54 protein-coding genes are annotated in these 56,507 nt (G+C 67.1%); 7 read left to right on the forward strand and 47 right to left on the reverse strand.

Annotated features, from left to right (window positions below):
• Positions 1-62 precede the first annotated feature (62 nt).
• The 8 genes from Q0P60_RS15755 to Q0P60_RS15790 all read right to left on the reverse strand — a co-directional run bounded on the left by Q0P60_RS15755 (position 63) and on the right by Q0P60_RS15790 (position 6,272).
• The gene (locus Q0P60_RS15755; RefSeq protein WP_294995524.1) at positions 63-410 is read right to left on the reverse strand and encodes a lipid-A-disaccharide synthase N-terminal domain-containing protein; all 348 of its coding nucleotides are present in this window, start codon (positions 408-410) and stop codon (positions 63-65) included.
• A complete protein-coding gene (locus Q0P60_RS15760) occupies positions 410-1,132 on the reverse strand; it encodes a glycosyltransferase family 2 protein (protein ID WP_294995527.1) in 723 nt (240 codons plus the stop codon). The genes Q0P60_RS15755 and Q0P60_RS15760 overlap by 1 nt, the downstream gene beginning before the upstream one ends.
• 89 nt (positions 1,133-1,221) lie before the next feature.
• Positions 1,222-2,187 (reverse strand): NAD-dependent epimerase/dehydratase family protein, encoded by a 966-nt coding sequence (locus Q0P60_RS15765; protein ID WP_294995530.1) that lies wholly within the window; start codon positions 2,185-2,187, stop codon positions 1,222-1,224.
• 51 nt (positions 2,188-2,238) lie between these two features.
• Positions 2,239-2,970, reverse strand: coding sequence for a suppressor of fused domain protein (locus Q0P60_RS15770; RefSeq protein ID WP_294995533.1), 732 nt, complete (start codon positions 2,968-2,970; stop codon positions 2,239-2,241).
• A gap of 191 nt (positions 2,971-3,161) precedes the next feature.
• On the reverse strand, positions 3,162-4,085 hold the full coding sequence (locus Q0P60_RS15775; RefSeq protein ID WP_294995536.1) for a ParB/RepB/Spo0J family partition protein: 924 nt from the start codon (positions 4,083-4,085) through the stop codon (positions 3,162-3,164).
• Positions 4,085-4,882: a ParA family protein gene (locus Q0P60_RS15780; RefSeq protein WP_005411653.1), complete on the reverse strand. Its 798-nt coding sequence runs from the start codon at positions 4,880-4,882 to the stop codon at positions 4,085-4,087. The genes Q0P60_RS15775 and Q0P60_RS15780 overlap by 1 nt, the downstream gene beginning before the upstream one ends.
• Positions 4,883-4,994: 112 nt before the next feature.
• Positions 4,995-5,633, reverse strand: coding sequence for a 16S rRNA (guanine(527)-N(7))-methyltransferase RsmG (gene rsmG, locus Q0P60_RS15785; RefSeq protein ID WP_294995540.1), 639 nt, complete (start codon positions 5,631-5,633; stop codon positions 4,995-4,997).
• 39 nt (positions 5,634-5,672) lie between these two features.
• Entirely contained in the window at positions 5,673-6,272 is a 600-nt protein-coding gene (locus Q0P60_RS15790) for a 4'-phosphopantetheinyl transferase superfamily protein (RefSeq protein WP_294995543.1), read from the reverse strand.
• An 84-nt stretch (positions 6,273-6,356) separates the two neighbouring features.
• Between Q0P60_RS15790 and Q0P60_RS15795 the strand changes: the two genes are divergently transcribed.
• Positions 6,357-6,608 carry a GlsB/YeaQ/YmgE family stress response membrane protein gene (locus tag Q0P60_RS15795; RefSeq protein WP_005411656.1) on the forward strand — a complete coding sequence of 84 codons (252 nt, stop codon included), beginning with the start codon at positions 6,357-6,359 and terminating at the stop codon, positions 6,606-6,608.
• A 69-nt stretch (positions 6,609-6,677) separates the two neighbouring features.
• On the opposite strand, the gene xth is transcribed toward Q0P60_RS15795, so the two are convergent.
• The 4 genes from xth to Q0P60_RS15815 form a co-directional block, all read right to left on the reverse strand.
• Positions 6,678-7,445: an exodeoxyribonuclease III gene (gene xth, locus Q0P60_RS15800; protein ID WP_294995546.1), complete on the reverse strand. Its 768-nt coding sequence runs from the start codon at positions 7,443-7,445 to the stop codon at positions 6,678-6,680.
• A gap of 134 nt (positions 7,446-7,579) precedes the next feature.
• Entirely contained in the window at positions 7,580-8,989 is a 1,410-nt protein-coding gene (locus tag Q0P60_RS15805; RefSeq protein ID WP_294995549.1) for a coniferyl aldehyde dehydrogenase, read from the reverse strand.
• 213 nt (positions 8,990-9,202) lie between these two features.
• The gene (locus Q0P60_RS15810; protein ID WP_294995552.1) at positions 9,203-10,867 is read right to left on the reverse strand and encodes an MFS transporter; all 1,665 of its coding nucleotides are present in this window, start codon (positions 10,865-10,867) and stop codon (positions 9,203-9,205) included.
• Between the two features lie 151 nt (positions 10,868-11,018).
• Positions 11,019-12,461, reverse strand: a complete 1,443-nt coding sequence (locus Q0P60_RS15815; protein ID WP_294995556.1) for a DcaP family trimeric outer membrane transporter — start codon at positions 12,459-12,461, stop codon at positions 11,019-11,021.
• 245 nt (positions 12,462-12,706) lie between these two features.
• On the opposite strand from Q0P60_RS15815, the gene acs reads away from it, so the two are divergent.
• On the forward strand, positions 12,707-14,650 hold the full coding sequence (acs, locus tag Q0P60_RS15820) for an acetate--CoA ligase (RefSeq protein WP_294995560.1): 1,944 nt from the start codon (positions 12,707-12,709) through the stop codon (positions 14,648-14,650).
• 108 nt (positions 14,651-14,758) lie between these two features.
• Positions 14,759-15,424 (forward strand): response regulator transcription factor, encoded by a 666-nt coding sequence (locus Q0P60_RS15825; RefSeq protein WP_005411662.1) that lies wholly within the window; start codon positions 14,759-14,761, stop codon positions 15,422-15,424.
• A 56-nt stretch (positions 15,425-15,480) separates the two neighbouring features.
• Here Q0P60_RS15825 and Q0P60_RS15830 read toward each other — a convergent pair whose 3' ends face one another.
• Positions 15,481-16,104, reverse strand: a complete 624-nt coding sequence (locus tag Q0P60_RS15830; protein WP_294995563.1) for a hypothetical protein — start codon at positions 16,102-16,104, stop codon at positions 15,481-15,483.
• Between the two features lie 119 nt (positions 16,105-16,223).
• Complete coding sequence (locus tag Q0P60_RS15835) at positions 16,224-20,711, reverse strand: autotransporter outer membrane beta-barrel domain-containing protein (protein WP_294995566.1); 4,488 nt, start codon at positions 20,709-20,711, stop codon at positions 16,224-16,226.
• Positions 20,712-21,082: 371 nt separating this feature from the next.
• Here Q0P60_RS15835 and Q0P60_RS15840 point away from each other — a divergent pair, with 371 nt between their 5' ends.
• From Q0P60_RS15840 to Q0P60_RS15850, 3 genes are read left to right on the forward strand one after another with little or no spacing between them, the layout of a single operon-like run.
• On the forward strand, positions 21,083-22,174 hold the full coding sequence (locus Q0P60_RS15840; RefSeq protein WP_294995569.1) for a hypothetical protein: 1,092 nt from the start codon (positions 21,083-21,085) through the stop codon (positions 22,172-22,174).
• 59 nt (positions 22,175-22,233) lie between these two features.
• Positions 22,234-23,070, forward strand: coding sequence for a hypothetical protein (locus Q0P60_RS15845; RefSeq protein WP_294995572.1), 837 nt, complete (start codon positions 22,234-22,236; stop codon positions 23,068-23,070).
• Positions 23,071-23,121: 51 nt separating this feature from the next.
• On the forward strand, positions 23,122-24,144 hold the full coding sequence (locus tag Q0P60_RS15850; RefSeq protein WP_294995575.1) for a hypothetical protein: 1,023 nt from the start codon (positions 23,122-23,124) through the stop codon (positions 24,142-24,144).
• A gap of 75 nt (positions 24,145-24,219) precedes the next feature.
• Here Q0P60_RS15850 and Q0P60_RS15855 read toward each other — a convergent pair whose 3' ends face one another.
• The 13 genes from Q0P60_RS15855 to Q0P60_RS15915 all read right to left on the reverse strand — a co-directional run bounded on the left by Q0P60_RS15855 (position 24,220) and on the right by Q0P60_RS15915 (position 34,359).
• Positions 24,220-24,489, reverse strand: a complete 270-nt coding sequence (locus Q0P60_RS15855) for a hypothetical protein (protein WP_294995578.1) — start codon at positions 24,487-24,489, stop codon at positions 24,220-24,222.
• On the reverse strand, positions 24,476-25,177 hold the full coding sequence (locus tag Q0P60_RS15860; protein ID WP_294995581.1) for a hypothetical protein: 702 nt from the start codon (positions 25,175-25,177) through the stop codon (positions 24,476-24,478). Before Q0P60_RS15860 ends, Q0P60_RS15855 begins: the two co-directional genes overlap by 14 nt.
• The gene (locus tag Q0P60_RS15865; protein ID WP_294995583.1) at positions 25,158-25,697 is read right to left on the reverse strand and encodes a hypothetical protein; all 540 of its coding nucleotides are present in this window, start codon (positions 25,695-25,697) and stop codon (positions 25,158-25,160) included. Before Q0P60_RS15865 ends, Q0P60_RS15860 begins: the two co-directional genes overlap by 20 nt.
• The gene (gene sctJ / locus Q0P60_RS15870; RefSeq protein WP_294995586.1) at positions 25,684-26,463 is read right to left on the reverse strand and encodes a type III secretion inner membrane ring lipoprotein SctJ; all 780 of its coding nucleotides are present in this window, start codon (positions 26,461-26,463) and stop codon (positions 25,684-25,686) included. The genes Q0P60_RS15865 and sctJ overlap by 14 nt, the downstream gene beginning before the upstream one ends.
• An 8-nt stretch (positions 26,464-26,471) precedes the next feature.
• Complete coding sequence (gene sctI / locus Q0P60_RS15875) at positions 26,472-26,753, reverse strand: type III secretion system inner rod subunit SctI (protein WP_294995589.1); 282 nt, start codon at positions 26,751-26,753, stop codon at positions 26,472-26,474.
• A gap of 61 nt (positions 26,754-26,814) precedes the next feature.
• Positions 26,815-27,108 (reverse strand): EscF/YscF/HrpA family type III secretion system needle major subunit, encoded by a 294-nt coding sequence (locus tag Q0P60_RS15880; protein WP_294995593.1) that lies wholly within the window; start codon positions 27,106-27,108, stop codon positions 26,815-26,817.
• Positions 27,109-27,156: 48 nt separating this feature from the next.
• Positions 27,157-28,335, reverse strand: a complete 1,179-nt coding sequence (locus Q0P60_RS15885) for a PrgH/EprH family type III secretion apparatus protein (RefSeq protein ID WP_294995596.1) — start codon at positions 28,333-28,335, stop codon at positions 27,157-27,159.
• A gap of 211 nt (positions 28,336-28,546) precedes the next feature.
• Positions 28,547-28,927 (reverse strand): lytic transglycosylase domain-containing protein, encoded by a 381-nt coding sequence (locus tag Q0P60_RS15890; protein WP_294995599.1) that lies wholly within the window; start codon positions 28,925-28,927, stop codon positions 28,547-28,549.
• 260 nt (positions 28,928-29,187) lie between these two features.
• Positions 29,188-29,439, reverse strand: coding sequence for a phosphopantetheine-binding protein (locus Q0P60_RS15895; protein WP_294995602.1), 252 nt, complete (start codon positions 29,437-29,439; stop codon positions 29,188-29,190).
• Positions 29,436-32,552 (reverse strand): hypothetical protein, encoded by a 3,117-nt coding sequence (locus Q0P60_RS15900; protein WP_294995604.1) that lies wholly within the window; start codon positions 32,550-32,552, stop codon positions 29,436-29,438. Before Q0P60_RS15900 ends, Q0P60_RS15895 begins: the two co-directional genes overlap by 4 nt.
• A gap of 67 nt (positions 32,553-32,619) precedes the next feature.
• Entirely contained in the window at positions 32,620-33,342 is a 723-nt protein-coding gene (locus tag Q0P60_RS15905; RefSeq protein WP_294995606.1) for a hypothetical protein, read from the reverse strand.
• Between the two features lie 40 nt (positions 33,343-33,382).
• Positions 33,383-33,733 (reverse strand): hypothetical protein, encoded by a 351-nt coding sequence (locus Q0P60_RS15910; RefSeq protein ID WP_294995609.1) that lies wholly within the window; start codon positions 33,731-33,733, stop codon positions 33,383-33,385.
• The gene (locus Q0P60_RS15915) at positions 33,733-34,359 is read right to left on the reverse strand and encodes a hypothetical protein (protein ID WP_294995612.1); all 627 of its coding nucleotides are present in this window, start codon (positions 34,357-34,359) and stop codon (positions 33,733-33,735) included. The genes Q0P60_RS15910 and Q0P60_RS15915 overlap by 1 nt, the downstream gene beginning before the upstream one ends.
• A 410-nt stretch (positions 34,360-34,769) precedes the next feature.
• Here Q0P60_RS15915 and Q0P60_RS15920 point away from each other — a divergent pair, with 410 nt between their 5' ends.
• Positions 34,770-35,309, forward strand: coding sequence for a hypothetical protein (locus tag Q0P60_RS15920; RefSeq protein WP_294995615.1), 540 nt, complete (start codon positions 34,770-34,772; stop codon positions 35,307-35,309).
• A 163-nt stretch (positions 35,310-35,472) separates the two neighbouring features.
• Here the strand turns inward: Q0P60_RS15920 and Q0P60_RS15925 are convergent, their stop codons facing one another.
• The 20 genes from Q0P60_RS15925 to Q0P60_RS16020 all read right to left on the reverse strand — a co-directional run bounded on the left by Q0P60_RS15925 (position 35,473) and on the right by Q0P60_RS16020 (position 56,409).
• Positions 35,473-36,114 carry a hypothetical protein gene (locus Q0P60_RS15925; protein ID WP_294995618.1) on the reverse strand — a complete coding sequence of 214 codons (642 nt, stop codon included), beginning with the start codon at positions 36,112-36,114 and terminating at the stop codon, positions 35,473-35,475.
• 113 nt (positions 36,115-36,227) lie between these two features.
• Positions 36,228-36,605: a hypothetical protein gene (locus Q0P60_RS15930; protein ID WP_294995621.1), complete on the reverse strand. Its 378-nt coding sequence runs from the start codon at positions 36,603-36,605 to the stop codon at positions 36,228-36,230.
• 59 nt (positions 36,606-36,664) lie between these two features.
• Complete coding sequence (locus tag Q0P60_RS15935) at positions 36,665-37,651, reverse strand: IpaD/SipD/SspD family type III secretion system needle tip protein (RefSeq protein WP_294995624.1); 987 nt, start codon at positions 37,649-37,651, stop codon at positions 36,665-36,667.
• A 10-nt stretch (positions 37,652-37,661) separates the two neighbouring features.
• The gene (locus Q0P60_RS15940; RefSeq protein WP_294995627.1) at positions 37,662-38,717 is read right to left on the reverse strand and encodes a hypothetical protein; all 1,056 of its coding nucleotides are present in this window, start codon (positions 38,715-38,717) and stop codon (positions 37,662-37,664) included.
• A gap of 45 nt (positions 38,718-38,762) precedes the next feature.
• Positions 38,763-40,595: a type III secretion system translocon subunit SctE gene (gene sctE / locus Q0P60_RS15945; RefSeq protein WP_294995630.1), complete on the reverse strand. Its 1,833-nt coding sequence runs from the start codon at positions 40,593-40,595 to the stop codon at positions 38,763-38,765.
• Positions 40,592-41,128, reverse strand: a complete 537-nt coding sequence (locus Q0P60_RS15950; RefSeq protein WP_294995633.1) for a SycD/LcrH family type III secretion system chaperone — start codon at positions 41,126-41,128, stop codon at positions 40,592-40,594. Before Q0P60_RS15950 ends, sctE begins: the two co-directional genes overlap by 4 nt.
• Before the next feature lie 77 nt (positions 41,129-41,205).
• A complete protein-coding gene (locus Q0P60_RS15955) occupies positions 41,206-42,303 on the reverse strand; it encodes an EscU/YscU/HrcU family type III secretion system export apparatus switch protein (RefSeq protein ID WP_294995636.1) in 1,098 nt (365 codons plus the stop codon).
• Positions 42,300-43,118: a type III secretion system export apparatus subunit SctT gene (gene sctT / locus Q0P60_RS15960; RefSeq protein WP_294995640.1), complete on the reverse strand. Its 819-nt coding sequence runs from the start codon at positions 43,116-43,118 to the stop codon at positions 42,300-42,302. The genes Q0P60_RS15955 and sctT overlap by 4 nt, the downstream gene beginning before the upstream one ends.
• The gene (gene sctS, locus Q0P60_RS15965) at positions 43,115-43,372 is read right to left on the reverse strand and encodes a type III secretion system export apparatus subunit SctS (RefSeq protein ID WP_294995643.1); all 258 of its coding nucleotides are present in this window, start codon (positions 43,370-43,372) and stop codon (positions 43,115-43,117) included. The genes sctT and sctS overlap by 4 nt, the downstream gene beginning before the upstream one ends.
• 4 nt (positions 43,373-43,376) lie before the next feature.
• Entirely contained in the window at positions 43,377-44,042 is a 666-nt protein-coding gene (locus Q0P60_RS15970) for an EscR/YscR/HrcR family type III secretion system export apparatus protein (RefSeq protein WP_294995645.1), read from the reverse strand.
• On the reverse strand, positions 44,039-44,983 hold the full coding sequence (locus tag Q0P60_RS15975) for a FliM/FliN family flagellar motor switch protein (protein WP_294995647.1): 945 nt from the start codon (positions 44,981-44,983) through the stop codon (positions 44,039-44,041). The genes Q0P60_RS15970 and Q0P60_RS15975 overlap by 4 nt, the downstream gene beginning before the upstream one ends.
• Positions 44,984-45,000: 17 nt before the next feature.
• Positions 45,001-45,897 carry a hypothetical protein gene (locus tag Q0P60_RS15980; protein ID WP_294995649.1) on the reverse strand — a complete coding sequence of 299 codons (897 nt, stop codon included), beginning with the start codon at positions 45,895-45,897 and terminating at the stop codon, positions 45,001-45,003.
• Positions 45,888-46,334, reverse strand: coding sequence for a hypothetical protein (locus Q0P60_RS15985; protein ID WP_294995651.1), 447 nt, complete (start codon positions 46,332-46,334; stop codon positions 45,888-45,890). The genes Q0P60_RS15980 and Q0P60_RS15985 overlap by 10 nt, the downstream gene beginning before the upstream one ends.
• Positions 46,318-47,604 carry a FliI/YscN family ATPase gene (locus Q0P60_RS15990; RefSeq protein ID WP_294995653.1) on the reverse strand — a complete coding sequence of 429 codons (1,287 nt, stop codon included), beginning with the start codon at positions 47,602-47,604 and terminating at the stop codon, positions 46,318-46,320. The genes Q0P60_RS15985 and Q0P60_RS15990 overlap by 17 nt, the downstream gene beginning before the upstream one ends.
• A gap of 8 nt (positions 47,605-47,612) precedes the next feature.
• Positions 47,613-48,008: a hypothetical protein gene (locus Q0P60_RS15995; RefSeq protein WP_294995655.1), complete on the reverse strand. Its 396-nt coding sequence runs from the start codon at positions 48,006-48,008 to the stop codon at positions 47,613-47,615.
• The gene (locus tag Q0P60_RS16000; protein ID WP_294995657.1) at positions 48,005-50,077 is read right to left on the reverse strand and encodes an EscV/YscV/HrcV family type III secretion system export apparatus protein; all 2,073 of its coding nucleotides are present in this window, start codon (positions 50,075-50,077) and stop codon (positions 48,005-48,007) included. The genes Q0P60_RS15995 and Q0P60_RS16000 overlap by 4 nt, the downstream gene beginning before the upstream one ends.
• On the reverse strand, positions 50,077-51,207 hold the full coding sequence (sctW, locus tag Q0P60_RS16005) for a type III secretion system gatekeeper subunit SctW (RefSeq protein WP_294995659.1): 1,131 nt from the start codon (positions 51,205-51,207) through the stop codon (positions 50,077-50,079). Before sctW ends, Q0P60_RS16000 begins: the two co-directional genes overlap by 1 nt.
• Positions 51,185-52,906, reverse strand: a complete 1,722-nt coding sequence (gene sctC / locus Q0P60_RS16010; protein ID WP_294995661.1) for a type III secretion system outer membrane ring subunit SctC — start codon at positions 52,904-52,906, stop codon at positions 51,185-51,187. The genes sctW and sctC overlap by 23 nt, the downstream gene beginning before the upstream one ends.
• Before the next feature lie 6 nt (positions 52,907-52,912).
• On the reverse strand, positions 52,913-53,605 hold the full coding sequence (locus Q0P60_RS16015; RefSeq protein ID WP_294995663.1) for a helix-turn-helix domain-containing protein: 693 nt from the start codon (positions 53,603-53,605) through the stop codon (positions 52,913-52,915).
• A 443-nt stretch (positions 53,606-54,048) separates the two neighbouring features.
• A complete protein-coding gene (locus tag Q0P60_RS16020) occupies positions 54,049-56,409 on the reverse strand; it encodes an autotransporter outer membrane beta-barrel domain-containing protein (protein ID WP_294995665.1) in 2,361 nt (786 codons plus the stop codon).
• Positions 56,410-56,507 lie beyond the last annotated feature (98 nt).

Raw genomic sequence — 56,507 nt, forward strand, 5'->3', positions numbered from 1 at the left:
GCGCCGGACTCCTGATCGGGGTCAGAGCCCTTTCCACCGGAAAGGGATCCGACCCCGGGCGCTCAGTGGCTGGCCTTGTCCCGCTTCCAGCCGCGGTGCTTGATGTCCAGGTGCAGGCTGTACAGCGCGGTGAACGCCGGGAACAGGTTCTGCAGCACGCCCACCGAGTCCTGCTTGGCCGAGAACAGGAAGTAGCTCAGCGTCATCAGGCTGCCGACCACGCTCATGTACCAGAACAGGCGCGGGATGACCGGCTTGCCGGCGCGCTTGGAGGCCACGAACTGGACCAGCCAGCGGCCGCCGAACATCACCGCGCCGGTATAGCCGATCAGCTTCCAGCCGGTCACGTGCAGGCCGGTCCAGTACAGCCAGGTCAGCGGCTGGTCGAGCCAGTGCAGCTCCAGGCCCATCAACGCTCCTCCACCGCAGTGCGCTTGCTGCGGGTGATCAGCCAGGCCACGCCGCGCAGGTCACGGATGCCGACCAGCGCGCGCCCGAGGTTGTTGTACTTGGACACGCCGGCGGTACGGTGGCGGTGGTTGACCGGCACGCTGGTGGTCTTCCAGCCTGCACGCTGCATCAGCGCCGGCAGGTAGCGGTGCATGTGGTCGAAATACGGCAGGTCGAGGAACGCACTGCGTTCGAACAGCTTGATGCCGCAGCCAGTGTCGGGGGTGTCGTCGCGCAGCATGCGCGCACGGATGCGGTTGGCCCAGCGGCTGGCCCAGCGCTTGCTGCCACTGTCCTGGCGGTTGACCCGCCAGCCGGCGAACAGCTTCACCTGCGCCTCGGCGGCATCGCGCGCGGCCAGCAACCTGGGGATATCGGCCGGATCGTTCTGGCCGTCGCCATCCAGGGTGGCGATCCACGGCGCGCGTGCGTGCTTGACGCCGGTGCGCACCGCGGTGCTCTGCCCGCTCTGGCTCACGTGGTGCAGCACCCGCAGTTCCGGCGTGGTCGCCTTCAGCCCCTGCAGCACCGCCAGGGTGTCATCGCGCGAGTGATCGTCGATGTAGACGATCTCGAACGGCAGCCGGCCACGCAGTGCAGCGGTGATTTCGGCGACCAGCGGGGCGACGTTGTCGCGCTCGTTGAACACCGGGACGACAACGGAAAGCTCGGGTTGGCTCATAAGGCACTCGGCCAAAGGGGGACAAAGACCGCGCATTCTCCGAAACCGAGGTTATCCGAAGATGAATCCGGCCGCGTGAGGATCACGGCTCAGGCGCGGTCGCCAAAATACTCGCGGCACCACTGCACGACAGGCGGCAACCCGGCTTCGATCGGGGTCACCGCGTCGAAGCCGAAGGCCTCATGGGCACGCCGGGTGTCGGCCATCGTGCGCACCATGTCGCCGGGCTGCATGGGCTTGTAGACCTTCTGCGCGGGGCGGCCGGCAGCCTGCTCGATCACGCTGATGAAGCGCTCCAGCTCGACCGGCGTATGGTTGCCGAGGTTGAACACCCGGTGTGGCACCGGACCATCGGCCGGGTGCGCGAGGGCGCCGAGGATACCCGCCACGATGTCGGAGACATGTGTGAAATCACGCTGCATGCGGCCTTCGTTGAACACGTCGATCGGCCGCCCGGCCAGCACCGCGCGCGAGAACAGCAGCGGCGCCATGTCCGGCCGGCCCCACGGCCCATACACGGTGAAGAAGCGCAGGCCGGTGGCATGCAGGCCGTACAGCTGGGCATAGGTGTAGGCCATCAGCTCGTTGGCCGCCTTGGTCGCCGCGTACAGCGAACGCGGCTGGTCCACGCGCTGGTCCTCGGAGAACGGCGGCGTGGCCGAATCACCGTAGACCGAACTGCTGGAGGCATACACCAGGTGCTGCACGCCGCGATGGCGGCACAGCTCCAGCATGTTGACGAAGCCGACCAGGTTGCTGTCGACGTAGGCCTGCGGGTTCTCCAGCGAATAACGCACGCCGGCCTGCGCGGCCAGGTGGATCACGGCGGTCGGCTGCACCTCGTCGAACAGTGCGGCCAGGCCTTCGCGGTCGGTCAGGTCCAGGCTGCGCAGGTCCAGCGCCGGGCACAGCGCGGCCACGCGGTCGCGTTTGATCTGCGGGTCGTAGTAGTCATTGAAGTTGTCCAGGCCGACCACCGGCTGCCCGGCCTCCAGCAGCGCGCGGGCGGTATAGGCACCGATGAAGCCGGCAGCGCCGGTAAGCAGGATGGTCATTGCAATGGCCTGGAAATCAATGAATACAGGGGCAGAGGATACGCCGCGGGCTCAGAACAGCCCGAAACGCTTCTTGGCCACATTGGTGCGGCCGGGTTCGATCACGTCCTGGATGTCCTTCGCATCGAAGCGGTCGAGCAGTGCCTCGGCGCCCTTCTTCAGCTTCAGGTCCATCTCTTCCGGGTACAGCGGCATCAGGGTCATGAAGGCGATGGTCCTGCCATCGTCCAGCACCAGCTCGGCGAATTCTTCCGGGGTGGTCACCGGCGGCAGCACGATGGCGCCGTCGAAGCCGACGCCCGGCGCATAGGGCTCGCTGGGGTGGCCGTTGGGGATGGTGTGGCCGAAGCCCAGCCAGGTGTCGTACTCGTGCGGCAGCCGTGCCATGCCCTTGAGCAGGCGCACCGGCCAGTAATGGCGCTCGTCCTCGAAGGCCTCCTGCGTGATCGGCCAGTCGGCCGGCAGGGTCACCATCAGCTCCATGTAGCGCGGCACCGCCGCATCCACCTCGGCCGGCACGCTCATCGGCAGGTCACTCATGCCCGAGGTCACCAGCCGCAGGTACGGGAACTGATCATTGGCCGGCACCACGTGCACGTCGATGTGCACCAGGTCCGAGATGATTTCGTGGAAGACACCGGACACCGGGCCCAGGTGGCGCTCGATATGCGCGCCGATGGCCTCGATGTGCGCTTCGCCCTGCGGCGGGGTGAAGTCCTTCTGGCGGCTATGCACCAGGATCGGGCTGCCGCCCGGGCTGACGTCGTCGAATGCGTTGCTCATGTCCTGCTCCCTGGAGTGCCACGGGCCGGATCGCGCCCGCACGATGGCGAGCGATGCATCCCCCGGCGCGCGGCGGTGCGTTCCCTGCGATGAACGGAGCACGGCTGGAACGGGCCGTGCTCCGGTGAAACCGGTAACGGCCGCGACATGAGCGATGGCATCGGCATCGTGTCGCGGCCCGGCTGCGCGGTTCAGCCCTGGCGGGTGCGCAGCTTTTCCAGCACGCCGTCCAGGGTGTCCAGGTCGGTGTAGTGGATGATCAGCTTGCCCTTGCCGCCGCGGCCATGATTGATCGCCACCTTGGTGCCCAGCGATTCGGACAGTTCGGTTTCCAGCGAGGCGATGTCGGCCTGCTGCACCTTCGGCGCGGCCACCGGGCGATTGCTCGGCACCTTGCCGGCAGCAAAGGCCTGCGCACGGCGCTCAACCTCGCGGACCGACCAGCCCTCGTCGGCCGCTTCCTGCGCCAGCTTGCCGGCCAGCTCGGGGGCCAGGGTCAGCAGCGCACGGGCGTGGCCCATTTCCAGGCGGCGGGTTTCCAGCAGCAGGCGGATCGCCACCGGCAGCTCCAGCAGGCGCAGCAGGTTGGACACCGCCGCGCGCGAGCGGCCAACGGCCTCGGCGGCCTCGGCATGGGTCAGGGTGAACTCGCTGATCAGGCGCTGCAGCGCCTCGGCTTCTTCCAGCGGGTTGAGGTCTTCGCGCTGGATGTTCTCGATCAGCGCCATCGCGATGACGGTGCGGTCTTCCAGTTCGCGCACCACCACCGGCACTTCGTCCAGGCCGGCCAGCTGCGAAGCGCGCCAGCGGCGTTCACCGGCGACGATCTCGTAGTTGCCCGCCGGCAGCTGGCGCACCAGGATCGGCTGGATCACGCCCTGCGACTTGATCGAATCGGCCAGCTCGGACAGCTTGCCTTCGTCCATCTCGCGGCGCGGCTGGTACTTGCCCGGCTGCAGTTGGCCCACCGCCAGCTTGCGCAGCACTTCACCCGGCAGCGGCTCGATCACCGCGGTGGTGGCCTGCACCTGGCTGACCGCCCCCTTCGGGCCCAGCAGCGCATCCAGGCCACGGCCGAGGCCTCGCTTCTTGGCTGCCGGCTTGCTGCTGGTCATCAGACGGTCTCCACGGCCTTGGCGGCCTTGTTGCGTTCGTTGTTGCGGCGGATGATCTCGCCGGCCAGGCCCAGGTAGGCCACGCCACCGCGCGAGGCGCGGTCGTAGCCGACGATGCTCTGGCCATGGCTCGGCGCCTCGGCCAGGCGCACGTTGCGCGGCACGATGGTGCGGAACACGCGGTCGCCGAAGTGCTCGGTCAGCTCGGCCGAGACGGCGTTGGCCAGGTTGTTGCGCACATCGAACATGGTGCGCAGCACGCCTTCGATCTCCAGCGCCGGGTTCAGGCTGGTGCGCAGCGCTTCGATGGTTTCCACCAGGGCACTCAGGCCTTCCAGCGCGTAGTACTCGCACTGCATCGGCACGATCACCGAATCGGCGGCGGCCAGCGCGTTGAGGGTCAGCAGCGACAGCGCCGGCGGACAGTCAATCAGGATGTAGTCGTACTCGTCGCGGATCGGTGCCAGCGCGCGCTTCAGGCGCTGCTCGCGCTCGCTCTGGCCCATCAGCTGGATCTCGGCGGCGGTCAGGTCGATGTTGCCGGGCAGCAGGTCGTAGCCCTCGGCGGTCTGCACGCGCACATCGGCGGCGCTGTTCTCGCCGAGCAGCAGGTCACAGGTGGAAGCGGCCAGCTCTCGCTTGTCCACGCCGCTGCCCATGGTCGCGTTGCCCTGCGAGTCCAGGTCGACCAACAGCACGCGCTTGGGTGCGTTGGCCAGGGAAGCGGCCAGGTTGACGGCGGTCGTGGTCTTGCCGACGCCACCCTTCTGGTTGGCGATGGCGATGATGCGGGCCATGCGGGTGTGCCTCGTCGACGGATGCTGGGACCGGTCATTATGCGTACAACCGGGCCCGGGCGGAAATCGTGAATCGCCAACCCGTTGTTCCACAAGGGGCTGGCGGCGGGAATCAGGGGCCTGTAACCGTGACCAGATGGCGTTCACCGGCCAGGCCGGGCACGCTCAGCGGGGTCACTTCGCGCACCTGCCAGCCGTCCGGCAGGGCCGCGATCTCCTCATGCGGATAGACGCCCTTCATGGCCAGCAACACGCCACCGGGGCGCAGCAGGTGGCCACCGACGCGGACGATGCCGGCCAGGGTGTCCATCGCGCGCGCGGTCAGCTGGTCGTAGCGGCCGGCCTCGTCCAGCGCCTCGGCGCGCGACTCGGCCACGCGCGCATTGCCCAGGCCGAGCTGGCGCACGGCCTCGCGCATGAAGCGCGCCTTCTTGCCGTTGCTCTCCACCAGGGTGACCTGCAGGCCCGGGCAGGCGATCGCCAGCGGAATGCCCGGCAGCCCCGGTCCGGTGCCGAGGTCGGCCAGGCTGCCATCGGCCACGAACGGCTGCATCGCCAGCGAATCAAGCAGGTGGCGGGTGACCATTTCCTGCGGATCGCGGATCGCGGTGAGGTTGTAGGTGCCGTTCCAGCGGTGCAGCAGGGCCAGGTAGCGCAGCAGCGGCGGCGCCAGTGCGGCGTCCAGGCCCATGCTGGCCAGGCCCTGCTCCAGCGTGGCGGCCACGCCGGCGGGAAGTTCGTGTTCGCTCATGCCGGCATTATCGCCGGTTTCGCCTGCCGATTCCCCGCTTCAATGCGGATACCAGGCCAATGCGGCACGGAACTGGCCGCTGGCCTGCCATTCGTGCAGGTGCCAGCGCGCGGCCTCGCCCAGTTCCGGGTCGCACCAGCGCAGGTGCAGGGCGCCATCGGCGCCCGGCGCCAGCTGCAGGCGGTGCAGGCCGAACGAGATGCCCTGCCCGTGTGCCTTCAGCATCGCCTCCTTGGCGCACCATAGACGGAAGAACCAGTGCTCGCGCGTGGCCTCGTCCAGGCTTTCCAGCCAGGCCACTTCCTCGGGATGGAAGAAGCGCTGCACGATCTCCAGCAGGCGCGCGCGTGGCCGCAGCAGTTCCAGGTCCACGCCCAGCCGCACGCCCTCGCCCAGCGCCACCAGCAACACCTCGCCACTGTGGCTCCAGCCGGTGCCGTAATGGGCCAGTGCGCCGCTCAGCTCCGGGCGTCCCTTGTCGTCGCGGACCAGCGGCAGGGTCTCCGGGTCGGCGCCCAGTGCCTGTGCCAGCACCTGCCGCGCCTGCGGTTCACCGCGCTGGCCGGGCACGTGCGGGCGCCGCCAGACCGTCACCGGACCGAAGCGCCACGGGCCATCGAGCGTGGCTGGCAGGCTCATCCGCACACGCCCATCACGCAATTCCACGACGGGTTCACAGCCGTGCGCGTCAACTGGTCACAGTTCCCCACCGGAGTATCGATCATGGGCATCATCATCTGGCTGATCGTCGGCGGCATCGTGGGCTGGCTGGCCAGCATCATCATGAAGCGCGACGCCCAGCAGGGCATCATCCTCAACATCGTGGTCGGCATCGTCGGCGCACTGATTTCCGGCTGGCTGTTCGGCGGCGGCATCAACGAAGCGATCACCATCCGCACCTTCCTGTTCTCGCTGATCGGTGCGGTGATCCTGCTGGCGATCGTCAACCTGTTCACCCGCAAGAGCATACGCTGACGCGGTGCGGCCGGCCGCCGGCCGGCCAACGCTGCAGAACGGGCCCGGCCAATGCCGGGCCCTGTTCGTTCAACCGATCTGCACCCACGCCGGCGCATGATCGCTCGGGCGTTCCCAGGTGCGCGGCTCGCGGTCAATGCCCGAGGCCACCGCGCTGCCCTTGAGCGCGTCGGAGACCAGGGTCAGGTCGATGCGCAGGCCGAGGTTGCGGCGGAAGCCGGCCGCGCGGTAATCCCACCAGCTGAACACACCGGCCTCGTCATTGTGCAGCCGGAAGCCATCGTGCAGGCCCAGCTGCAGCAGCCTTTCGAGCGCGCCACGCTCGGCGGTGGAGGTCAGGATGTGGTTCTCGTTCCACACTTCCGGGTCGTGCACATCGCGCGCGTCCGGGGCGATGTTGAAGTCGCCCATCACGATCAGCTTGGGGTGGCGTTGCAGCTCCTGCTCGATCCAGCCATGCACCGCTTCCAGCCAGCGCAGCTTGTAGTCGTACTTGTCGGTGCCGATGTCCTGGCCATTGACCACGTACAGGTTGATCACCCGCAGGTCGCCAAAGGTGCCGGCGATGGCGCGCTTCTGCTCGTCCTCGAAGCCGGGAATGCCGATCTGCACGTCCTGCGCCGGCTCGCGCGACAGCAACGCCACGCCGTTGTAGGTCTTCTGGCCGGCGAACACGCTGCGGTAGCCGGCGCCGATCAGCGCCGAATCCGGGAACTTGTGGTCCTCCAGCTTGGTTTCCTGGATACCGACGATGTCCGGGCCGAACTCCTTGAGCCACTGCTCCAGGTGCGGCAGGCGGACATTGAGCGAATTGACGTTCCACGAGGCGATCTTCATGGCGGCATTCTACCCGCCCCGCCGCGGGTAGAGGCCGACCTTGGTCGGCGCGGGGTTGCCCTGCCAGCCAACCCAGGTTGGCCGCTACCGGTAGTGCCGGCCGCTGGCCGGCAACCCCATGAATTCCTGCAACGTCAACGCAGCAGGAACTTCAACAAGCCCGCAATCTTCGAATACGGCGGCCGCAGCCGGTCGCTGGCCGCCCAGCGCGACTGCCACAACACCGGCAGCCGCTTGCTCATCGCGTCGAACCCGGCCCGCCCGTGGTACGCGCCCATGCCGCTGGCGCCCACCCCGCCAAACGGCAGGCCATCGGCGGCGAAATGCAGCAGGGTGTCATTGACCGTCACCCCGCCGGCCACCACCTGGCCGAGGATGCGCTCGACCGTCGCGCTGTCATGGCTGAACGGATACAACGCCAGCGGCCGGTCGCGGGCAACGATGTCGGCCAGCGCGGCGTCCAGGTCCGGGTAGGCGCGCACCGGCAGGATCGGCCCGAAGATCTCCTCGCGCATCAGCGCCAGGTCGTCCGGCGGGTCCAGCACCACGGTCGGCACCAGCAGGCGCTCGCGGTCGGCGCGCGCCGGGTCCACCTGTGCCAGGGGAATGACCGGCACGCCACGTTCGCGCGCCTGATCCAGATAGCCCTGCAGGCGCTGGTACTGGCCCTCGTTGATGATGCGCGTGTAGTCGCCGGTATCGCTGAAGTCGCCGTAACGTTCGCGCACCTGCTGCTGCAGCGCCTGCACGAACTCGCGCTGGCGCGCGGTGTCGATCAGCACGTAATCCGGTGCGATGCAGGTCTGGCCGGCGTTGAACCACTTGCCGGTGGCCAACCGCGCGGCGGCCTTCTCCAGCGGAAAATCGCGGCAGACGATGGCCGGCGACTTGCCGCCCAGTTCCAGCGTGACCGGCACCAGATGCTCGGCAGCGGCGGCCATCACCTTGCGCCCGACCGCGGTGGAGCCGGTGAACAGCAGATGGTCCAGCGCTAGCGACGACACCGCCGCGGCGACATCCGCTCCGCCCTGCACCACCGCCACGCGATCCGCGGGAAACACGCTGGCCAGCAGGTCCGCCAGGAACGCGCTGGTGCGCGGCGTGTGTTCGGACGGTTTCAACAGCACGTGGTTGCCAGCGGCAATCGCCGTGGCCAACGGCACCAGTGCCAGGGTGACCGGGTAGTTCCAGGGCGAGATCACCCCCACCACCCCCAGCGGTGTCGGCCGCAGCTGTGCACGCGCCGGCCACAGGCGCCAGCCGGCCCCGACCCGCTGCGGCTTCGACCAGCGCCGCAGGTGGCGGCGCAGGTGGTCGATGGCCGACAACACGCTCATGCCATCGGCCAGCTTCGATTCGACCACAGCGCGGTGGCCGAAGTCCTCGGCGATGGCCTGGGCCATTTCCTCCAGGCGCGGCTTCAACGCCTGGCGCAGGCGGCGCAGGTCGGCCTCGCGCTGGTCGAGCGAGGGGCGTTGCGACTGCCATGCGCTGCGCAGGGTGTGAAGGATGGCGGGAAGGTCGGCGGGCGTGGTGGTGGTCATGGCCCGACTATACGGCGTGCTGCGCATTGCAATGGTAGTGCCGGCCGCTGGCCGGCAATGGCGCCCTATCCACAGAGATTCATGAGGTTGCCGGCCAGCGGCCGGCACTACCGGAATGCAGCCGAACGGGCGCGGCCGACAAACAGAAAGGGCCGCGGTCTGCACCGCGGCCCTGCAATCCCGGAAGGTGCCGACCGTGGGTCGGCACGCCGGTTACTTGGTGATGTCCACGTCCTTGGTTTCGCGCAGGAACAGGCCGCCGATCACCACCGACATCAGCGCGATGATGATGGGGTACCACAGGCCGTAGTACAGGTTGCCGGTACCGGCCACCAGCGCGAACGAGATCGCCGGCAGGAAGCCACCGAACCAGCCGTTGCCGATGTGGTACGGCAGCGACATCGAGGTGTAGCGGATGCGGGTCGGGAACAGCTCGACCAGATAGGCCGCGATCGGGCCGTAGACCATGGTCACGTACAGCACCAGCAGCCACAGCATGAAGATCGTGCCGGCGATGTTGATGCGCGCGCCGTCGGCCTTGGCCGGATAACCGGCGCTGGTCAACGCAGCCTTCAGGTCCGCACCGAACGCATCGGCCTTGGCCTTGCCCTCTTCCTTGCTCAGGCCGGCGGCCTCATACGAGGTCACGCTGGCACTGCCCACGTTCACCATCGCCAGCGAACCGGCGGCGGCGGGCTGCACGTCGTACGGCACACCGGCCTTGGTCAGCGCGGCGGTGGCCACGTCGCAGGAGCTGGTGAACTTGCGCAGGCCGACCGGATCGAACTGGAACGAGCAGGTGGCTGGATCGGCCACGACCAGCGCCGGCGAGCTGCTGCGGGCCTCTTCGATGGCCGGGTTGGCGAAGTGGGTCAGCCCCTTGAAGATCGGGATGTAGGTCACGGCGGCCAGCAGGCAGCCGGCCAGGATGATCTTCTTGCGGCCGATACGGTCGGAGAGCCAGCCGAAGAAGATGAAGAACGGCACGCCCAGCGCCAGCGCGGCCGCGATCAGCAGGTAGGAGGTGGTGGCATCGACCTTCAGCATGCTGCTCAGGAAGAACAGCGCGTAGAACTGGCCGCCGTACCAGACCACGGCCTGGCCGGCCGCAGCACCGAGCAGGACCAGCAGCATCAGCTTCAGGTTGCCGCCCTTCAGGCTGTCACGGAACGGGGTCTTGGAACCCTTGCCCTCGGACTTCATCTGCTGGAACAGCGGCGATTCGCTCAGCTGCAGGCGGATCCATACCGAGACACCCAGCAGCAGGATCGAGACCAGGAACGGAATGCGCCAGCCCCAGGCTTCGAAGGCTTCGTTGCCGAGGAAGTAGCGGCAGGCCAGGATGATCAGCAGCGACATGAACAGGCCGAGCGTGGCGGTGCACTGGATGAAGCTGGTGTACAGGCCACGCTTGTCATCCGGCGCGTGCTCGGCCACATAGGTGGCGGCACCGCCGTACTCGCCACCCATCGCCAGGCCCTGGGCCAGGCGCAGGATGATCAGGATCACCGGCGCGGCGAAGCCGATCGAGGCGTAGTTGGGCAGTACGCCGACCAGGAAGGTCGAGATGCCCATGATCAGGATGGTGACCAGGAACGTGTACTTGCGGCCGATGCGGTCGCCGAGGCTGCCGAAGAAGGCCGCACCGAACGGACGCACGAAGAAGCCGGCGGCGAACGCCAGCAGGGCGAAGATCATGCCCGTGGTTTCATTGACACCACTGAAGAACTGCTTGGCGATGATGGCGGCGAGCGAGCCGTACAGGAAGAAGTCATACCACTCGAAGACCGTGCCGAGACTCGAGGCGAAGATGACCTTATTGTGGCCCTTGGTCAGGCTGCCCGCTGGGTTGTGCGGGCTTGAGGCAGTGCTGGACATGGGGCGTATTCCCTCTGTAGATGCCGGCCATCGGCCGGCATGCAATCGGTGGATGCCGACCTCGATCGGTGGGTGCCGACCTTGGTGGGTGGGTGCCGACCGTTGGTCGGCACTCAATCTCGGTAGGTGCCGACCGTCGGTCGGCACGCTGTTAGAAGCTGTACTTGGTGGTGAACTGCAGCCGGGTGATATCACCCTTGTTGCCGTTCTCGATCTCGCGGCGGCCATACATCAGTTCGGCGCCGATATCGACCTTGGGCAGCGGCGAGTAGAAGATGTTGCCGCGCACGCTCTGCACGCTCTTGGTCACCAGTGGGCCCAGCACGCTGTCGTTGTCGTAGTCGCTGCGCGCATAGATCAGGTTGGTGCGCAGCTTCGGCGAGAACGCATGGCGCCAGCCCACATAGCCGGCAAGCACGCCGGTCGGGTTGAGCTCGTCGCGGGCCACGTCGTAGGCACTGTCGGCGGTGATGCCCAGGCCGATGTAGCGAGCGATGCCTTCGCCGCCGGTCAGCTGGTAGTGCAGCGAATCGCTGTCACCCATCACCCACTTGCCGCCCAGGGTCAGGCCGCCGGCCACCTTGTCGGCCTTGGCCCCGGTGGCCTGGTTGTCGACCTTCAGCTGGCGGACGATGCCACCGACACCGAAGGTGCCCCAGTTGCCCTTCCAGCCGTAGCGCAGGGTCAGGTCCGGCAGGCTGCCGCGGTCGGAGTTGGCGCTGGCATTGGTCCAGGCGCCGGTGACCGGGTTGCGGGTGCCGGTGAGGGTGGTGGTTTCCGGGTTCTCCAGCGCAACGCTGAAGCCGCCCTGGGTGTAACGCACCTGAGCCTGGCGCACGAAGATCACGCCGTCGGTCGGGCCGACGAAGTCGACGGCTTCGGGCAGTGCGGCCGCATCCATGAAGTTGGACCAGGTCTGGCCGGCCAGCCAGTTGTTCCAGTACATGTAGGCGTGGCGCAGGGTCACGCCATAGGTGTTGGTGGCGGTCTGGTTGCCCAGCGAGTTGCCGAAGAAGTCCATCTCGAAGAACGCACCGGCCTTGTTGCCGGATTCGCTCACGTTGTCGATGCCCAGGTTGAAGCGCGAGAACTTGGCATGCGCGTTGAGGTCGGTGCCCGAACGCTTGCCACTGCCGCCGGCGCCTTCCACCGGGGTCTGGCCCGGCAGGTACAGCGCGCGGCCGGTAGCATCGTCGGCCAGCTGGCCATCACTGGTCTGGGTGGCCAGGAAGTCGGCCTTGATGAAGCCGCCGATCTTGACCGTGGTCCCCGGCGCAGCGCCCGGGGTAAGCGTGGTGACCTGGATCGGCTGCTTGCCGGCCGGCACCTGTGCCACCGGCTTCTGCTCGGCCTGCACGGTGCGGACCTCGGTCACCGCCTGCTGGGTCTGGGTGATCTGGGTCTGCTGTTGCTGCTGCGACGACAGCAGCAGCTGTACCTGGCGTTCCAGCTCGGCAACGCGTGTTTCCAGTGCCCGCTCTCGCGGGGTACTTCCTTTGGCGGTCTCTGCGAACGCCATGCCCGGTGCGACCAGGGCGACCAACAGGCAGGCCGCCAAAGGTGTGCGCACGGTTTTCAACGTACGGTGGCTCATGTTGCCCTCTCTCCCAAGTGGCAAGGTGATGCCGCGCGTGGGGCACGGTCGAGCCGAGACTGCGGGGCGTTCGCGCACAGCGGCTATTGGCCATTGGTCGAACCCGGCCCTGCTGGGCGCTCACTTTCGACCATCGTCTAACCGGCGTGGTGACGCGACCGGGGGTGGATGGGGCAAACTGAGGGGGATCGGTCGCTGCGATGCTGCGACCGCACATACAAAGTCAACGTGCAAGTGAGGGTGCCATGGCTGATATCTACCCCGTCGATCCGCAGTTCGCCGCCAAGGCACGTATCGACAAGACGTCCTATCAACAGCAGTACCAGGCTTCGGTGACCGACCCGGATGCGTTCTGGGGCAAGGCCGCCGAGCGGCTGGACTGGATGCGCAAGCCGACCAGGATCAAGAACGTCAGTTACGACCTGTCCGACTTCCACATCAAGTGGTTCGAGGATGGCGAGCTCAATGCCAGCGTGAACTGCCTGGACCGCCAGCTGCAGAAGCGCGGCGACAAGACGGCCCTGCTGTTCGAGCCGGATGGCCCGGATGCGCCGGCCCAGCACGTGACCTATCGCGAGCTGTACGAGCGCACCTGCCGCCTCGGCAACGCGCTGCGCAACCTCGGCGTCAAGAAGGGCGACCGCGTCACCATCTACCTGCCGATGATCGTCGACGCCGCCGTGGCCATGCTGGCCTGCGCGCGCATCGGTGCGATCCACTCGGTGGTGTTCGGCGGCTTTGCGCCCAATTCGATCGCCGACCGCGTCAGCGACTGCCAGAGCAAGCTGATCATCACCGCCGACGAAGGCCTGCGCGGCGGCCGCAAGATCCCGCTGAAGGCCAATGTCGATGCCGCCCTGAAGCTGCCCGGCACCCATACCGTGGAAACCGTGCTGGTGGTGCGCCACACCGGCGGCGCGGTGGACATGCAGGCACCGCGCGACCGCTGGTTCCACGATGTGGTCGACAGCCAGCCGGCCACCTGCGAGCCGGAACGCATGAACGCGGAAGACCCGCTGTTCATCCTCTACACCTCCGGTTCCACCGGCAAGCCGAAGGGCGTGCTGCACACCACCGGCGGCTACCTGCTGTACGCGGCCTACACCCATGAAGCGGTGTTCGACCTGCGCGAGGACGACATCTACTGGTGCACCGCCGACGTCGGCTGGGTCACCGGCCACAGCTACATCGTCTATGGCCCGCTGGCCAATGGTGCCACCTCGCTGATGTTCGAAGGCGTGCCGAACTATCCGGACACGTCGCGCTTCTGGAACGTCATCGACAAGCACAAGGTGAGCATCTTCTACACCGCCCCCACCGCCATCCGCGCACTGATGCGCGAAGGCGAGGAGCCGGTGAAGCGGACCTCGCGCGCGTCGCTGCGCCTGCTCGGCAGCGTCGGCGAGCCGATCAACCCGGAAGCCTGGCGCTGGTACTACGAGGTGGTCGGCGACAGCCGTTGCCCGATCGTCGATACCTGGTGGCAGACCGAGACCGGCGGCATCCTGATCTCGCCGCTGGCCGGCGCGATGGACCTCAAGCCGGGTTCGGCCACCCTGCCCTTCTTCGGCGTGCAGCCGGCGCTGGTCAATGCCGATGGCGAGATCCAGGACGGCCCGACCGAGGGCAACCTGATCATCCGTGATTCCTGGCCGGGCCAGATGCGCACGGTGTACGGCGACCACCAGCGCTTCATCGATACCTATTTCCGCACCTACCCCGGCAGCTACTTCACCGGCGACGGTTGCCGCCGCGACGCAGATGGCTACTACTGGATCACCGGTCGCGTCGACGATGTCATCAACGTGTCCGGCCATCGCATCGGTACCGCCGAAGTGGAAAGCGCGCTGGTCTCGCACCCGAAGGTGGCCGAGGCCGCCGTGGTCGGCTTCCCGCACGATGTGAAGGGCCAGGGCATCTACGCCTACGTGACCCTGGTGGCCGAAGAAGCGCCCAGCGATGAACTGCACAAGGAGCTGATCGCCTGGGTGCGCAAGGAGATCGGCCCGATCGCCACGCCTGACCACCTGCAGTGGGCGCCGGGCCTGCCGAAGACCCGTTCGGGCAAGATCATGCGCCGCATCCTGCGCAAGATCGCCGAGAACGCACCGGACCAGCTCGGCGATACCTCGACCCTGGCCGATCCGTCGGTGGTGGCGTCGCTGGTGGACGAGCGCAAGGTGCGCTGATGTACTACCCGGGGTCGGATCCCTTGGGGTCAGATCCCTTTCCGGATGGAAAGGGATCTGACCCCTGGATCTGACCCCGAACAGTTTCCCCCACGGTTCCCCCCGACCATGACCACCCTCCTGATTGCCGATGACCACCCGCTGTTCCGCGAAGCCCTGCGCGGGGCGGTGCAGCGGGTCATCCCCGGCGTGCAGCTGTTCGAAGCCGACAGCGTGGAAGCGCTGTACGCGCTGGCCGACCAGCACAACGACGCCGACCTGGTCCTGATGGACCTCAACATGCCCGGCGCGCAGGGATTCAACGCGCTGGTGCACATGCGCTCGCTGCACCCGCACCTGCCGGTGGTGGTGGTGTCCGCCCGCGAAGAAGCCACGGTGATGCGGCGTGCGCTCGATCACGGCGCGCTGGGCTTCATTCCCAAGTCCGCCGATTCGGACACCATCGGCCATGCGCTGGGCACCATCCTCGATGGCGAGACCTGGGCGCCGCCGGAAGCGCACAACGTGCCGCCGACCGAACGTGAGGAACGCGAGGTCGGCCAGCGCCTGCGCGAGCTGACCCCGCAGCAGTTCCGCGTGCTGCAGATGCTCGGCGCGGGCCGCCTGAACAAGCAGATCGCCTACGACCTCAACGTCTCCGAGGCGACGATCAAGGCCCACGTCACCGCGATCCTGCGCAAGCTGGGCGTGACCAACCGTACCCAGGCCGTGCTGATGGCCGGCAAGCTGGCGATCGATGACGACGCCATCGTGCTGCCGCCGGAAGAAGATTGAGCGGCCGCTAACTGTAGAGCCGAGCCCATGCTCGGCTACGTAGTGAAACCTCAGCGCTACATGGGCACGCGCACGAAGAACATCGCTCTCAGGAACGAGCCCACCCGGCTGAAGAAGCCCTTGCCCGCGCCACTTCGGTCCTCCTCCGCCTGCACACGCCCGGCGCGCGCATCGGTCGCCGAACGGGCGCGCGCCAGATGCGCCTCGTCACGCGCCGATGCATCCAGGTTCAACTGGCCCAGCGAGGCGGTGCCGCGCGTCATGCGATGCAGTCCAGCATCGTGTTGCGCATCGCGCTCGCGCGACGCATTGCGGATCAGCATCATTTCTGACCGTACAAACGCGGTTGCTCGGGGCTGCAACGGCAGCGAGAACACGTTGTCACCCATCTTGGCAAGCAGGCTGGTTGTATTGGCGATCCTGAAGGAGCTCGCATCCCAATGGGGATTGAAACCATCCGCCTCCAGGCCTCGATGTATGGCTTGGATGACAGCATTGGAGACAGCAGGTTTACCGGTAACCGCTGAGAGCGAGGGCGGCGGGCCGGCAGGTCGCGGCGGTACCAGCGTCGCCTTGAGCCTGCGACCCTCACGCTGACCCACTACACCGCAGTTGCGGGCATTCACCGTCAGGGCTTCACCACCGGGCCGCAACGCAGCCATTGCTGGAATCTTCATCATTCACTGCTCCTTTTCGAATCACCGAAGGGAAGCAGCACTATGTTCCTGTCAAGCCAACTGAACTTTCAAGAATCGATCGTATCGCGCAGCCCTTTGCAGCCGAGCATCGGCTCGGGCTACTAGAAGCCCAGCTTGATGCCCCCGCTGAAGGCGCCGGCAAGATCAACGCGGCCACCCACTTCCGCACTGGCACGCGCATACACCGACAGGTTGGCTGACAGCTGGGCCACCACACCACCACCGATCACCAGCGTGGTGCCTCCCGCATCCGAGCCGAACTCACGATCGAATACCTGCAGGCGCGCGTCGCCTTTGAACTCATGCCTGACGTTCGCATCCCAGAACAACGTCGCCGAGCGCCCGCTTGCGCCCGCATCGGCTGGCAGCAGCGTCTTCTCCATGCGCACGCCGAGCCGTGCCTGCAACGAACGCGCACGCTGGCCCCCCACCTCCAGGCCATAGCGATCGGTGAAGTCCTTGTTGTCCAAGGCCGTCCAGGTCACCTGCAGCTGTGGCTGCAGCAGCACCCGATTGGCCAGCGCGAAGCCATAGCCGCCCTCCAGCGAAGCCGACCAGGCCCGCCCACGATAGTCGTCGAACAACTCGAACCCTGACACCGAGCGCGCCCGCACCCGGGTGTCGAGATGGTCGCGGCGCAGCGCGGCATCGGCATAGAAGCCCTGGCCACTGCCGGTTCCCGTCGTCGCATGCTGCTGCCAGCTGAGGTAGCCACCACCGCCGGTCGAACGCAGCCGTACCCGCGCACTGTGGTCGCGCACATCGGCATTGGAGGTGGCCGCATCGGCCATCACGCCAACGCTGAGCATGTCGTCCACGCCCGCGACGGCATTGATCGAGTAGTCCGCCCCCACCTGCGCCCCGCCGAGGGTGAGCGAGTAGCCGCGCTGCGGCAATCCGCTCAGCCTTGGCGCATAGCGACCCGAGCCGCCGATGCCACGGGCCCAGGCCGTGAAACCCTCCTCACGGCGCCAGCGCTGCTCGCCCAGGCGCTGGTGGAAACTGCCCAGCAGCGCATCGGCATGACGCAGCCCCGCAGACAGCGCCGTGACATAGCCCGGGATCAGCTCGACAATCGTGCCGCCTTCCTCCCCCCCCTCTTCGCCTCCCTCTTCGCCGCCCTCCTCGCCACCTTCTTCTCCGCCCTCTTCGCCGCCGCCATCGCGCGGCGTCTGCAGATACCAGTTCTGGCCGTCGGCCTTGACCAGCTGGTAGTCGTACACGCCCACGATGGCGGGCGCTGCCAGCGCGAAGTGGGCGTTGGAGGCACCAGCGACATCGATGATGCGGATGCCCTGCTCCGGACCATGGCCGGTGCCGGCGCCCTTGCCACCGTTGTTGCGGATCACCACGTAACCGGCTCCCGAGCTGTCGCCCAGCACGGAGACGCGATCGGTTTCGGCCGCGTCTCCCGCATCCAGGCGGGAATTGAGGACGAACGTTCCACCCTGCAGGGCCAGACTGCCGGCCGTCAGTGTCTTGTATGGATTGCCCGCGGTCGCTGGATCAAACTCGATCTGCCCGGCCAGGTTCAGCGTGCTTACCGTTGATGAACCCTGCAGCAGCCAATGGCTGCTGGCGTCCAGATCGAGCCGGCCGATGCCACGCCCGATACCGGACCAGCTGCTGCCACCTTGCAGCGCCACCGTGGTGCCTGCGCCGGCGACCACGTCGCCGATCAAGGTGCTGCCCTCGGCCAGCAGTGAAAGCGATCCGTCACCACCGGCCGTCAGCAGCTGTCCATTGCCACCGCGCAGCCAGCTGTCACGCAGCCGCATCGTGGTGGTGCCATCACCGTCCGACTGCAACGCCGTGCCCGTGCTGCGCACGCTGCTGCTGGCCAGCGACAGTACGGTCGCGGTGGTCCCCTGCGAGGTGGTGTGGATCCCCACCGAGCCCGCATCAGCGGTACTGATGCTCAGGCCGGTCGCATCCAGGCCAGCCCCCGGCGCCAACGCGATACCGGTGGCGTTGGCGCCGTCGGCCACCAGCAGTGACTGCTGTACCACTGCATTCGCCCCGGCACCGATGACAACGCCCGTCGCGCGCGCGCCATCCGCCTGCAATGTTGTGCCGCGTAATGTCGTACTAGCGCCCGTTGCAAGTGTCACTGCGGTGACACCGGCACCGGTCGCCGCCAGCGTGCCGCCGTCCAGCTGTGCCGAACTGCCCGCGCCAGCCACCAGCGCCGTCGCTCCATCACCGGTCATGTTGAAGCTTGCACCGGCCAATGCCTGGCGGGCGCCACTCCCCAGCATCATGCCGATGTGATCTCCGGTGACTCGCAGCAGGCCCAGGTTCGCCTGCGTGGTTGCGTCGGCGATACGCACGCCAATTGCATTGCGCCCGAATGCGGACACCTGCGTGGCATTGGTGCTGACGGAGGCGCCGGCGCCTGCATCGAGGCCTATCGCACCGTCTCCGTTCATTCCGATCAGCCCACCCTCCATTTGCAACGCCCCCCCGTTCTGCACGCGCGCCCCGGTGGCCGATCCGCCCAGGCTGGAGCCGACCAGGTGCGCTCCAGCCCCGGTTCCGTCCACCGACAGGGCGGTGGCATCGATGCCGTCGCCCTGGAGGTGGGTGCCGCTGGCAGCCAGTGAGGCGCCCGCGCCCACCGCGGCAGCCACCGCACCGCTACCAACAGCCAGCAACCCGCCGCCGCTCAACTGCACGGCACTGCCGCTGCCCAGGGTCAATGCCGTGGCGCCATCGCCGACCAAGGCGAGGGTTGAGTTCGACAGCGTCAGCCGGGCGCCATTTCCCATCGCGACACCGATGTGGTCACCGGTCACCTGCAGCGTATCGAAACCGGCCTGCGTGCCGGCATCCGCTAGGCGCACGCCGATGGCATTGCGCCCGAAGGCCGCGACATGTGTCCCCTGGCTGGTAACGCCTGCGGCCGAATCCACGTCGATGCCGATCGCGTCGTCGCCGGTCAGCACGACGCTACCGCCATCCATATGCAGCGCACCACGGTCCTGCACGCGCACACCGGTCGCCGATCCGCCCACGCTCGCCGTGGTCAGCTGTGCCCGTGATCCAGCCCCATCTACCTGCAGCGCGATGGCGCCGGTCCCGTCGGCCTGGAAGTGCGTGCCATCGGCCGTGACGGTACCGGCGTTATCAACACGGGCGGCCACGGCGCCTGCACCGGTTGCGGTCCAGCTGCCGCCGCTCAGCTGTGCCTTGCTGAGCAGTTCCATTGAAAGGCCGGTGGCACCAGCCCCGGTCATGCTGACGGTGAAGTCGTTCAACACCCACGGCAACACCCCACCCAGCTGCACACCGGTGGCATCGCCCTGTACGCTCAGTCCGCTCAGGTTGGCGGTGACGCTGGCATCGACCAGGCGCACACCAACAGCACCGGCGCCGAACGCTGACACCTGCGTTCCCTGCGCCCTGAGTACGCCTGCCGACGCCGCGTCGAGACCAATCGCCCCCGCCCCGCTTACGGCGATGCTGCCCCGCTGCATGTCCAGCGTGGCACCGTTCTGCACGCGTGCGCCGGCAGTGTCGCCGGTCAGGGCGACATCGATCAGGTGCGCCTGCACATCGGCGCCCTCGAGCAAGGCCGCCACCGAACCGGTGCCGGTCGCCGCGATACGCGTACCGGTCAGGGTCAGGTCGGCGTTGACGTGCGCGAACACGCCCCTCGAGCCGCTGCCATCGGCGGTGATCGAGCCTCCTTGCACCGTGGCCCGGGTTGGGAAATTGTTGATGGCACTGCCACCACTCAAGCCGTCCAGGTACAGGCCGATCGCGCCGTCACCGCGCGCATCCACGGTTGAATCGGCCACCACCGCATTGCCGTAGAACTTCACCCGCACACCACTGCTGTTAACACCACGTGCTGTCGCAGTCACCGCGTTCAGTTCCAGCTGGCCCTGCCGGGTGTCGATCCCATTCACATGTGCCGCCACCGAGCGCTCTCCACTGGCCGCCACGGTGGTGCCGGTCAGTGCGATCCGCTGGTGATGCACCGACACGCCCTCGACCAGGAGCCCAGTAGCGTCGATGCGTCCGCCCTGCATCTCGATCACACTGCTGCCGCCGCCGCCTGCCGAAGCGCTCAATCCCCTGGCGGCAGCGCCCTGCACGTCGATGGCCGAATCCTGCAGCGCGATCCGCACCGTACCACCGCTACCGAAGGCACTGATGCCGGTCGGCGGCCACGACGACCCGGCAGTCCCCGCCTGCAGCTGGATGTTGCGCAGCTGGGCCCAGCCGACCGTGCTGCTTTCGATGTAGATTCCGACGTTGCTGCCTTGGACCCGTGTCCCGTCAAGCGTGAATCCGCTGGGGGAATTTGCCCAGATACCGTAGTAGGTCGAGGTCACCGCGCCTCCGTGCAGCGCCAGCGTCCCTCGATTCATCTGGATGCCGCTGGCATCCAGGACAGGGCTGGTCCCAAAGTAATCGGCCTCGATGTTGGTCCCGTCATAACTACCGCGATCAACAAAGATCGCCGCCCCTGTATCCCAGGCGTAGCGCGTGTTGCTTTCGGTGGTGATGCCGGTCACCACCAGCTGCTGGGCCATCGCGGCCTCGCTGCCGCCCCCTGCAATGATCAGTGCCAACGCCGCCATCAGGGGCCCTTGCTGAGGCAGAGCGCTTTTACGATGCCGGGGGGCCATGGTCGTTCCTTGTCGACGGAGGTGGAGGTCGTATCGGGCATTACTCTAAGGGTGATGTGGAGAAAGTGTGCAATAAACGTCAATAAGTGACGAAACTCACAAATTTGAACGCCAAGCCCGTGCTCGGCTGCGATTCGGCCAGCCTGCGCGAACTGCAAGCCGGGCATCGGCTCGGCACCGCCCTGGATACGCGACCCGGGTGCGCAGATTGAAATCTGAAAGTCGCGCCGCCCCAACTCCGTTAGCGTCGCTGCCCGTGTGAGGGTCCGCCCCAGGGGACGGATCGCATTCCACACACCTGACTCTCATCAACGGAATTACCTTTGTCCCGCATTGCCTTTACTTCGCCTGCCGCGCCCGCGCGCTCACGCACGCCCGACACCCCGGCCAAGCCGGGCCGCCCCCATTCGTTCAAAGCCGCCCTGCGCGGAGTACGCAACTGCTTCAAGCAGCTGAAATCGGTGCTGCAGCCAGAGCCCAAGCGTGACACCTCAAGTCCCGCCGCGCGCGCGCCGAGGTACTCCGCCGAGGTCCGCAACGAACGTGCTTCGTTGGCTCCCCTGATGCTGCTGAAGACCACCCTGGCCCAGCATCCGCTGTCGCCCAACACCTTCCAGAAAGCCAACGCGCTGGTGGACCAGGCGGTCGCAGATGGCGCCACGCTGCGTGCCCGTCAGTCGGTGTTCCGTGAGGTTGCCATCCTGTATCCAGATAGCGATTTCGAGCAGGACCTGGCCGACATCCAGCACGCCAGCCAGGAGTCAGCCGATAGCGCTCCTGAAGCAATGGAGGTGTTCGAGAGCGATCGCATCCTGCACCTGCTGGCGCACATCGATGACCTGTCGCTGAGCACCAACCGGCTCATCGCCGACGCGATCATGGATCACTTCACCTCGCTCCCCTATGAGCAGGGCCAGCAACTGCTGTCACGACTTGCGCTGAGAATCCGCAGCGATCAGACGCGTTGGGAAGCGCTGAACCCGGCGACCGCCGAGTTCCTTTATCACACCAACGACAACTCGCTGGTATCCCTGACTGAGGGCATCGATCCAGAGCAGGAACAGTCCGGCGTCGGCCCCCGGTTTGGCTCCAGTGCGGCCAGTGTGCTGCTGCTCGATGCCTGGTGTAAGGCCACGCGACTGACGCCGGCCGCGGCCACCTTCGATAGCCGCTGGGCACGGGTGCTCGAGACGACCGACGATGTCAGCGGCCATATCAGGCTGATCCGCGCCGCCCTGGAAGCCCAGTACAGGCAGATTCCCCTTCTGCACGCCGACGCGTCGCTGCACCAGGGCCCAGCCGACCTGACCCAGTCCAGCCGTAGCGATGACCTGCTCCAGGAGGCCACCCATCAGGCCTTCAAGCGGGCCTCCACCGGTCAGCTCCCGCTGCAACGTCGCGGAGACGCGCGGTGAGGCTGGCGGCTCCAGTCACCGCCGCCCCGAAGCGCGTACCCGCAACCACCTATCGAGCGGTGGACGACGCAACGTCGAAGACGACGCTCGGCAGAACCCCACCTTCTGCCAGCAGGCTGACCAAGTTCACCGGCATGCTCAAGCGCCTCTTCAATGGTCCGCCACGTCCGGTACAGCGTGCCAACCTGCCAGCGCCGGCCTCCGGCGACGCGGTGGACGCGTGGCTTGCGCACGCCTCCGCGGCAGATACAGAACAGGTGCAGCCCTTCTGCCGTGAGCTCTCGAAGCTGCTGCTATGCTACTGCGACAACGGCATGACGTTTGCGGCCAACCGCATTGGCCAGGTCGTGGCCGACCACTTCTCCGCCACGCCGATCAGCAACCGCACCCGGCTGCTCAGCACGGTGGCCAGCGCGATCGAATCGGACCTGCCGCGTTGGACCGCCCTCGACCTGGCGCATCTGGCCCAGCGATTCATCCGCAGCCCCGGCAAAGGAGCGCTCGATGCGCTCATCAACTATCAAGGCCCAAGCTGGTTCGCCACCCGTGTCCTGCTACTGTCGGCCTACGAGACGGGCTGGGACCACGCGCTGCGGCCAGGCTTCCGCGCCGCGACGCTGCGTGACGGTGACCTCAAGCCGCACCTGGCCATCGTCGAGGCGGCAATGGATGACATCACCGGACACGCCCGGCTGGATGCCGGGCTGGCGGCCCGGTTGCCGTCCGAATTCCGCTCATTGGCCGATCTGCGCACGCTCACCCACGGTACCCGCGAACTCAGCCTGCACGCCGTTGCACGGCTGGGCATCGCGCTACCGCCACGGGCCAGCAGCGACAGCGCACTGCAGCACGCTCAACACGCGCACGTGCCCGCCGCCGCACGGCGGTCCTTCTAGCCCTATGCCTGCCGCCGGCGCGGTGGCAGGCGCTCTCCCTGGAGATCCCTGATGGATGCCTTGCTGCAGAACTGCATTCCACGAGCTTCACGCCGATCGGTCAGCTACCAGTCCGTCGGCGCGCCGTCACAACCTTCATTCGCCAGCCGTATCAGCGAAATGCTGCAGAAGGTGGTCAACGGCCACCGTACTCGGCCGGCGGGGCCCGCCACGATGCGCGACACGCCTCCTGACGGCGCGTTCATCGGCCAGCGGCTGGAACGGGCACAGAAGGAAGTCGATGATGTAATCGCCACCGAGACCTTCCTGCGCGAAGCGGATGCCGCCAGCCGGGAGACCTTCTGCCGGTCACTGTCGCGCATCCTGCTCAGTGCCACCTGCGATCCCGAGCTGCAGGCGACCGGCAACCGGATCGGCCAGATGATGGCCATATCCTTCTCTGCGTGCCCGGCTGACGTCCAGGCCACGCTGGTGGCCGGTGTTGCGCATGAGATCGAGGCCCGGTTGGATCGATGGCAGTCTGCCCGCCTGGGTGCCCTCGCCCAAGCGTTTCTGCGCAGGCCCGGGGCGAAACAGCTGGACAAGCTGATCAACTATGGCGATGAACGCTGGATCGCCTCCCGCGTGCTGCTTCGCCAGGCCTATGTGAAAGCCTGGGAGCAAACCTCGCTGCCGGATCATCTTGCGTGCGAGATCGCGCCCAATGGCCTGCTGGCGCGCGACGTCGCCCTGCTCGAATCTGCGTTGAGCGTCCTGTCCAATGAAGGAGACCTGCACACCGCCCTCGACGCGCGACTGACGGCACGAACCCTCGAATCGATGGTGCAGCTGCCCAACCTGAGCAGCGCTACCCGGCGTTACAGCGCGGTCGCGGTTGACGTCACCACCTCGCTGCGCTGGCCGGGGCTGCAACGCAACGTCATCGACGCAGAGGACGGCCCCGCCAACCTGGCTGGCGGTCGCACGCGTTCGAAGACGCTGTCGCTGATGACCGTGGGCAATCGGCACTCGCAGCCAGGTAGCCTGACTGGGGAGATCGCCCCGTTCCGCTCATTGCCAGACCTCGGCGTGTAGTGCCGAGCCATGCTCGGCAGCATGCCCCACCCGCCAAGAAATCAAGCCGAGCATCGGCTCGGCTCTACAGAAGCACTAGGTCCACTCTTCCGGCTTGGTGCCCAGCTTCTCCTCATCGCCGAACAGCATTGCGCGCATGAAATCGTCGGCGAACCACTTTCGCACGAACTTCTCCATCGCTTCGCGCGGATCCAGCTCTTCCTCGCCGTCTTCCACCGGCAGCTCCATGTCCTGGCGGGGGGCCAGTTCCTTCAGACGCTGCAGCAGGTCACGCGGCGTGCTGCTGTCCTGCGTCGAGGCGTACTGGCCTGCGGTATGGGAATCGAGTCGATCAACGGGGTGCATATACAGGCTCCTTGTGGCCGGAAGGGTGCGTGGCGGCAGTGCGCGTACGCGGAGTAAAGCCATCTACATAGGCATGCGCGCGCCGGCGCGCTTCCTCTTCAAGTGCGGCTACGTCGAGCTCGCGGTCCAGTGTGGCCAGCATTGGCCCGACCGGATCCAGTTCCAGCACGCGTGAACCGGCTTTCAGCAACGCATGTGGACCGTCGGTGCTGCGCAGCTGGACGGCATCCCCGCCGGGCAGCGCCTGCAGCCGCGCCTGCACCGCTTGGCGCAGCGGCAGGTCCGGCTCGGGCAGGAACAACAGGATCGGATCGGGACCGGCCAACTGTTGCGCGCAGCGCTGTACGATCAGCTCGGCGTGCACGCCTTCAGCCTGCAGGCTGCGGGTCAGCACCTCGCACAGCTGCTGCCGCAGGCTGTCGCGCAGGCTGTGCACGTCGGCCAGCAAGGCCGCCAGATGCGGCACCACCTCGGCAATGGCGTCGGCGTAGCCATGGGTGTAGCCGGTCAGCCGGGCGTCCTTCCTGGCCTGGGCGACCTGCCCCGGCAATGGCGCCATCATCGCGGCCGCGCGACGGCGGGCGTAATGCTCCAGCTGCCGAGCGTGAGCGGCCTGGCCCAGCGCGCTGGGTGGAATCACTCCATCGACGGCGAAACGCAACGCCTGCTCAGGAAACTTTTTCAGCATGATGCAGTGCACTCCACAGCAGGTCTGGATCGGCGGCGTCGCTCACCGCGGGCAGCGGCAGGCCGGAAAAGTGCAACGGCAGGCGTGCATACAACCACGCCGGCAACTGCGCGCAGCAGGCCAGCACGCCAACGCTGCCCCAGGCCATCAGCTGATCCGTGGTAGCCACGTCCTGCGCGGGCCGCGGCGCACTGGCTTCGGTGTGGCCCAGCCGCATGAAGGCATGCACCGCCACCGGCAAGGCCGCGCTGGCACGCTCGCTGAGCACCCAGCGGCGCAGGCGCGCCGCCGCCATCAGCAACGCCACCTGCGGCAGCTGCGACCACTGCCGCACCAGTTGCCGCGCCAACGGGTCGCGAGGCAGCTCCAGCCGCTCCGGCAACGCCAGCATCCGCTGCTGGAGCAGCTGCGCGTTGAGCCAGCGCTGCTGCGCCGGTTGCAGACCCGCATAGGCGGCACGCCAGGGACGGTAGTAGCTTGCCGGCGCACACGCGATACGCAGCAGATCATGTTCCTGCACGCCAGCGCCTCCGGGCCTTGTCCGGCAGCCGCGCGGCCAGCCCACGCAGGCCCGTGTTCAGTGCCGAGCCGCCGCGGGCCATGCCCACCACCACCGCCAGCCCGAGCAGCAGCACGCCGCTGCCCAGCGCGATGCGGCCCCACGGCAGCGCCGCACCCTCATCGGCGGTCACCGTCATCACCCGCGGCCCGTCTACCGGGGTCAGGATCACCGATACGTTGTCGTAGTCGATGCCATCGAAGGTGTTGCGCAGGAAGCGCTTGATCGACTGCAGCAGGGATTCGGTGTCGGCGCCCGGCGCATGGCCGATCACCGCGGCGACATGCATCCGGCGCCCGTCGGGCCGGCGACCCTCGCCACCGAGGTTGGCGTCGTAGTTCAGGTGGACGCGGGTGGAGCGCACGCCCTCTACCTGCAGCAGGGATTCCTCCAGGCGTTGTTCCACCGCCGAGATCAGGCGCGCGCGCTCGGCCAGCGGCGTGCTCACCAGCGCATCGGCGGGGAACGCCTCGGCCACGCGGCTGCGCGGCGACGAGGGCAGCGCATGGCGCTGCATCAGTTCGATCGCCTCGGCCAGATCGCGGGCGCCCACGTCAACCACGTACAGGCCCTTGCCCACGCCGCGCTTGTCGGCATCGATATTGTTGTGCAGCAGCACCGACACCACTTCGTTGGCCTGGCGTTCGTCCAGGTTTTCCAGCAGCGCCTTGTCGGCGCAGCCGGCTGACAGCAGCACGGCACCCAGCAGGGCCCCGCGCAGGGACACCGGTGCTTTCATGACTTCAACAATGTCTCAACGGTCTTGGTGGCGTGGTTGGCCAGACCGGCGGCCACCACCATGCGCTTGGAGTAATCGGCCAGCGCGGTCTGCAGCGCGAACAGCTGCACCGGGTTATTGGCGACCGCCGGATCGTTGCTTGCGCCCTGGATCATCGCCAGGTCGTGACCGGAACGGATGTAGCTGTCGGCCAGCGCCTGGCTCATGCGATCGGACAGCGCGGTGGTGCCGGCACCGTCGGTAGGAACAACAGTGGCGGCAATGGATGAAACCTGCACGGCGTACCTCGTCTATGAACTCAATGAGGCGGGCCAGCGCGAGGCTGGCACCGCCCGGGCATCAGCCCAGGTTGCGGGCGTTCTGCTTCTGCATGTCCGACAGGCTCTTGGCCGAGTTGGACTGCAAGGAGCGGAAGGTCGTGTATTCCGACAGCGCGGTCTGGTAGTTCGCCAGCAGCTGCGGGTTGGTCGGGTCACCCGGCGTGGTGCCGTCACCGGCCAGATCCTTGAAGGTCTTGTCCAGGTGGTCCTTCAGCGACTCCACACCCTTGTCGAACTTTCTGCTGTGGTCGGTCAGCCAACCATTCCACGGACCCGGGGCCTGCGGACCACCGTCCCAGCCTTTGCCAATCATTGATGTACTCCTGCTCGTTGTGATTGAAGGTGATTCCAGGTCCAGCACTCAGTGCTGGCCTGCATTGGAAAACTCCCAGCGTCCCTCGCCTACCGAGAGCAGCTGATCCTGGGAGTACTGGTAGGAACGCCCCTTGAGCAGGTCGTCCCACAGGCGCACCCGGATACGGATGCGGCGTTCGCCCCATTGCCGGGCGAACGCATCGCGGTAGCGCGACATTGCATGCAGCGCGGCGTCGTCGAGGAAGACATCGTTGACCACACTGGCGCGGCCGCTGCCCGGATCGACCCGGGTGCTGATGCCGCGCGCGCGCAGTTCGGCACGCGCAGTGGCAATCAGCGCCGCGTCGGTCACGGTCAACACGTCTACCTGTTCGGCATAGGGCGCGTTGGCCTTCAGAAGTTCTGCCGCACGCGAGATGCGTGCAGGATCGGAAGCGCCTTCACTCATGATCACCGCCTCCGGGCGTTGCGGATGCTGCATACGCACGATGGCATGGGCAATGCCGGCCGCGTCCAGCATCTGGCCCAGACGCTGCGCCTCATCATCACGGCGCAGATGGACATCGTCGGTGCGGCCGGAACGGCGGCTGGCGCGCTGGCCCCAGGCCACCGACTCGCTGCTGTCGGAGAAGGCGTAGAGGGTACTGTCGGCCCCATCTGCGCGGGTCACCACCCGATACGCATACGGGGCGGTGGCGAGCACGGCTCTCAGCTCGCGTGCCTGCGCCGCCGGGCGATCGCTCTCGTACAGCCACCAGCCGCCGAGCGCCATCAGCGACAGCACCAGCAGCACGAGCATGGCGCGCATGCCCGGCATCCGGCGTGGGGCGGCCGAAGCCGCAGGCAGGGTTGCAGGCAAATCGTCATGCTGCAGCCGGCCTGGCAGACGATGGTCCAGCACGGCATCGCTCCAAGCCTCATGCCGGTCGCGTACCGCCAGATCCAGCCCGGCCACCTGCATCACGGCATTGAGCAGCAGCACCTGCTCGGCCCACTGCCCATGTTCGCGCAGATGCAGCGCCTGCGGGGTACCGCTGTCCGAGCAGCGCACGCGGAAGGTCGCCTCGCTGCTGTCGTCCGGAATATAGAAGACATTGTCGGCCCGGCTCAGCGCGGCGCCCGCACCACTGTCACCCAGCTCACGCGCGCGCCCGACCAGGAACAGGGTGTCACCGGGTTCCAGTGTGAACTCGACACCGTCCAGCATTCCGGACAGGAGCTTCAATTTGCTATGTGCGGTCGCCGACATCACCTGCGCCAAGCCTGCTTGATGGATTAGCGTGCGAGCTTGGCGGTTGCTGCCCGGCGCAACCATGCAAATTATTGTATTTGCACAGCCCCCTTTGCGGAGCCGAGCCTATGCTCGGCTGCATTCCGCTCGATCTGCCGAGCATGGGCTCGGCTCTACTTGTGGCTTGCCGAGCGTGGGCTCGGCACTACAGGAAGGTGTCGCGTTGGGTGTGGCCGTAACGCTCGATCACGCGCTGGATGTACTGGCGGGTCTCCGCGTACGGCGGAACACGGCGGCCATGGCGGCGCACCGCGCCTTCACCGGCGTTGTAGCCGGCCAGCACCAGCGGCAGCTCACCCTCGAAGTGCTGGTCCAGCCAGACCAGATAGGCGGCGCCGGCACGCAGGTTCTGCAATGGATCAAACAGATCGTGCACGCCAAAGCGCCGCCCGGTGGCCGGAATCACCTGCATCAGCCCCAGCGCGCCCGCGCGCGAGGTCGCTTGCGGGTTGTAGTTCGACTCGACCTGCACGATGGCATGCAGCAGGGCCGCATCGATGGCGAACTCAGCGGCAACCTGGTCCACCAACGCCTGCATGCGCGCCCGCTGCGGCGACACCTGCACTGATGTCGCAGCAGTGGCTGTCGCAGGCGGGACCGCGGGACGCACATGCGGCGCACGGGCCGGCCGATGCGGCCGATGCAGGTCAACGCCGGCGGCGCCGACGGGTACCGAAGCCGTCACCTGCAGCCGCCCATGTGCATCCAACGAGGCGTGCACCCGCGCACTGGCAGCGGGGATGAGCGCCAGCAGCAACGCCCCCCCCAGCAGCAGCCGCAACGCGGTCACTGCCCCGCCCGTGCCTGCAGCATCACCGCATGCAGTTCGGCCACGGTGGTGTGGTTGTGCACCGTACCGGGCTCGGGCAGTGCGCCATACATCGTCTCGGCATCCGCCAGCACTGCATACAGCTCCAGCGAATCCATCTGCAGATCCTCATGCAGACGGTCGTCCTCATCCACCATCACCAGCGAGAGTTCCAGGTGCCGGGCAATCAGGCGGCGCAGATCGTCAACCGTAGGCGTGGTGCTGTTCATGACTGCACCGAAACGCCGCTGCCCTGCGAGCGGAGCGAACCCTCACGGGCCAGCTGCTTCTTCTGCTCGGCCCGGGCATCGGCGTCTGCCCCCAGGCTCAGGCGCTGCGAACGTTCACTGCCACGACGCGTGTGGCGCGCATGACCAAGCTCTTCGCGAGCACTGAACTGGAACGTCGCCGCCGGCGCGGCCGGCTGTGCAGCCAGACCCCACTCGTACAGCCAGCGCTTTTCCTGCGGGTACAGAAGGAGGTTCGCATAGTCATCCAGCTCCTGCGCGTGGCGCTGCGCCGCGCCCCGCACGGTGTTTGCCAGCCGCCCGATCTGGGCTTCCCGGTTGCCATCGGGTGATGGCGGCAGCGCGGAGGCGGCGGCGCGCTGGCGCACCAGCGCCTCGACATCAGCCCCCTCGGGAAGCGTGAGAACCCTCGGGCGCGCGTTCTCTTCCTCGATCCTCGCCAGGAACGCCTGCAGTTCCTCCTGCACGGCATCTTCTGCTTCGGCCGGCCAGAGCTGCGCGATCACCGCATCACGTTGAGCAGCGCTCAACCCATAGCGCGGACCGGCCAGCTTCTGGAAGCGCTCTCTTCCGAGGCTCATTGCCTCGTGCAGCAGCTGCTCTTGACTGTCGTCATCGTCAGAGTGCGAAGCCCGCGATCCGGAATCATGCGCGGGCGCATTTCGCGGGGCCGCAGAGCCATCCCCCAGACCACCGCCCGCCCGCAGCTGCGACGCTTCATCGTCATCGCTGCCTGAGAACAATGATCCGGTATCACTACCCGATACGCTGTCCGAGAGTGACGACTCGTCCTCGCTGCTGTCGCTTACTACCGTAGCGCCTGCCGCATGGCGCGCCACCAGTGGCGACGCCGCCAGCTCCGCAACGAACTGCTCGGTCAACGTGGGCATGCGCGGTCCCAGGGTGCGGATGCGACTGTCATCAACCGGTGCCCCGCGCACCTGGCTGGGGCTGGGGAACTCACCTGCCGGCAGCGAAGAGAACGATTGCTTCAGGGCGCTGGCCAGGGTCGCGTCCGGCGCCGGGTGCAACGCGGCCTCGCGCTGGCGGCGCTGAGCTTCGGTGGATTGTCGCAGCGCCTGTCCCGGCAGCAGGTCGATCGAGCTCAGACTGTCCGAACGTCGCAGTTCGCGGCGATCGGGATTGCTTCCTTGCTGTGTCGGAATCACATCGCCGGTGGTCACCACGCGGCGCATCGGCAACGGCACGCCCATCCGCGGCGACTGCCGGTTCCACGCTTCGCTACGTTCGGCGGCGGTCACCGCCGCCGGTGCCGCCACGCCCTGGCGCAACTCTTCGATGGCCGATTCGAGCGTGGCATGCGGTGCACCCGGGCCCACCAGGCGGGCCACCCGGCCGTGCAGTGCCAGCATCTGCCCGGGCGTGGGCAACTCGCCCACAGGCAGCTGTGCGAACGAGTGCTTCAGTTCGGCCACCACCGCCTCGGCCGGCGAGTCCGGTGACTGCCAGTGACGGGCGGAGCTGGGCGCAGTGCTGCCCAGCTGCGAAGGAGCAACGCTCGGCGTGCCGGTCACGCCCTGCTGCGGCTCGACCGGCGCGCCCTCGCGCGCCCACCAGCCGTCCAGCGCCACACGCAGCTGTGCCAGCACCTCGTCCATCGCGCGCGGCGGCGGCGGTGCAGGCAGGGCCAGCGGCGACGGAGCGGCGGCGGGCTTCTGTGCCATCGCCGGCATCGTTTCGGCCAGGCGCACCATCACCGTGGTCATCAGCGACGTGGGCATGAGCGCCTTTGCGGGCGTGGGTGCAGCCATCGTCGTGGCCGCACCCGCGCCGCGCGGCTTGGCCAGCTCGGCCTTGATCGTTTCCACCCGCTGGCGAAGGTCGCGCTGGACCTGTGCCCGGTTGCTGCGGGCGCGTCCCTGACGCGCCCGCTCCAACTGGGCACGCAGGCGGGCGTTTTCAGCCTGCAAGCCACGGATCTGGCGCCCACTGCGCTCACCCAGGTTGAAGGCCCTTTCCAGCTGCCTGCCAAAGTCACCCAGATTGTGGTTGTTGTTCACGGTGACATTCCCACCAGTGATGTTGCCACCCACCAGCTTCTGGTTGCCGTTGTTGCCCACCACCTGGTTGCCAATGCCGCCGATGCCGCCCGGCCCGGCCTGGATGGGCGGTTCAGCGGCTTCGTCTGCGGGAGCCTCCGCGACCTTCTTTCCGTCGGCGGGCAGCACATATTCCGGCATCGTCAGCAGCAGCATCACCGCCGCGCGGAAGTCGGCCGCGCCACCGCTGGCAATGCAGAGGTTGATCTTGTCATCAATCTGGCTGACCATCGGCGAGTACAGCATCTTCATCAGATCGGCCCCGGTGGCGTCCTTCAGCAGCGCCACGTCGCCCGGGCGGCGTTCGGCCACGGCGGCATTCATCGAACGCGACATCAGGTCACCCAGACCACGGAACAGGACCTCGTCCCCGACCACCCTGCGGCAGGTACGCAGCACCTTGTCACTGTGTGCGATGGCCCTTCGCAGGTCGTTTTCCTTGGCGCCGCCGCTGGTGGTGCAGCCGGATACCGACTTGTCGCCTTCCCGTCCGCCCTTGCCGATCCGCGCCGCCTTCTGGCCGATCTCGATGATCTCTGCGGCAATGAAGCCGCGTTGCACCAGCAGATCCTCGTTGTTCGGATCATTCGCCAGCGCCTCGGTCAGGCTGGCATGGATCGCGCCGAGCACGGTCAGCTGGTGGTTCACCACGATGCCAAATGGCGGTACGTCGCCCCCCACCAGATGCGCAACGGCGTCTTCCAGTAGGCCTGCCTCGGCAGTGCTGGGTGCGGCCTTCGCCGCATCGATAAGCACCCGCGCCGCTGTTGAGACCGCGTCGGAGTACACCATGCACTCGTAACGGCCGTTCACGCGGCCCAGGTTGCAGGGTGCCAGCGGTTCCTCAAACTTCTTTGCTTCAGGAGTAGACGCAGCACCGTCCTCGCTCACTGCATCGCCATCCTGCTTTTGGGCCTGCTTTTGGGCGTTCTGCACGTTTCTCAGCTTCATGCTGGTCAGCGTACCCTCCAGGGCGGTGCTGGAAACCACGCGCGGATGAACGGTTGGATTGAAGGCAACAGCATTTTGGGTCACGGGCCACTCCTGTGAGGGACTAAGACAAGAACAGGTTACGCAGGCCGCACGACCGCGCTTTCAGAATTCAATCAAGATGGCGCAGCAGGGGTTTTCCCGCGCCATGTTCGAGGAACGCCGAGCGTTCCCCCGGAACATCCAGAATCGCCTTGATCAGCGGACCCAGCACCTTGATCGCCGGGTCAAACGGCTCCTGGTACTTCATCGCGTACTGCAGCCTCTCTGCCCCGCGGATGATCGGCACCAGTTCGACCCGCAGGGTCCAGTACGCCTTCCCCTGTGCCGGGCTCCAGGCCAGCTGGGCCATCGGCATCAACATGGGAACCTCTCCCATCACTCTGGCCAATCGCAGCATGCCATCCTTCAGCAGCGCCCCATACTCTGCGCGCAGTGCTGCATACGACTCCCGGCCCGGGCAAATCTCGATGTACCAATCCAGCGCGACCAGTTCAAGCAGCAGGTCACGCAACGGTCTGCCGTACGCCATCGGGCTATCGGGGTCGAGCCGGGCAATCGAAACGCGAATCGCCATCTCGGCCAAGGGGTCATGGTCATAGTTGCGCTGGCTCAGCACGTCGGTCAGACGGTCCTTGATCCGGATGCGCCACTGGGTCTCCTCCCAGTCGTTGGGGCGGTTCGGTACGGCGGGTCCGCCGCGGCCCGAAGCCGCAGGCTGGTTGCTCACCCCCTTCAGCTGCGCCTGGAACTGCTGTTCCTCGTAGTAGGTCCAGTTCGCGCCCACCATCGGCTGCCCCATCGCGTTGTAGACTGGCCCTATGCGCCCGGACATATCACGCGCTCCCGTGTTGTTCGATGCTGGCTACAGCCCATCACAGCACCGTGCAGCCAGGCAGGCAGCGATCGGTCACCTCCATGGACTTTTGGTCCTCGCCGTCAAGCCCCCCTTCCCGCCACAGCTTTGCCTCCAGCCGCGCCGGTACCGAGGCGTGCCCACGGTATCTACGGCTGTCGCACAGCGACGACAGGTACATGGAGGTGATCCGCAGCACCTTGTTGGCATGCGCAAGCCCAGCCTGCAGCCGCCCCAGCGGGCGAAGCCAGTCGGCGGCGGGATACGGACCGTCAATGCGCCCGTGGAAGGACTCGATGCCGGCGTACGTCCCGGCCCGGTCTTGATACATGTTGTGGAAGGTGACCTCCTCATCGCTGGCGGTACCCATCAGCACCGCCAGCTGCACCAGCGCCGTGTGCAGCGCGCGCAGACAGCGTGCCAGGCCCGTATCGCGGGATGCTCGAGCAGCCTGGCCCTCACTTGCCGGTGACGATCAGATAGCCGAAGCACGAGGGTCAGATATCCCGCTGGAGGATCGGGGCGGACCGGATCACTCAGCCGATCCATGAAGCCGAGCAACGCCTCGGACGCACTGAAAGACCCCACCTCGAACAGACTGTCAACATCGGCATGGATGCCACTGGCTGGCGCCGGCTGCTGTGCCTCGATCAGCTGCATTCGTGCAATCGCCGCCGCAAGATGGGAGGCAATGTGGTGAAAGCGGTACCCCAAGCCGTAGTCGATCTCACGCCGGTTCACACCATGCAACATCTTGTGCATTGGATCCCGTTTCTGGGCGGGCAGCAACGCCAGCGCCCGCTTCTCGATCGCTTTCGGCAACCGATCACCGTTGAAGATGGTCTTCATCTGCGACGCGAACTCAGGCGTTGCCGCATACAGACGGTCAGTGACGGGCGACAGCGAAGCGAAGCGGGCCTGCGAGGACGCCGCCGATTGCGCAGAGGAAGCGGAATCGACCGAGCTGGAGTACGAAGCGGATGTCGGCGTCAACAAGCGATCTCTCCTGCGCGTCTGGGTGGGTGTCCGATGCGAAACGCACAGCGGTCACGGCAGGCAAGTGTGGCCAGAGAATCCCGACAGCACACTGCAAAAAGTTGTAAACGTGTGAACGCCTGCAGATTCCTGTAGCACCAAGTCGATGCTCGGCTCACGTACAGCGCGGCGACGGTCTCCTGATCGAACATCGAACGGCGACAGAACATGGCCTTGGCGTCGGGCGTCCCCTGTAGAGCCGAGCCCATGCTCGGCTTCGGACGGATCTGAGCCGAGCATAGGCTCGGCTCCACATAAGCAGGCCATACGGGGAACGATGAGCGTTTTCTGAAAGCGGCTCTGGCGCCTTCCCTATCTACTACCGCGTACAGGGGAAGTTGCATCCCACACATTCGACACAGGTAGTACCCATGAACCTTCATTTAGGCCACGTCTATCGCGCCGGCAGTGCGCTCTGCCGTTCCGGCATCAAGGGCGTACTCAACCTGACCGGGGGCCGCACCGCGTCTGCCGTGGCGCATCGCCGCCTCTCCGAGACCCAGGGTGCACTGGGCAATCTGCTGGCACTGGCGAACCGGATGCACCTGGCGCCCTCGACCCTGCCGGCCGGGACCAGCCGAAAGTCACTGCTGGACGGTGCCGCGATGCATCTGCGCTCATTGAGCAACATCGACGCCGTTCACCGCACGCAGGGGCGTTCCGCAGAGCAGGCGAACCGGCTGGCCGCCCAGCTCTGCAATGCCCGCTACATCGCCCGCGATGTGATCCAGCTGATGCAGGGGCTGGATGAGAGCCGCGACCTGGCGGCGACGTCGTTGCAGACGCGCCGCGATAGCCTACCTGGCTCGCCCACGCCCTCTGACATGAAGCATCACGGCATGAACCGCTGGAACTCGGCGCCGATTGCGACGGTGGTGAAGCCGCGGTTTGATTGGGTGGTGAAGCAGTAAGCGCTCGATCTTCCTGTAGAGCCGAGCATGGGCTCGGCTCTACAGAGGAGCATCCACGCGTGGCGTGGATCTACTGCTCCCTTTGTGATGCAGCCGAGCATGGGCTCGGCTCTACAGAGGGGCATCCACGCGTGGCGTGGATCTACTGCTCCACAGGAGGCTGTCACCTTCCGAAGTGGACGTTCCATTTGCTTGGCGAGCGAGGTGTGGACTCGCGCTGCTGCAATGCGGCCAGCTTGCGTTCGTACTCGGCCTTGCTCAGCTCGGTTTGCACCCGATCCTCGGCAAGGCCCTCACGCTCGGCCACCAGCGTCGCCTGCGCCTCTCGCAGATCCTTCTGGTCGAGCCGTGCGGTCAGCACTGCACCATGCAGGGCGTGTTCCTGCTGTGCGGCGGCGTTGAGCACATTCTCCAGCTGGCTCTTCAGAGCGAGGATGTCACGCTCGACCTGATCGACACGTTCCACGCCCTCGGCCAGGGTGACCGCATCGGCTTCCAGTCGCAGCAGCAGGGCGACGGCCTGCTGCTGTTGGCGGTCCAGCAGTTCTTCATTGCGCCGGTTCAGCACTTCGGCTTCGCGTAGGAGTGCCTCGCGTCGCTCGACCAGAGCCTCGCGCTCGTGCAGGTTCTGCTGCAGCAGCGCAAGCGCGGGCTGGTGGGCAACGCGGGTGGCCAGCATGCAAGTCAGGTCGGCGTTGCTCTGGTTGCGCAGCTGCCGCGCCTCGATCTCGATATCGAGTGCGGCCTGGCGGTAGTGCTCCCGCGATGCCGGCGCCGTACGGGACAGACCCGGACCGTTGCTCACCTCCTGCGGCAGGAAGCCGCCCCCCTCCTGATGAGGGGCTGCGTCGCTGCCCTCGACTGCGGATGCAGTGCGGGCGCTAGCGGTCGCGTTCGATGCGACGGGCTGCAGGGCCGTCATGACGAAGCGTCCTCGGCCCTCTTGTTGAAGAGGTCGAGCATCCCGTTCAGTGCCTTCAACCCGGCCTCCGCGCGCACCTGCTCGCCGAACAGCTTGCTCGCCTGCCTCACCGCGCTCTTCACCCTCGGGTGTTCCAGCGGCAGGCCATTCTCAAGCAACACATCCACCTTGCACTCGGCATAGATAGCACTGTGGCGCTTCGCTTCAACCACCCATGTCTGATCGCGTATGCCCTGCTGAAGGCTGAGTTGCATGTTCTTGATCTTGAGCAGCTCCAACGTCGGTTCGGGCGCAGTGGTCGGGGCGGTCTCGCGCCGGATACTCGGATCGATGGGCGCGGCCGGTGGCAGTCCTTTCGGGGCATTGATCGACATGATTGACTCCTGGCGTAGGCAGGAACGGGGAGGCTGTCCCCGTCCTGCGGGTGAAGAACTTACAGCGCGCGCACGAAGCCCATATCGGCTTCGGTGATCTTGTCGATGGTGGCGCTGAGGATCTTGACGACGTTGTCGAACTTCTGGGTCATCTCACCCAGCTTTTCACCCAGCACCTTGCTGGCGTTCTTGATCTGTTCCAGGCTGCTGTCCTTGTTGGACACCCAGGCGTTGTACTTGGCGGCGTCCATGTGACCATTGCCAAGATTGCTCAGTGACTCGACCGCACTCACGTCCATGTAGACACCGATGCTGCCATCCGCCTGCTTCTCCGCCGTCAGACCTGGCAGACCGATCGAGGCGATGAAGGCCTCGGCCTCTTCCATTGTCTTGAAGCTGGCCAATGGATTCTCGCCACCCTTGCCGTCCTTATCAGGCGGACCATACTCTTCGAGCAGCTCTTTCAGCCTCGTTCTGGCCGCTTCGAAGCCCACATTGACATCGCCTTTGTCATTGGCGGCGCCCACCGTGACCAGTTCCATGGCGGCAGTGAGTTCCTTGTAGAACTCCAGGTAGGTGGCCATGGCGTCCTGGTACTTGCTGAGCCACTCGGCCTGCAGCAGGCCCAGCAGCTCGCCGATCTGCTTGTAGAAATCCGAATGCGAGTTCCAGACCAGGCCGCTGGCATCCATGTCGGCCGGGTTCGGCGGTGCTTCGCCGGGAACCGGCATCAGCGCCGGCTGGTCGGCCAGGCGCTGCAGGCCGTGCTGCGCCTCGGCCAGCGAGCGCGCGGCAACCGCATGACGGTGCGCCAGCTCGCCTTCGCCCAGTGCCCCGGGTGACGGCTGGCCACGTTCGGCGGTCTGGGCAAACTGCTGCGCCTGCTGCCCAGCGCGGTTGAACACCGGCTGCAGCGAACGCAGGCGGGCCAGCAGCGCGGCATCCACGATGGGCTGCTCGTCGCTGATGGCGTCCGGCTGCAGTGCCGGCGGTGGCAGCGGCATGCGCGTCTGCGGCGACGCGATGGTGGTGATGGCCTCGGCCATGGGATTCTCCTCAGTAACGTCCGATGATGTGGCCGCTGGTGCTGGCCTGCATGTTCAACAGGGTGTCGACCAGCTGTGCGGTGGCATCGCGCTGGTCGCGGGTCTTGTTGGCCTGGTCCTGCTCTTCGTCGGCAACGCGGCGTTGCACGTCCACCACCTGCAGCGCCATCTGCCGTTCGGCCTCGGTGGTTTCGGCCTGGATGTTGACGCCGGAGGTGACCAGGCCGTTGCTGGCGTTGCCGAGCTGGTTGAGCGCGTAGCCCTGCGCGATCGGCACCTGCGCTTCGGCCATGGTCTGTGCATGCTTGGCGGCGCTGTTTTCAGCAATGCCGTTGTTGCTGTTGGTCGCATCATTGCGGTGCGCCATGGGTGCGTTGCTATCGATGGCCACCTTGGTCTTGGTCCCAGCGATTGCCTCCTGGGTTCCCGCGTTCGCGGGCTTGGTCATGGATTTGGTCTGCATATGGCTGCCCTTCATGGACATCGCAGCACCGGTCCCGGTGACCGCCCCCATCACCATCAGGCCGCCCACCGCGCCACCGAACGATTCGTTGGCTTTCTGCACGCCCTTGTCGCCGGCCTTGATGGTCATGTCGCGTGCGATCATCACCATGCGCGATCCTTGATCGCGCTCCATTTTTTCAAAGCGCAGCAACAGTTCGCGCAGCAGGGCCAGCAGCTGGCTGAAGCTGCTGTTGGCCATCCAGCCGCCCTTCGGCATTTCCGGCGGCGGCGCGTTCCTGCTGCCCGCTGCGGCGTCGCTGCCGCGCGGCGGCGGTGCCTCCGGGCTGGGCTGCAGAGCGCTGGTCAGCACGCCCTTCAGGGTGGCCACCCGTGCCTGTGCTGCCGGCAGGGTCAGTGCCGGGTCGCGCAGTTCCGGCTGCGCACCGCCCTGGCGGGCGGGGGTGCCGCGGTTGGCCAGCAACTGGCTGGTGACCAGCTCGGTCAGGCGCTCATGGGCCTGGCGATCGGCGGCGCGCGGCGCGGCCACCTCCTTGCTGGGCTGCGCCGCCAGGGCGGCGGCATCGCGATAGCTGGACGGAGCAAGGGCAACGGACATGTTCATGCGATATCTCCTGGAATGGGATTCAACTGACAGCGGGAGGGCCGGTCAGGCCCGGGCGATGCGCTGGGCGATGTAGCGCGCGGTGTCGTTCTCGGTGTCCTGCACATCGGCCATCTGCTGGAACAGCGCCTGCACCATGCGGTTCTCGGCCACGAAGTACTCCAGCAGCTTCTGGATCAGGTCGCGCAGGATCTTGGTATCGGCCATGCCCAGCTCCAGTTCGGCCAGCACCTTGGCAGCCTTGACCTGCATGTCGGCGATGACCACGTTGGCCACGCCCTGCGCGGTCTGGTGGCCGAACTGCATGGCCTGCGAGGCCATCATGGCCTGCCCGGCCCGGCGCGCCAGCATCTCGCTGCGCGCCGCCGCCTGGGTGGCGGTGTTGCTGATCGTTGGCAAGGCACTGCTGGCGGTGGTCGCGGCCGCCTGGCTGCTGCTTACCGCCAGCTGCTTGCCGGCCGAGGCGGTCACGTTCTTGGTGATCGCCGGCAGTGCCTTGTTGACCATCTGGCTGGCGGCACGGCTCACCGCCTCGGCGGTGCGCTGCGCGACCTGCTTGACCACTTCCTTCGAAGCGATGCTGGCGGCCAGTTTCTTGCTGGCGAACAGCGCACCGATGATCATCGCGGCCACGGCCACCGCGCCCAGCGCCATCTCGAGCTTGTCGATGATCTTGCGGCTGAGGCCCATGATCTCCAGCGCGTTGCCGATCACCCGGCCGACCGCCTTCACCGCCTTCATCACCAGGTCCATGACCTTCTGGATGGCGTTGTCGAATACCTTCACGCCGAGTTCCGAGGCCACCGCCAGGGTCAGGCCGATGCCGGCCAGGACCATGCTGGCCGAGCCGCTGAAGGGCGCGGCAATGACCGCCACCACGGTCAGCACCCAGCCGACGATCTTGCCGATGCAGCCCATGGTCTTCTTGGTGCGCTCGGCCTTCTCGATCTGCTCCTGGTACTCCTTGGAGCGGCGCAGGTTCTCGGCTTCGCGCACCCGCAGCAGTTCGCGCGCCAGCTCCATGTCGCGGGCCAGCTTGGCGTCGTTGGCCTTGCCGACGATCTCCTGCAGCACCGCCAGCAGTTCGCTCAGCCGCGCATCATTGGTCAGCCCGCGTTCGCTGCGGGGCAGCGACAGCGGCAATGCCGCGATCTCGTCCACGCCCTGCTCGGCCGCCGCAACCTCGGTTTCGCCGATGCTGATCTGCATCAGTGCGGCGCTGACCGCCTGTTGCGCCAGCTCCACCCGTACCGTCATCTGCTGCAGGTGGGCCTGCGCCGCCTTCAGCTGCGCGCGCAGGGCCTCCTGCTCGCCCGGGCCGGCGTTGGCCAGCTCCTTCTGCAGGCGTTCCACCTCGGCCTTTGCGGCCTGAAGCGCACGTTGCGCATTGGCCAGCTCTTCGGCGGCCACCTCAGCGTTGGCCAGCGCGGCCTCCAGCTTGGCATAGGCGTTCTGCAGGGTATCGGAGGCCTGCTGTGCGGTTTCGGCACGTTCCCTCAGGCGCGCCTGCACCAGGGCCATCCGCGACTTCAGCTGCTCAAGGTTCTCAGTGGACAACAGCGCTGACAGTTCCGACATGAAGTAGCCCAGCGCCGCCTCCGGCGTCAGCCGACCTGCACCTTCATGCCGGGCGGCCTGCTGCAGCTCACGCAATGCCGGGCGCCGCAGGGATGGCGCGTCCACGCCGGGACCATTGCCGGATGCCGGCTGCTGCGCCGCCGCGGTGTCAGCCGCCAGTGCCAGCACCTTCTCGGTGACCGCCTGCAGCTGCTGCGGGTTGACCACACCGAAGCCGGACGCCACCGCGGCGATGCGCGACTGGCTGCCGACGGTGAAGGCGGTGGGAGTGGTGCCATTGGGCGGATTCTTAACAATCATAGTGTGGGGGATTCCTTCGAAGGGGCGTCAAGGTCGGCCGCGGCAGCATCCAGCGCCTGCAGGTAGGCACGCGCACGCGCTACCAGGCCTTCATCGCTGGACTTGAGAACCACGGTGTCGAAACAGCTGCGTGCCAGCGGCAGGTTGCCGGTGGCCAGGTGGCACTGGCCGACATGCAGCATCGGCCGCTCGTCGTCCTTGAGCAGGGCATAGGACAGTGCGTACATATCGACGGCCTTGGTGTACTGCTTTTTCATCTGGTGGACGGCTGCCAGGCCGAGCGCGTAGTCACCGTTGTGGAAGTCGTACATGTAGAGGAAACGGAAGAAGGTCTCGGCCTCGTCCAGCTGCCCGTTCTGGTAGAAGCGGAACGCGTAGGTGTACACGCTCTCCATCATGTCGGTGCTGATGCCGTGTAGTTCCTGGTACGTCACACCTGCCTGCGCACCCTGCATCAGGTTGTGCACAAGGTCGTCGATGAAGACGGTATCCAGCGTTCCGGCGTCAGCCGGGCCAGCAGTTGTTTTTTTCATGGTTTACCTCAAGCGTCGGGGCCGCGCAGCAGCTGATGCTCAGGATGCGCAACGATGGGAGGAATTGCTTTCGAATTTCATTCAAATATTGCCGGGCCATCCGCGGCCCGCGTGCCGGCGTCGGAGGGGTTGGCCGCCGCTGCGGCCGGTTGGTGGGCACGCTCGATGTCGCGCAGCCAGTGCAGGATGCGAGCGATCGGATGGGTCAATTCCGGCGGAACGAACTGATAACGACGTACCCCGACGTAAACAGCCCGTGCCACCGGAATGTCCCGCACTACCGGAACGCCGTTCTTCTCGGCCAGCGCGATCACCGCACGCGCTCGCGCACCCTTTTCCCGTACGGATACGAACTGCAGCGTGGGATAGTCGGCGTGTACGTAGATCCCGACCGCGATATGCGTGGGATTGGCCAGAACCATGCTGGAACCGACAACATCGGATTGCACCTGCGCCGACAGCTCCTCGCCCAGCTGGCGACGCCGCTGCTTGATCTCCGGGTTGCCGTTGTGGTCCTTGTACTCCTGCTTGATCTCGGACTTGTCCATGCGCAGCTCGCGCACGTACAGCCGGTAGTCGAGCACGGCCACAGCCAGGTACACCGGCGCCAGCAGCGCCATGAACACCGCGAAACCGCGCCAGCCGGCCTCGCGCCAGAGCGCCCCGGCCTGTGACACCGGCGCCTGCACCTGCTGGAACAGCAGCGGTGCCAGCAGCTTCCAGGCCACCACCGCGGCGGCCACCCCCAGCAGCAGGTACAGCAGCGCCGCCACGCTGCTCTTGACCACCTTCAGCGAGAACAGGTTGCGGAACCCGGCCACCGGGTTGAGCTTGGCGAAATCGATCCGCAGTGCCTTGTTGGCGATCACCCCGCGGCTCTGCAGCAGCGACACGCCCACGGCGGCGAGGATGCTGGCCAGCGCCACCGGCATTGCCATCCACAGGAACGCCACCGTCACCTGTTGTGCGGCCTCGGCCACGCCGACCGCAAAGCCCCGCGCCACCAGTCCCTGGAAGAACGCCTGCAGTGGCCGCACCGGCGTTGCAGTGAGCAGCGCCAGTGCCCCCGCCAGCAGCACCGCGGCCGCGGTCAGGTCCTTGCTGACATAACTCTTGCCCTTGCGCGATTCCTCCAGCAGCCGATGCGGGGTCGGCTTCTCGGTCTTCATGCTCATGCGTGTGCTCCGGCCAGCAGCTGCAACGGATCCAGGCTGTCACGCAGGGTCGGTACTTCACCGGTGACGGTGGGCAGCAGGTAGATCAGCAATGCCAGGAACGCGAGCAGCGATTTGACGGCCAGCGAGATGGAGAAGGCATTCATCTGCTGGGCGAAACGCGACAGCAGGCCCAGCAGGATCTCGGTCAGGAACAGCAGCAGCAGCACCGGCAGCGCCATCCGCACGGCACCGGCCAGGATGCGCCCGGCATGCGCCTGCAGCGGCTCCAGCTGCAGGCTGGGTGCGCTGCCCAGCGGCACCAGCGCATAGCTGGCCTGCAACACCTCCAGCAGATGCACCAGGCCACCGCTGGCCAGGAACACCATCACGCTCATCAACTGGATCAGGTTGGCCATCTCGGTGGCCTCCACGCCGCTGACCGGATCCAGCAGCGCGCCGACACCGGCGCCACGCTGGGTGTCGACGATGGCGCCAAGGCCGTGGAAGATGTGGAAGGGCAAGGCCACCACCAGGCCGATCGCGGTACCGACCAGGGCCTCGCCCAGCGCCGCGGCGCCCAGGCTCAACAGGTCCTGCGGCAGGTCATGGGCCAGCGTGTCCGGTTGCAGGCTGGGCCAGAGCCCGATCACCACCATCAGCGCCACCAGCGAGCGCGCCATGCGCGCCGGCATCACCCCTGGCGACAGATAGGGAATCCAGGCGAAACAGGCGCCGATGCGCGCCATGCCAAGGATCGCCGGCACGCCGTGGTCGCGGGCCAGCGCCACCCATTGCGCCTCCAGCGGCGACAGCACCAGGGTCGCGATGCTCATCCCTGCAGCGCGTGCTGCAGCGCCAGGCGCGCGAAGTCGAGCAGCTGCGCGCCGATCCAGCCCATCATCAACCACAGGCAGGCGATCACCGCCAACAGCTTGGCGCCATAGGGCAGCGTCTGCTCCTGCAGCTGGGTCACGGTCTGGAACAGGCCGATGGCCAGCCCTACCACGGTCGCCACCAGCACCGGGCCGGCCGACAGCAGCAGGATCAGCAGCAATGCCTTGTTGGAGATATAGGTCAATGCCTCCATGCGCCTACACCGGTACATCCAGGTACTGGCGCACCAGTCCCTGCGAGAGCAGGCTCCAGCCATCCATCGCCACGAACAGGATCAGCTTGATCGGTGCGGAGATGGTCACCGGGCTCATCATCATCATGCCCAGCGACAGCAGCACGCTGGAGACCACCAGGTCGATGACCACGAATGGCAGGTAGATGTAGAAGCCGATGCGGAACGCGTCCTTCAGCTCGCTCAGCGCGTAGGTGGGCAGCAGTGCGAACAGCGAGCGCTCGTGCGGCTCCAGCGCAGGTGGCGGCACGCTGGTGTCGTCCTGCCGTGCACGCTCGAAGAAATGCAGCAGTTCGGGATCGGAATAGGTCGCCAGGTAGACCTTGTAGCCGTGCAGCGCCTCGTCCAGGAACGCAATCACTTCTGGCACCGACGCCGGTGGCGCCGGCAGCGCCTGATAGGCTTCGTACAGGCTGACGATGATCGGCTGCATGACGTAGAACGCCAGCATCAGTGCCAGCGCGTTGAGCACCATGTTGGACGGCACCTGCTGCAGGCCCAGGCTGTTGCGCAGCAGGGTGAACACGATCGAGAACTTCAGGTAGCAGGTGCCTGCGGCGATCACGAACGGCACCATGGCGGCCATCGCCAGGGTCGCGATCAGCGAGATGTCGTTGTCGATCAGGTTCATGTGCCGGGCGCCGGGTGATGCAGGAGCACACCGAGTTGTTCGCCCACCTGCACCAGCTCGCCGCTGGCGATGCGCTGGCCGTTGACGCGCAGCTGGATCTGCTTCCAGGCCTCGTGCGGCAGGTTGAACAGCGCGCCGGGCTGCAGCGCGTCCAGGTCGCCCACGGTCAGCGGCACCTGGCACAGCACCACCTCCAGGGTCACCGGCAGCCGCGTGGTATCCAGCGCCGGGGCGATGGCATCTGCGGCTTCGGCAGGCAACGGCTCGGCGGGCACGCGGGTCGCGGCCTCGTCGTCTTCAAGAAAATCCAGGGTGTCGTTCACGGTAAAGGTCTCAAGGGTGAATTCAAACGTGCACACCGCCGCATGGCCGACACGCGCGACCGCCACCATCGGTGCCAGCAGCAGCACGACACCTGTGCGCAGTGCACGCAGGCGAGCGGCGGGCAGCGACAGCTGCGCGATGTGCAGATCCAGAGGCAACGGCAGGTCACGGCGCAGATCGGCGCCGGGCGCTGCGGGGCGCGATGGCTGCAGGCAACGGGCCTGTTCAAGCCAGGCCCAACCCTGCGCGGTGGCCAGCGCCGGACGCGCGGCGGCACGCTCATCGCAACGCGCCACGCCGGCGCCCAGCAGCGCCACCTCGGCCGTGCACAGGGCCGGTGCCTGCAGCTGCAGCAGCGGTCCCTCCGGCATGAAGCGCTGCAGGGCCTGCTCGATGTCCAGCGCCGACCACGCCACACCGGCCAGCCCGGGCCAGTGCGCCGCCAGCCACTCGTCGGCGGCAAGCTGCACGATCATCTGCAGTGATGCGGTGGTGACCGAGAAGCGCAGCACCGCGCCGGTCGGAGAGGCCGTGCGCCAGACCGGATCAAGCCCGGCGGCGCGGCACTGTGCCGCCGCATCCGCCTCGGCGGCGGCGGCCTCGGACAACTGCGCCATGGGCCAACGCGGCAGGTTCACTGCGGCTCACGATGCTTGCGCGGCTGGCGGTCGGTGGCACTTTCCACCGCCACCTGCAGATCGACGTCGCCGGGCAAGGTGGCGCCGGACAGCGTCTGCTGCATGCGTTCGCTGGAGGGCTGCAGCAGCAACCGCGAGCCATCCACCCGCGCCACAACGGCGTGGCCGTCACCCCAGCTGCGGAAGGCCACATCCAGGCGCGTACCGGCCTCGATGCGCGCGCCCTGCGCCTGCTGCATCGACTGCACGTGCGCCTCCGAGCGTGCCTGCTGATGCTGCTGGGCCAGGCCCTGCGCCTCGCGCTGCGCGTGCAGCGACTGATCCGCGCTGGCAATCAGCGCCGATGGCGGCGCCAGCAGCGGCGAAGGTACCGCGTCCGCGCTGGCCTGCGGCCTGCCCTGCGCTGTGCCCGCCTCGCTGGCAGAGCTGGCGGTGGATGCCGGCACCGCGGCGGTGATCGCCGCTGTGGTCGCGGGGGACGGCAGTGGCTCGGCACGGTCGCGTGTGCCGGTCTGCTGCGGCAATGCCGGCTCCCGTGCCGCTGCGGCCTTGGGCTCCGGTGCGGCTTCGGCGTTGGGCATGGCCCCGGCATCCGCAACGGGAGCGCCCTCACCGCCTGTTGCCGGCAGCGCGACCGTAGCGAGCGGCAGCGGCAGCGGCGGCTCCGGTGCTACGGCCGGCAGGGTCACGGCCTGCGGCAACGGCATCGGTTGCGTCCACGCCAGCTGCGCGGCGATCGCGCCAGCCTCCTGCGGCTCGCGCTTGCGTTCGCGCTGGCGGGTATCACGCTCGGGTCCAGTGATGCGCTCGCGCATCCGTTCCGCCAGCGGGGTGGGCTGTATCGGCTCGATTCCCGGCAGGTTGCGCCCGGTGTCTGCAATCTTCATCGACATGCAATCTCCTCCTCGATTTCTCGTTCCTGCCGACGCAGAAGCGCGCGGCGTTGGGTCTTTCTCAGCTGTGCCTGCACCGACTGCAGGCGGCGTGCGCGTGATTGGTGGGTGCCGGCCTGCTGCTGCAGGTCGAGTGCCTGGTCGCGCGCGTCCTCGGCCTCGTCCTGCAGCCGCTCGGCACGCAGCTGGCACTCCAGGTGGTGGGCACGGGCGATGGCGACGGCACGCAGGCGGGTAAACAGGGTTTCGCGGCTGATGCCATGCATTTCATCCAGCTCGGCCAGCTGCAGCTGCTCGTCACCGTGCTGGCGCAGCGTGTCGGCCTGGTCCTCCCGTTCGACGGCGCGGTCCAGGGCCTGGCCTGCGCGACGGCGTGCATCGGCTGCACGGCGTTCGGCCAGGGCGCCGATGCGGCCCAGCTCACGCGGCCACGGCATGCAGTGCATCCTGGGCGTCGGCGAAGGTGATGTGCTCGTTGCTGGCCTGGCGCAGGAACGCGTGCAGGTGCGGTTCGCGGGCGACCGCGTCGTCCTGTTCGCGCTGCTGGCCGGGCGTGTACTCGCCGATATCGCGCAGCAGCTGCAGGTCCTGCAGGCGGCCCAGCAGGGTTCGCACCCGCACCGCCGCCTGCAGCTGGCCCTCGCTGGCCAGCTGCGGGAACAGGCGGCTGACACTGCCCAGTACATCGATGGCCGGGAAGTGGCCACGCTGGGCCAGGCGCGAGGCCAGCAGCAGGTGGCCGTCCAGCAGCGACTTGACCTCCTCGGCGATCGGGTCGGCTTCGCTCTCGTCCTCGATCAGCACGGTGTAGAAGGCCGTGATGCTGCCGCTGTGGGTACGGCCGGGGCGCTCCACCAGCTGCGGCAGCGCTTCGAACACGGAGGCCGGAAAGCCGCGTCGCGCCGGTGGTTCGCCGGCGGCCAGCGCCACATCGCGCAGGGCACGCGCGTAGCGGGTCACTGAATCCATCACCAGCAGCACGCGTTGGCCCTGCTCGCGGAAGTACTCGGCGATGCGGGTGGCCACCGCGGCGGCGTTGACCCGGGTCGCTGGCGAGGTGTCGGAGGTGGCCTGCACGATCAGCGTGCGCGCCGCCTGCGGGCTGCCGCGCACCGCTTCGACCATCGATGCGACTTCGCGGCCGCGCTCGCCGATCAACGCGATGATGCGTACATCGCAGTCGGCGCGTTCCAGCAGCATCTCCGCCAGCGTGGTCTTGCCGCATCCGGCCGGCGCGAAGATCCCCATGCGCTGCCCTTCGCCCACGGTGAGCAGGGCATCGATGGCTCGGATGCCGGTGGCGAACGGTGCCTGCACCGGCCGCCGCTGCCGGTAGTCCAACGGTGCTGCGCGCAGCGGGCTGGGCTGCGCCGGCCGCGCCGTGTCGTACTGGCCATGCAGGCGCTCCATCACCTCACCGAAGCCATCCAGCACGGTGCCGAGCAGGTGTGGGCCCAGCACCACGCTCATCGCCGCTCCGCTGGGCACCACCAGGTTGTCGCTGCCCAGCGCCACCGGCGGCCCGATCAGCGCGAGCGTGGCGATGCCGTGGTCGATCCGGCTGACGATACCGCGCGTCACCACTTCACTGTCGGCCGCGGAGCGGCGCACCCGGCACAGCTCGCCCACCGCCACGTCGGGCAGCGCTGCGCGCAGCTCGCCGGTGCTGGCCGTCAGCGGGGCGGCGCACTCGCGCCAGAGCGCCACCGGGCAACTCATCGCAGCACGGCCTGCATCTGGCCCACCCGCGTGTAGAAGCTCTGCAGGGCCTCGGCCAGGTGCATGCCGCTGCTCACGCAGTCCGCATGCAGCACGCCACCGACCGCGCACACATCTTCCAGCTGGCGCAGCGCCAGGCAGCCGTTGGCCATGAACCCGACCGGTTCGGACAGCAGCGCCAGCAGATCCTCGGCACGGTGGTTGAAGCGCTGCTGCGGCGAGGTATCCAGCCGCGACCACAGGCTGGGGTACTGCTCGTCCGGCTCCAGGATCAGCTCGCCGACATCGGCGAACTGCATCACCACCGCCGAATGGGTGTCGAAGTCGAAACGGGTCGGATCGCAGCCCAGCAGGGTCAGGGCATCGGTCAGGGTCTGGGAAAGCTGGTTCATAGGGTCCTCATCACATCAAGAGCCACCGCGTCGGAGATTTCGGCAAACGAAAGCACCGCGGTGGCGGGCAGGCGGTTCTCGATGAACCGCTTGACGAATCGGCGGATGTCCGGCGCCACCATCAGCACCACCCCGGGGCGGTACGTGGCGATCTCGCCGACATTCAGGGTGAAGCGGTCGAGGATCTCGGCCGCATCGCTCGGGTCCAGGTTGAGGAAGGCCGCACCCTGGCCCTGGCGGATGCCAGCACGGATGCGGTCTTCCAGCGTGCTGGACAGCACGATGACCGGCAGGCTGCCGGCCACCGCATGACGCGCGGAGATGTAGCGGGCCAGCGCGCCACGTACGTGTTCGACCAGCAGGATCACGTCCTTCTCGCGCTGGCCCCACTGCGCCAGGGTTTCCAGCACCAGCTTCATGTTGCGGATCGACACGTCCTCGCGCAGCAGCCGCTGCAGCACCTCGGCCACGCGCTGGATCGGCATGTGCCGGTAGGTCTCCTTGACCAGTTCGGGGAAGCGCCGCTCCAGCCCGTCCAGCAGATGCTTGGTCTCCTGGATGCCGAACAGTTCGCCGATGTTGCGCTGGATGCTCTCGCGCAGCAGGCGCCGCAGTTCCTCGAAGTCGCTGGTCACCTCGCAGCCGATCTCGCGCATCTGCTCGCGCGCGGCTTCCGGCACCCAGCGCTGCGCACCGTCCGGATGCGGCAGCAGCTGGCCCGCATCGAGCGCATCCAGCTCTTCCTGGCGGCCGAGCACGCGCACATGGCCGGCCACCACCTGCGCGGCGCCGCCGGAGATCTCGTTCACCAGCACGTGCGCCTCGTGCTCGCGCTGCGGGCTGTAGCCGCGCAGCACCATGCCCGGTAGCTGCAGACCGGTCTCGACGAACACATCCTCGCGCAGCCGGCGCTCCCAGCCGTGGCTGTTGCCGGCCGCCAGCAGCGGCGGCGGCAGCAGCAGGATCAATGGCAGCGACTCGTTGCTCAGCAGGCCGGACGCCGTGCGATCAGCGCCGGTGCCGGCGCCGCCTGCAGACGCCACGCCCGCGCCGATGCCACCCTGCAGGCCATCGCCCGTCTGCGCCGCCTGGCGCTGCCGCCACAGCAGCAGGGCCAGCAGGCCCAGCGCCAGACCGGCGAACACCGGCAGCGGGAAGCCGGGCAGGAAGCCCATCAGCAGCACCAGCACCGCACCGATGCCCAGCACCCGGTTGCTGCCCAGCAGCTCACCGAGGATGCTGGCGCCCAGGTTCTGGTTGTCGCCGCCCACGCGGGTCACGATGAAGCCGGCGCTGATGCAGATCAGCAGTGCCGGAATCTGCGCGACCAGGCCGTCGCCGATGGTCAGCAGGGTGAAGGTGTTGAGCGCCTCGGTGAACGACATCCCATGCTGCAGCATGCCGACTGCCATGCCGCCGAACAGGTTGACGAACACGATCACGATGCCGGCGATCGCATCGCCCTTGACGAACTTCATCGCACCGTCGTACGAACCGTACAGCTGGCTCTCGCGCTCCACGTCGCGACGACGCTGCTGCGCCTCTTCATTGCTGATGGCATCGGCACGCAGGTCGGCGTCGATGCTCATCTGTTTGCCGGGCATGCCATCCAGCGAGAAGCGCGCCACCACCTCGCCGATACGCTCGGAGCCCTTGGTGATGACGATGAACTGGACCAGGGTGATGATGGCGAAGATGACCGCGCCGACCACCAGGCTGTCGCCGACCACGAAGTCACCGAAGGCGGCGATGATGTGGCCGGCATCGGCGTCGAGCAGGATCAGGCGGCTGGTGCTGACCGACAGCGCCAGCCGCATCAGCGTGGTGAACAGCAGCACCGACGGGAAGGTCGAGAAGCTCAGGATGCGTTCCACATAGAACGAGCCCAGGAAGATCACCACCGCGATGGCCATGTTCAGGCCGATCAGCAGATCGACCAGGAACGTGGGCAGCGGAATGATCAGCATGCCGACCACCACCGCCATCAGGATCACCAGCGCCAGTTCGGGGCGCAGCAGCGTGCGCAGGCCAGCCTGCACCGACGCCGCCGACAAGGTGTTGTTCGACATCAGGCCAACCCTCCGCACTGGCCGCTGCCACGCAGCAGACCGCGATCAACATCGGCGTCGACCAGCGCCTGCAGCGACGACTGCATGCGGGTACGCTCGGCCTCATCGCGCCATGCGGCATCCGGCAGGCCGTGCACCGCTCTGCGCAGCGCCTGGATCCACTGCGAACGCTGCTGCGCATCGAGCGCCACGCGCACGGCGGCGAAGGCACCGCTGAACATCGACTCCCACTCATTGACGCCACGCACTACCCGCAGCAGCGCCACCACCACCGCTTCCGCGCTCTGCTGCAGGCCCTGCAGCAGGCGGTGCCGTGTGCAGTGCTCGACCAGCAGCATGTCGACCGAGCGCACCGAGGTGAGGGTACGGATCCGCCGCAGCAGGGTGCCGAACTCGCGCTGGCCACCGCTGGGGTCCAAGGCGTACATGTCCGCGGCGATGGCCTGTTCCATGAAGTCCATGATCTGGCCGCGCTGCGCGAAGCCGTACTGCTCGATCCACTGGTCGTACTGCTCCATGCAGTCGTCATCTGCGGCCAGGAAGTCGCGGTAGCTGTGGCGCAGCTGGATGGCGGTCAAGCCACCGCGGCGGGCCGCCAGTCGCGCCTTGATCGCCACGTTCAGGCCGCCACGCAGTTTCGCCCCGGTGCCGCCGCCCTCATGCTCGTCCAGCAGCTGGGCCAGTGCCTCTTCCAGCAGACCCTGCAGCTTCAACCACTGCGCATCGGCCAGCAGGGCGCGCAGCGCGGCCAGGGCATCGCTGGGGTCGGTAAACAGGGCGCGCAGCAGCGCCAGCAGGTCGGCGGCGCCCTTGACCCCGGGCAGCAGCTGGTTCAGTTGCGCCATCTTGTCGTGCGCGCCTTCGTCGAGCACATGCTCGACCCAGTCCGCGCTCTCGCGCAGGGCGGCCTGGCCCTGGCTGTCGCGCCGGCGCTGCAGCGAGCTGACCAGCGCCGACAGGTCGTCCTGCATGGTCAGTGCCAGGCTCAGCATCCCCGGCCGCGTGCTCTTGTTGCTGGTGCTGGTGTCGCGGTCGCTGTCGACCGCGTCACTGCCCCCTTTCTGCGCGCCACGTGCCGGCTGCGGCACCGGCCGCGAGCGCACGACGTCAGTGCGGATCGGCGTGGCCATCGGCCTTCTCCCTGTGCTGGGTGTCGCCGCCCTGCGGCCTGCGCCACTGCCGCAGCGCCTGTTGCAACGGCGTGCCCACCTCCGCACCGTAGACCGAGGGCAGTGCATCGGCGGACAACGCGTCTTCACTGCCGAGCAGGCGTGGCTGGATCAGGAATACGCGCACGGCGTTTTCCTGGGTACTGCTGCGCTGGCCGAACAGCCGCCCCAGCACCGGCACCCGGCGCAGGCCGGGAATGCCGGAATCACCGGTATCGATCGATTGCCGCGTGTAGCCACCGATCAGCAGGCTCTTCTGGTGCGGCACCCGCGCCACCGTATCGACCATGGTGCGGTTCACCACCGGAAGGTTGTCGACACTGCGCGACGCATCGGATACGCCGTCTTCGATCTTCAGCTGCATCTCCACTTCATTGCGGCTGGAGACGCGTGGGCGCACGCTGACCAGGGTGCCGTAGGTCACCTGCTCCAGCGAGGTGCTGCGTTCGCCGAGCAGCTGCACATAGAAGGTCTGGCTGCTATCGAAGTAGGCCGGGACGTTCTCCTGGGTCAGCACTACCGGCCGCGACACGATGTGCGCGTTGCCCTTGCTGGACAGCGCCTGCACCGCGGCGAGGAAGCGCGTGCCGTCCAGCGTGCTGGTACCTTCGGATCCATTGAAGCCGATCGACAGGCGATTTCCGATGTTGATGCCGCCGCTCCACGACACACCGAGGCGGTCCAGTTCGGCCTTCTTGATGTCGATGATCCACAGCGACAGCTCGATCTGGCGGCGCGGCACATCCAGCTCGGCCACCAGCCGCTTGATCTGCTCGATCTGCGCCAGGGTGCCGCGCACCACCAGGCTGTTGGTTTCGGCATAGGGCAGCACCACCGCCTGCCCGGCACTGGGCAGCGGTCGCTGCGTCGGCGCGCGCAACGCGCTCGGTGCCGGCAACGGCGTGGTGCTGACCATCGGTGCTTCGCCTGCTTCAGCGCTTGCATCGGGCGCCGGCGTCGGCTGCCTCACCACGGCGTCAACACCGCCCAGTTTCAGCAGACCGGACAGCACCTCGCCGATGCCGGGCAGCTGCACCTCTTCCGAGCGCAGGCCATAGCGGCGACCGTTGACGAAGCTGTGCTCCAGACGGATCACTTCCACATGGTGTGGGCTGGCATCGGCGCCTTCGTACAGGTCATCCAGGTACTGCGCCGCGTTGAGCACGATGTCCACATAGACCGGCGGACCGGCCACGTAGAAGGTGCCGTCGCCGCCACCACCGCGGACCTTGAAGCGGGCATCGGCCAGCTGCGCCTTGCGCAGGAAGTCGTTGAGCGTGGCCAGCGATGTCGAGCGCAGGCGGCCAACAGCGTTCTTCTGCTCGCTGGCCTCGTACACATAGATGGACTGACCATCGCTGTACCAGACCAGGCCGAGGTCGGCCGAGACCGTGGCCAGGACCTGCATCGGCCGGTCCAGGTCGAAGCTGCCGCTGACCCGCTTGCGGCTGGCCTTGGTGCTGACAACGGCGGCCTGACCGGCCTGCGCGGCGACCGCACCGAGCAGGCTCTGCACGTTCTCGTTGCGGGCGACGAAGCCCTTGTCGTGCGGCAGATCGGCGCGGGTGGTGAGCGCAGTCCCTTCCAGGGGAGTCTGCGCCTGTGCCGCAGTGGCGGACATCGCCAGCAGCAGCACCAGACTGAATCGAAACATGGGCATGAAGAACTATCCAGGATGAGTCGTCATCGCGCGGTACACCGCCAGCGGCGGACAGCCGATGAGGTCCCTGATGTCCGTGCAGAAGTGCGACAACGAGGCGTAGCCGTGATCGGCTGCCAGATGAGTGAAGGAACAACGCCGGCCGGTGTAATCCAGCAGGCTGCGCGCCGCGCGTTGGACGCGCAGTTTTGATTTCAAGGTACCGCCCAGCACGCGCCGGCAGCGGCGGTTGAACTGCGCCAGCGACAGGCCGTAGCGCTCGGCGAGGATGGATACCGGCAGCTCATTGCCCTGCTGCAGCAGGAAGCGCAGCAGGCCGTAGTCCTCGTTGCCGGCCAGGTGGCCGACCAGCTGGTGGATGCGCGGATCGCCCTGGTCGCCTGCGTCATGCGACAGCTGGTCGATGAACCAGGCCTCGACCTGGGCAGCGCTGTCGAGCGCGGCAGGCAAGGGAATGGCCAGGGCTGGGGCCGCCAGGTGACGCCTTGGCTTCTGCAGCACGTGGTCCAGGTGGGCCAGCAGGCGGATCAGGGGCAGGCCTTCGACCTGCCGGGCCTGCAATCCCTCTGCCGCCGCGCTCGGCGCGCGGACCATCAACACGCTGGCGTGGGCCGGAATGGCCACGGCGGCCGCAGCCGCGCCTGAGTGCGGCGGGAGCGTGATCGAGGCTGACGTTGTATTGGTGAGGATATGGATCATCAGCGTTTGGCGATAGACGTGGCATTGCTGCAGTGGGCGCCCCGATGGACCGGCAGCTGCCCGCCCATTCGTTAACCGTGATTGACACTTGTGTCGTCAAGCGACCTGGGTAACGCGGGAGTCCCCATGGTCCCCAAGCTTTCGCCGGATAGCTCTACAATTTCTACGAAATGGCAGTTCGGCCCCATATCGCACGCGCTTTGCAGAGCCGAGCGTAGGCTCGGCCCTAAAGGGAGCGATCCTGCGCCGTGTGCCCTTTGTAGAGCCGAGCCATGCTCGGCTTACCGCCCCCCCGCGAAGAGCAGCCGTCTCGCATCGTGTGCCTGTGGTAGAGCTGAAGACAACGGCAGGAGCCGTTGCCAACGTCGCGTGCGACGGCCCGAAGGGTGCCGGTCAGGACGACCGGCATAGCCCACGCTCGGCTCCACATGTAGCAACCGCCCTTACCAGCGGTAGCTCAACCCCACCTGCACGCTGCTCTGGTGATACCCCGAGGCCTTCTGCAGCGACACGCCGCCCCAGGCACCGAAGCCATTGCCGAAGTCCACCGAGGCACCGCCGCTCAGTTCAGCGCGGTTGCGCGGAATGCGCGCGTCCACGATTTCGTCGTTCATCCGCACCGAGGCATCGGCGCCGCTGTACAGCCAGCTCACCGCCACATACGGCTGCACACGGATGCCGCTGTCGCCCCACTGCATGGCGCCAGACAACCGCGCACCAGCGCGACCAAACACACCCCTGGCCGCAAGCGCCTGCACCACCGTGCCATTGGCTTCGGTGTGTTCACCGACGCTCACCTGGCTGTAGCCCAGCTGCAGCTGCGGTTCCAGATAGAAACCACCGTTGCTGGCACCGCCGACACGGAATGCGTAGCCGGCTTCCACGGCGCCCTGCCAGGCGCGGCTCGTGTAGCGTTCGGTCTCCAGGCCCACGCCTTCCACGCGGTTGCGGAACTGGGCACGCTGCACGCTGCCGTCCACGTAGAACCCAGCATTTGCGTCGGTCGCATTGCCGCCGCGCCAGGTGCCATACACGCCCAGGGCCTCGCCCCGGACCTTGCCGCGGGCGTAGTAGCCGGTCAGCTCATTGGTGGAGGTGCTGCTGGCATTACCGCTGGACAGCATCACACCGGCCGCGCTGCCGCTCCCGTGCTGCCACAGGTTGGCACCGACGCTGAGTGACTGGCTGCTGCCGCTCACATCCAGCTGGCGGCTGGACGCATCGAAGCCGCTGCGCGAACCGTCCACCTTGACCCAGGCACGACCCGCGTTCTGGCCCGGCTGGCGATCGCGATAGCCGCTGCGGAACATCTGCTGCGCCGACTGCAGGTTGGCCAGGTAGGCGCCGCCCTCCGGGCGAAGGATCGGATCGGGGTTGCCGGGGTTTTCCGGATCCGGATCACCCGGATTGCCGGGATCGGGGTAGCCCGGATTACCCGGGTCGGGATCGCCCGGGTTGCCAGGATCCGGATCTCCTGGGATCACGATCGGCGTACAACCCGGTACCGGCGCAGCCGGATCACAGGCCGGCGGCGCCATCGGCAGTTCTGACCGCAGGTACCAGTTGCCCTCGCTGCCAGCACCGGCACCGCCCTTGTGCAGGAAGTACTCGTAGGACCCGCCAACCGCACGGCCGGCCAGCGCGAACACACCATTGGATGCGCCACCGACGCTGATCAGCTCGATGCCGTTGACGGTCTGCGCACCGGCACCGCCGATGTTGTTGACGCGCACATTGGCGGTGCCCGAGGTATCGCCGGTCACCACCAGCCTGTCGCTGGCGGAGCCATCGCCGCCCAGCACGGTGTTGAACACGATGGTGCCGTCGTTGCCACTGAAGTTGCCTACGGTCAGGGTCGTGTGCACACCACCGGACGGGGTGTCGAAAGCCACCACGCCACCAGCACCCAGCTGCAGCGCGTCCACGCTCGAATCGCCGGTGATGTTCCACTGCGCCTTCTCTAGCGATACGCTGCTGGCATCACGTATCGCACTGGTCAGTATCGCGTTGTTCTGCAGCCGCACGTTCGTGGTGGCGCCGGTGTCGTTGCGGATGTCTCCGCTGATCGCGCTGTCGTCGATCAGCAGGTCCGCCTGCACGCCGCTGCGCGTTTCCAGCAGCACGTCGCTGCCCGAGCTGACCGTGCTGCCATTGCGCAACTCAATCTGTGCGTGTGCACCGCCGGTCACCATGATTGCCGCCTCCGTGCGGCTGCCCAGGTGGGAGCCATCAACCACAAGCTGTTTGGGGTCCCCCGCGCCCAGACCGCTGATCATCGCCGCAATGCCGCCTGCTTCCACTCGGCTGCCCGATTGCAGGCGAGCCACACTGCCATTGCCGACGAGATGGAGACCACTGCCCGCCGACTCGATGGAGGTGTTGTTCAGCGTAGCCGTACTCTTCTGCAGCAGCTGCAGACCGATGGCCCCCGCGTTGATCGTGGAGTCGTAGATGTTGGATGTCGAATCGTTCAGCACGATGCCGGCGTCGCTGCTGTCGACGGTTGTGCCGCGGAGGCTTCCAACAGAGTCCGTCAGTGAGAGCGCGGCGCCGGTGCCGCTGGCCAAGGTCAAGGTGCCCTCGGTGACCGTTACATTGGAGCCATTGCCAGCGACAACGGCCAGCGCCTCGGCACCTGGCGTCAGCGTCAGGCGGGCCTTGTCCAGCGTCCATTGCTCCGGGGCATCACCTGCGTCGACGGTGGCCGATTGCCCCGGCCCCAGGTTACGCGCCTGTGCCGATGCGGAAACTGCCAGTACCGACACCATTGCAAGCGCCAAGCGACAGGGAGACAGGATGTTCATGGCGACGGTCCTCTTTAGGCATGCCGGATCGGTGCCGGGGAGGACGGTGTCTGCGCAGCTCGCACTGGCTGCATGGCCTCTCCCAGCGGGGGGAGATC

Origin of the sequence: uncultured Stenotrophomonas sp., assembly GCF_945952405.1 — a bacterium.
Classification (GTDB): domain Bacteria; phylum Pseudomonadota; class Gammaproteobacteria; order Xanthomonadales; family Xanthomonadaceae; genus Stenotrophomonas.

Excerpts from the sequence above, each read along its gene's own strand:
- Q0P60_RS15910 (WP_294995609.1), bottom strand. The coding sequence starts at position 33,733 with ATGGGTACCGCCAGCGATGAGGAGGTCACCTTCCACAACATGTATCAA.
- sctS (WP_294995643.1), bottom strand. The coding sequence starts at position 43,372 with ATGGAGGCATTGACCTATATCTCCAACAAGGCATTGCTGCTGATCCTG.
- Q0P60_RS15830 (WP_294995563.1), bottom strand. The coding sequence starts at position 16,104 with ATGATGAAGATTCCAGCAATGGCTGCGTTGCGGCCCGGTGGTGAAGCC.
- sctW (WP_294995659.1), bottom strand. The coding sequence starts at position 51,207 with ATGGCCACGCCGATCCGCACTGACGTCGTGCGCTCGCGGCCGGTGCCG.
- sctT (WP_294995640.1), bottom strand. The coding sequence starts at position 43,118 with ATGAGCATCGCGACCCTGGTGCTGTCGCCGCTGGAGGCGCAATGGGTG.
- Q0P60_RS16015 (WP_294995663.1), bottom strand. The coding sequence starts at position 53,605 with ATGATCCATATCCTCACCAATACAACGTCAGCCTCGATCACGCTCCCG.
- Q0P60_RS15835 (WP_294995566.1), bottom strand. The coding sequence starts at position 20,711 with ATGGCGGCGTTGGCACTGATCATTGCAGGGGGCGGCAGCGAGGCCGCG.
- sctC (WP_294995661.1), bottom strand. The coding sequence starts at position 52,906 with ATGCCCATGTTTCGATTCAGTCTGGTGCTGCTGCTGGCGATGTCCGCC.
- Q0P60_RS15780 (WP_005411653.1), bottom strand. The coding sequence starts at position 4,882 with ATGGCCCGCATCATCGCCATCGCCAACCAGAAGGGTGGCGTCGGCAAG.
- sctE (WP_294995630.1), bottom strand. The coding sequence starts at position 40,595 with ATGATTGTTAAGAATCCGCCCAATGGCACCACTCCCACCGCCTTCACC.
- Q0P60_RS15860 (WP_294995581.1), bottom strand. The coding sequence starts at position 25,177 with ATGCTGAAAAAGTTTCCTGAGCAGGCGTTGCGTTTCGCCGTCGATGGA.
- Q0P60_RS15795 (WP_005411656.1), top strand. The coding sequence starts at position 6,357 with ATGGGCATCATCATCTGGCTGATCGTCGGCGGCATCGTGGGCTGGCTG.
- Q0P60_RS15980 (WP_294995649.1), bottom strand. The coding sequence starts at position 45,897 with ATGTCGATGAAGATTGCAGACACCGGGCGCAACCTGCCGGGAATCGAG.
- Q0P60_RS15905 (WP_294995606.1), bottom strand. The coding sequence starts at position 33,342 with ATGTCCGGGCGCATAGGGCCAGTCTACAACGCGATGGGGCAGCCGATG.
- Q0P60_RS15755 (WP_294995524.1), bottom strand. The coding sequence starts at position 410 with ATGGGCCTGGAGCTGCACTGGCTCGACCAGCCGCTGACCTGGCTGTAC.
- Q0P60_RS15850 (WP_294995575.1), top strand. The coding sequence starts at position 23,122 with ATGGATGCCTTGCTGCAGAACTGCATTCCACGAGCTTCACGCCGATCG.
- Q0P60_RS15930 (WP_294995621.1), bottom strand. The coding sequence starts at position 36,605 with ATGTCGATCAATGCCCCGAAAGGACTGCCACCGGCCGCGCCCATCGAT.
- Q0P60_RS15995 (WP_294995655.1), bottom strand. The coding sequence starts at position 48,008 with ATGAACCAGCTTTCCCAGACCCTGACCGATGCCCTGACCCTGCTGGGC.
- Q0P60_RS15810 (WP_294995552.1), bottom strand. The coding sequence starts at position 10,867 with ATGTCCAGCACTGCCTCAAGCCCGCACAACCCAGCGGGCAGCCTGACC.
- Q0P60_RS15975 (WP_294995647.1), bottom strand. The coding sequence starts at position 44,983 with ATGGCGCAGTTGTCCGAGGCCGCCGCCGCCGAGGCGGATGCGGCGGCA.
- Q0P60_RS16020 (WP_294995665.1), bottom strand. The coding sequence starts at position 56,409 with ATGAACATCCTGTCTCCCTGTCGCTTGGCGCTTGCAATGGTGTCGGTA.
- Q0P60_RS15770 (WP_294995533.1), bottom strand. The coding sequence starts at position 2,970 with ATGAGCAACGCATTCGACGACGTCAGCCCGGGCGGCAGCCCGATCCTG.
- Q0P60_RS15880 (WP_294995593.1), bottom strand. The coding sequence starts at position 27,108 with ATGATTGGCAAAGGCTGGGACGGTGGTCCGCAGGCCCCGGGTCCGTGG.
- Q0P60_RS15855 (WP_294995578.1), bottom strand. The coding sequence starts at position 24,489 with ATGCACCCCGTTGATCGACTCGATTCCCATACCGCAGGCCAGTACGCC.
- Q0P60_RS15790 (WP_294995543.1), bottom strand. The coding sequence starts at position 6,272 with ATGAGCCTGCCAGCCACGCTCGATGGCCCGTGGCGCTTCGGTCCGGTG.
- Q0P60_RS15895 (WP_294995602.1), bottom strand. The coding sequence starts at position 29,439 with ATGAACAGCACCACGCCTACGGTTGACGATCTGCGCCGCCTGATTGCC.
- Q0P60_RS15985 (WP_294995651.1), bottom strand. The coding sequence starts at position 46,334 with ATGCCGTGGCCGCGTGAGCTGGGCCGCATCGGCGCCCTGGCCGAACGC.
- Q0P60_RS15920 (WP_294995615.1), top strand. The coding sequence starts at position 34,770 with ATGAACCTTCATTTAGGCCACGTCTATCGCGCCGGCAGTGCGCTCTGC.
- Q0P60_RS15940 (WP_294995627.1), bottom strand. The coding sequence starts at position 38,717 with ATGAACATGTCCGTTGCCCTTGCTCCGTCCAGCTATCGCGATGCCGCC.
- Q0P60_RS15805 (WP_294995549.1), bottom strand. The coding sequence starts at position 8,989 with ATGACCACCACCACGCCCGCCGACCTTCCCGCCATCCTTCACACCCTG.
- Q0P60_RS15760 (WP_294995527.1), bottom strand. The coding sequence starts at position 1,132 with ATGAGCCAACCCGAGCTTTCCGTTGTCGTCCCGGTGTTCAACGAGCGC.
- Q0P60_RS15775 (WP_294995536.1), bottom strand. The coding sequence starts at position 4,085 with ATGACCAGCAGCAAGCCGGCAGCCAAGAAGCGAGGCCTCGGCCGTGGC.
- Q0P60_RS15825 (WP_005411662.1), top strand. The coding sequence starts at position 14,759 with ATGACCACCCTCCTGATTGCCGATGACCACCCGCTGTTCCGCGAAGCC.
- Q0P60_RS15970 (WP_294995645.1), bottom strand. The coding sequence starts at position 44,042 with ATGAACCTGATCGACAACGACATCTCGCTGATCGCGACCCTGGCGATG.
- Q0P60_RS15935 (WP_294995624.1), bottom strand. The coding sequence starts at position 37,651 with ATGGCCGAGGCCATCACCACCATCGCGTCGCCGCAGACGCGCATGCCG.
- Q0P60_RS15955 (WP_294995636.1), bottom strand. The coding sequence starts at position 42,303 with ATGAGCATGAAGACCGAGAAGCCGACCCCGCATCGGCTGCTGGAGGAA.
- xth (WP_294995546.1), bottom strand. The coding sequence starts at position 7,445 with ATGAAGATCGCCTCGTGGAACGTCAATTCGCTCAATGTCCGCCTGCCG.
- Q0P60_RS15815 (WP_294995556.1), bottom strand. The coding sequence starts at position 12,461 with ATGAGCCACCGTACGTTGAAAACCGTGCGCACACCTTTGGCGGCCTGC.
- Q0P60_RS16000 (WP_294995657.1), bottom strand. The coding sequence starts at position 50,077 with ATGTCGAACAACACCTTGTCGGCGGCGTCGGTGCAGGCTGGCCTGCGC.
- Q0P60_RS15765 (WP_294995530.1), bottom strand. The coding sequence starts at position 2,187 with ATGACCATCCTGCTTACCGGCGCTGCCGGCTTCATCGGTGCCTATACC.
- acs (WP_294995560.1), top strand. The coding sequence starts at position 12,707 with ATGGCTGATATCTACCCCGTCGATCCGCAGTTCGCCGCCAAGGCACGT.
- rsmG (WP_294995540.1), bottom strand. The coding sequence starts at position 5,633 with ATGAGCGAACACGAACTTCCCGCCGGCGTGGCCGCCACGCTGGAGCAG.
- Q0P60_RS15950 (WP_294995633.1), bottom strand. The coding sequence starts at position 41,128 with ATGAAAAAAACAACTGCTGGCCCGGCTGACGCCGGAACGCTGGATACC.